Genomic DNA, 47,838 nt, shown 5'->3' with positions numbered 1-47,838 from the left:
GTTGAGTAAGCCGCTGCGGAGCGGTAGTTCAGTTGGTTAGAATACCGGCCTGTCACGCCGGGGGTCGCGGGTTCGAGCCCCGTCCGCTCCGCCAAGCACTTTAGTGTTTGCCAGCATGCAGCATGAAAGATCGCAAGACCGATCCTCGCAATACCCACTATCGCAATACGCGTCGTCGCAGTACACATTGAAGCTCCGGATTCCGGGGCTTTTTGCATTTCAGCGGCCGCATTGTCCGCGCGTTATTTTGTGCGTTCTCCCCTCCTTTTACCCCGCCGCTAAGACTCGTCCGTTTTGCTCTCTGGACAGCTTTGCCGCGCCCCTGCATCCTGTGGGCTCACGCCACGCGAACCGAAGAGGCCTACGTGACCGCAAACGCCGCCGCGCCACACGCGCATCGCCAACACCTGCAAGCCATCATCGCGGGTTTGAATGAAGGCATCATCCTGCTCGAACCCGACGGCTCAATTGCATGGGCCAATAACAGCGCACTGGAACTGCATGGCGCCGACACGCTTGAAGCGCTGGGCGGCACACCCGCCGGCTATCGCAAACGCTACACCCTGACCTACCGCAACCATCACCGCGTGCCCGCGCGCCAATATCCGCTGGACCGCCTGGCGGCGGAAGAAACGTTCGACGATCTGCTGCTGGACTTGAGCCGCAAGGATGACGAAGACTTTCTGCGTAACGTGCGCGCGCGCGGCTTGAATCTGGAAGGCGACAAAGGCGCTGACTACCGCGTGCTGATCCTGCACGACCAGACCGAGCAGATCAACGCCGAAGAACGCTTCGAACGCACCTTTGGCGCGAACCCCGCGCCCGCCCTCATCTGCCGGCTTTCCGACCTGCGCTATGTCAAGGTGAACCAGGGCTTTCTGGAAATGACGGGCTACACGCGCGAGACCGTGCTGGGCAAGTCGGCCTACGAACTGGACGTGCTGGATGGCGGCGACGACAAAGAAAAGGCCGTGGCCAATCTGAACGAAGGCAAGACAATCACGCAGCGCGAAGGCGTCGTGAAGCAGGCCGACGGCGGCACCAAGTTCGTGATGGTCGCCGGCCAACCGATCGACATGCAGGACGAACCGTGCATGCTGTTCACTTTCATCGATCTGGAAGCACGCAAACGCACCGAGATGGCGCTGCGCGAAAGCGAAGAGCGCTTCTCCAAGGCGTTCAAGCTGGCGCCCGTGCCGATGGCCGTGTGCGAAGGCGATACGCTGCGCGTGCTGGATATCAACGACGCCTTCGCGGCGGTGACCGGCGCGTCGCCCGAGGACAGCGTCGGCGCGGCCTTGACCGACGTGGGCCTGCACCCCTACGAAGGCATGGCCGCCAGCCTGAAGCGCGGTGAAAGCGCGCGCAACCGCGAAGCCACGCTGGCCACGCAGGATGGCGGCGCGCTTGATTGCCTGGTGTCGGCCGAACCCGTGATGATCGGCGGGCAGCGCCGGCTGCTGATCGTGATGCAGGACATCACCGAACGCAAACGCTCCGAGATCGAACTGCTGGCCGCGATCGAAGCGGTGATGCAGGACACGTCGTGGTTCAGCCGGGGCATCATCGAAAAGCTGGCGCAGTTGCGCCAACCCGCACCGGCCTCGCGCGATGTGGCGGAACTGGCGCAACTGACCACGCGCGAACGTGAAGTGCTAGGCCTGCTATGCCAGGGGCACGACGACGATGGCATCGCCAAGGCCTTGAAGCTCTCGCGCAATACCGTGCGCAACCATGTGGCCACGATCTACAGCAAGATTGGCGTGCACCGGCGCAGCGCCGCGATCGTCTGGGCGCGCGATCGCGGTATCACGGGGCACGAATCCGCGCGGGTCCGTGACAAGCCGGCCAAGGAGTGATCGCACCGCAGGGATCGCAGCGGGATGTTGCCCTTGCGGATAGCCACCGTCGCGGGTGATATTTACAATTAGAATCAAAATATTCCGGGGGTCGGCATCGACGAAGATGCCATCGCGTTAGTCGGCGCCGCACCGTTAAATCATCTATTTGCGGCAAACCCTCATCCAAGTTGCGGGCATTTTCGTGCTGTCGGCCTGCATTGCACAAACCCTGCGCAGGTTCTTACGATCCGCCGATCCCGCCCTTGCCTTGCCAGGCAAGCGGCGCGGTTTCGATAGATCGAATGGAGCCCGCCCTTGCAGACCGCCTACATCCCCGTCCCGCAGACGACCCGCAACCGAGCCGCCCCGGCCTGGACCACCGACGACATCCTGGCGCTGTACGCGTTGCCGTTCATGGATCTGGTGCACCGCGCGCAGCAGGTCCATCGCGCGCACTTCGATCCCAACGCCGTGCAGCTGTCCAGCCTGCTGTCGATCAAGACGGGCGGCTGTCCGGAGGATTGCGCGTACTGCCCGCAGTCGTCGCACTACGACACCGGGCTCGATGCCGACAAGCTGATGCCGCTGGATGAAGTCGTGGCTGCCGCCAAGGCCGCGCAGGCCGGCGGGGCGCAACGCTTTTGCATGGGCGCGGCCTGGCGCAGCCCGAAGCCGCATCATCTGGAGGCCGTGGCGCAGATGGTCAGCGCGGTGAAGTCCTTGGGGCTGGAAACCTGCGTCACGCTGGGCATGTTGCGCGACGGCCAGGCCGAGCAGCTTAAGGACGCCGGCCTGGACTACTACAACCACAACCTGGACACGTCGCCGGAGTTCTACGGCAAGATCATTTCCACTCGCACCTACCAGGACCGCCTGGATACGCTGGCACGCGTGCGCGACGCCGGCATCAGCGTGTGCTGCGGCGGCATTGTGGGCATGGGCGAATCGCGGCGGGAACGCGCCGGCCTGATTGCGCAATTGGCCAACATGGAGCCCTACCCGGAATCGGTGCCAATCAACAACCTGGTCCAGGTGGAAGGCACGCCGCTGGCCGAGGTCCAGGCGCTGGACCCCTTCGAGTTCGTGCGCACCATTGCCGTGGCGCGCATCACGATGCCGCGCGCGGCCGTGCGCTTGTCGGCCGGTCGCGAAACCATGGACGACGCCATGCAGGCGCTGTGCTTCATGGCGGGCGCCAATTCGATGTTCTATGGCGACGCGCTGCTGACCACCGCCAACCCGCAGATGCAGGCCGACCAGCGCCTGCTGCAACGGCTGGGCATGCACGTAGAGCCGGGGCCGCACCATGCCGCATCGGAATTCCCGGACGCGGGGCAAGTCACCTCGGGAAACGCCACCTCGGGAAATGTCACCTTGGGAAATGCCACCCCCGAACATGCCACCCCCGAACATGCCACCCCCGAACATGCCACCTCGGGACAAGCCTCCTTGGAATGCTGCCCCTCCCGGCAGGCAGTCTCGGCACAAGGCGTCGCCGATCTTCCCGCCTCGGCACTTTCCGCTTCCCGTGACCCCGTCACCGGGCATTCCGCCACACAGCAAGCCGCTTCCGTCCAACCCTGCGCCGAAGGAGGCACGACATGCCGCTGACGCCGGGCGTTCTCTACCTGCTGGCCAGCGTGACGTGCAGCGTCACCGTGGCCGTGTTGCTTAAGTTGGCCCGGCGCTATGACGTCGACGTGCGGCAGGCCATTGCCATGAACTATGCCGTGGCCGCCCTGCTCTGCTGGGCCGTGCTGAAACCGGACCCCGCCGCCCTGCTTACGCCCAGCACGCCGTGGGCAGTGCTCGCCGCGCTGGGGGTGCTATTGCCTAGCGTGTTCCTGGCCATGGCCGCAGCGGTGCGTCACGCCGGCATCGTGCGCAGCGACGCGGCGCAGCGCCTGTCGTTGTTCATCCCGTTGCTGGCGGCGTTCCTGTTGTTCGGCGAACCGGTCAATGGCCGCAAGCTGGCGGCGATCCTGCTGGCGTTTACCGCGCTGGCCTGCTTGCTCTTGCGACCTGGAAGGGCCTCGGCGGGCGGGGCTGCGCGCACCGCCACGCCCGCCACGCCCGCCACGCCCGCCACGCCCGCCACGACTACCGCCACGATCGCCGCTGCTGCCACGACCGCTACATCGACCGCTACATCGACCGCTACATCGACCGCCACATCGACCGCCACATCGACCGCTACCACCGCCGCTGCCACCAGCACCACCGCCTCTGACCGCGGCATCTGGCTGTGGCCGCTGGCGGTGTGGGCGGGGTACGGGGTGATCGACATCCTGTTCAAGCAGGTGGCGCGTGCCGGCTCCGCGTTTGCCGGCGGGCTGCTGTTGGCCTTTGTGCTGGCGGGCGTGTTGATGTTGGCGTATCTGCTGGCGCGCCGGGTGCGTTGGCAGCCCCGTCACCTGCTGGCGGGCGTGGCGCTGGGCGTGGCCAATTTCGGCAACATCCTGACCTATATCCGCGCGCACCAGTCCTTGCCTGAACATCCGGCGCTGGTGTTCGCGTCGATGAACATGGGCGTGATCACGCTGGGCACGCTGGTGGGCGCGTTAGCGTTTCGCGAGCCGCTGACCCGGATCAACGCGCTGGGTATCGCGCTGGCGCTGGGCGCGATCGTGCTGATGGCGCCCTGGTAATCCCCGCGGCGCCACCGTCAGGTGCCCGTGCGGCGGCGGCGCTCAGAGTCGGATTCGGTTTCCGAGGGGGAGACATCCTCCTCGCCTGCACCGGATTCAACATCAGCAGCACGGCCGCCGGCTGGCACCCCGGTACCGGCTGCTGTGGCGTCGGCTGCCGCAGGATCGCCTGCCGCAGCATCGGCTGCCGCAGGATCGCCTGCCGCAGCGTCGGCTGCCGCAGCATCGCCTGCCGCAGCGTCGGCTGCCGCAGGATCGCCTGCCGCAGCATCGGCTGCCGCAGGATCGCCTGCCGCAGCGTCGGCTGCCGCAGGATCGCCTGCCGCAGCATCGGCTGCCGCAGGATCGCCTGCCGCAGCGTCGGCTGCCGCAGGATCGCCTGCCGCAGCGTCGGCTGCCGCAGCATCGGCTGCCGCAGCGTCGGCTGCCGCAGCATCGGCTGCCGCAGCGTCGGCTGCCGCAGCGTCCGCCGGCCATTCCTGCTTGAGGGCCGGCTCTTCCACTGCCGGCTCCTCGGTGGTCGTGACCGGCGCGGCGGCGGGGTCCGGCTGCACCATTTCCATCGCGATGTCGTTTTCTGGATCCACGCGCGGGTCCAGCACCGCCGCCGCGGGCGAGCTTTGCAGTGTGTCGGGCATCGGCACGAAGTGCGTCGGCGCTTCATCGACCTGGTGCGCGCCGGTAACGCGCGTGGGGCGCACCTGCCATACCAGGATCAAGGCGCAAGCCGAGATGAACACGTAATACATGCTGGGGCCGCCCAGCGACATCATCAGCCCCGCCACCATCGGACCGATACACGCACCCACGCCGTAGGTCATCAGCAAGACGGCCGACAGGCTGACCCGGCGTTCGGATTCCACGTGATCGTTGGCGAATGCCGCCCCCAGCGGGTACAGCGTGAATTGCAAAATGCCGAACACGCACGACAAAGCCACCAGCGCCCAATATGGCAAGGTCAGCCAGCCCCACATCACGGTGGGCAGCAGCACCAGCAGCAAGGCGTTGAAACGGATCAGGCCCGCCCGGTTGATGCGGTCGGACAACCAGCCCATCGGCCATTGCGACAGCAACCCCGCCGTGACGGCGGCGGCCACGAAGACGGCGGCCTGCGACGTCGTCAGGCCATGCTTGGCCCCATAGACGGCGGCCAGCCCATAGAAAGCGCCCGACAGGTTACCCGCCACGAACAGCACCGTCATGGACAGCGGCACGCGCCGCATGAAAAAGCGGATGTCCAGCGGCGCGGGCAGCGGCGTAGGCGGGTGCGAACGCGCGGTGACGGCAATGGGCACCAGGCACAACACCAGGCACATGGCCACCAGCGTCAGCGGCCGCAGGTCCAGCGTGGCGTAGGCGGTCAGCGCCAACTGCCCCAGCACGGTGCCCAGCCCGGACACCACCATGTAGACCGAGAACACCCGGCCGCGCTGGTGGTTTTCAGTTTGTTCGTTCAGCCAGCTTTCGATGACCATGAATTCGGTCACCATCACCACGCCGGATATCAGGCGAAACACCAGCCACAACGGCATGGAATCAACCAGCGTCTGGGCCAGGATCATGCTGGTGGCAATCGCCGCGCACGCGACGAACGCGCGGATATGACCCACGCGGATGATGAGCTTGTGCCCCAATCGGGCTCCGCACACCAGGCCCAGGTAGTAGCCGGCGATCAGGACGCCGATCCACACTTCGCTGACGGACTGCGCCGTCAGCCGAAGGCCCATGTAGGTGTTGAACAGACCCGTGCCGATCAGCATCAGCAAGGTCGCGAAGTACAGGGACGAGAATGAGGAGAGGGTGGCGAGCATGGCGTTGGCAACCGCTGCTGGCATTAGCACGGCGGGCTGCAAAGGCAACCCGCCGCGTTGAGCGGTAAAACTGGAAGCTACGTTAGGTCAGATTTGCGACAGCAGCGTGGCGGCGTCGCTGACTTCGAACTTGCCAGGACCTTCCACGTTCAACTGCTTGACCACGCCGTCGACGATCAGCGCCGAGTAGCGTTGCGAACGCACGCCCATGCCGCGCGCGATCAGGTCCAGTTCCAGGCCCAGTTCCTTGGTCCACAGCGCCGAGCCATCGGCCAGCATGCGGACACGGCCTTCAGTCTTTTGTTCGCGGCCCCAGGCGCCCATGACGAAAGCGTCGTTGACGGCCACGCACCAGATTTCGTCCACGCCCTTGGCCTTGAGGGCGTCGGCTTGTTCCACATAGCCAGGCAGATGTTTGGCCGAGCAGGTGGGGGTGAAGGCGCCCGGCAAGGCGAACAGCGCGATGGTCTTGCCGCGGGTCAGGTCGGAAACCTGGAACGCGTTGGGGCCCAGCGAGCAGCCGGCGGTTTCGGTTTCGATGAATTCGGTCAGGGTGCCATCCGGCACGCGGTCGCCGACTTTGATCGTCATGGTATCTCCAGGGAAAGTGGGGCAATGCATTGAGGCAGGATCGCCTCACACCCTCCATCATAGTGCGTGCGCGCCCTGCCCGCTGCGCCAGAGCGACGCGAAAAAAACACGCACAGTCTGATACGACTCCACACCGCGACCACATCGACTGGAAACGGCTGCTTGCCATAATGCGCCAGTGACCCACGCCCGCGCGGCGCCTACATCGCCCATCGCCCGCCGGGCATCAAGCGGAGATTCACCGATGCACAAGCTTTTGACAGCCTTGGCCTGGGTCCTGGCCACCGCCGCCGCCCCTTCCTGGGCCGCGCCGGACGCCAGCGAACAGGCGCAATACGAATCCTTCGTGGTGGCCGCCGGCGCGTCGAACGGCGCGGCGCGCGCGTGCGGGGCTTCAGAGCCCGACCTGGCGCAGCATCAGGCAACCGCGCACAAGAACCTGGCCCGCTACGCCAAGGAATATGGGTTTTCAGCCGCGTCCTACGACGCGTTGTTCCAGAAGGGCCTGGCCGAAGGCAAGACGATGATGGACGACATGAAGCGGTCCGGCGTTGACGGTTGCCGGGGCGTGCTGGGCAGTTTCCAGAACGAGCGCGCGATCGGCTACGACGATATGAAAAGCGCGCTGGCCGAGGTCAGCGACGGCCTGCCGGGCGAAGAAGCCCAGTAGACCGCCGCGATCGCCGACGGGCTACAGCCCGTTCTGCTTGAACCAGTCCAGCATCCGCGTCCAGGCCTGCTCGGCTTCCGGCTTGCGATACGACGGCCGGTAATCCGCATGGAACGCGTGCGGTGCTTCGGGGTAGACGTCGATGCGCGACGCCTTTGCCGGCGCCGGCCCCTTGGCCAGTTCGATGCGCATCTTGTCCACGTCCGTCAGTGGAATGCCGGCGTCCTTGCCGCCGTAGGCGCCCAGCACGGGCGCCTTCAATTCGTTCACCAGGCTCAACACCGACTTGGGCTTGAGCTCGCTGGGTTCGCCCGCAAGCTGTCCGTAGAACGCCGCGCCCGCGCGCAGCTTGGGGTTGTGCGCCGCGTACAGCCACACCTGGCGGCCGCCCCAGCAAAAGCCCACGATGCCCAGCCGGTCGGGGTTGCCGCCGTTGGCCGCCGCCCACTTGGCGGTGGCGTCCAGATCGCCCTGCACCTGGATGTCGGGCACCTTGCTGATGATCCCGGCTTGCAGCTTCGGAATTTCGGTGTACTTGGACGGGTCGCCCTGGCGCGCGAACAGTTCGGGCGCAATAGCCAGATAGCCCAGGTGAGCCAGGCGTCGGCACACGTCCTGGATATATTCGTGCACGCCGAAGATCTCGGACACAACGATGACGGTGGGCAGGTTCTTCTTGCCTTCGGGCGCCGCGCGATAAGCCGGCATCTTGCCGTCCGACGTCGGGATATCGACCTTGCCGGCCGTCAATCCCTTGGCGTCGGTGGCGATGGCGGTCTGCGCCACGGCCGGCCCCGCCGCCAGGGAAAAGCCCGCCGCGACCGTCGTGGCGATGAAGCCCCGCCGATCCAGCCGCAAGGGCGGCAGCAGGCTGTCGAAGTGCGCGTCCTGATCTTTCATCGAAAATCTCCTGGCAAAAAAAGCCTGGCCCGGAACGCCTTGCGTACCGTGGGTCAAGCCGGGTTCACTTCAGGGAGAAGTCCACGCGCGAGGGTTGCCCCTCGTCCTTGATGCCGTCCGCGTCCAGCTGCGGCGCAACGATGAAGACACGGTCCGCGAGTCCTTCCTGGGCTTGCAACTTCTCATATACCGCCTGGGCTCGGGCATCGGCCAATTGGCGCAATTGCTCATCGCCCACCTTCGCCACGCCGCGCAGCATCGCTTCCATTTGCGCGGCCGGCACCGACTTGGACATGCCAATGAAATTGCGCGGCTTGTCCTTGATGTCGGTGTCGTCGTAGACCTCTTCCAGATACTTCTGGCGCTCGGCGGGCGACACCTGCACGCGCGCGGGATCGGGCTTCTTGCCGCGCGGCGTCGTGTCGGCGGCCTTGGCGGCGCGGATCTGGGCATCGACCCAGGCCTGGCGCAGCCCTTCCATGTCGGTCTTGGGATCGGCGCGGCCGCTGATGTCCATCTTCAGCGCGGGGCGGTCCGTCAGCGCCTTGATCAGCGTGTCGATGCGCTGCACCGAGTCCTCGGTCAGCACCGCGCTGCCTGGCGCGAACTCCACATACGACAACTCTTCGCCGCCGCCAAACGCCGAGGCCAGCAAGCTGAACGGCGACGTCACCGCCTTGACGACCAGGTTCATCACCACGCGCACCACGATGCCGCCCACCGAAAATTCCGGATCGTCCAGCGACCCGGACACGGGCAGGTTGATGTCGATATTGCCGCGAGAATCCTTCAGCAACGCCACGGCCAGCAGCACCGGCAGTTTGGTGGCGTCGGGGCTGTTGGTCTTGTCGCCGAAGGTCAGCTGGTTCAGCACGACGTGGTTGGACGCCTGCAACGCGCGGTCCTTGATCTTGTATTCCAGGTCCACCGACAGTTTGCCGCGCTTGATCGGGTAGCCCACGTACTTGGCCGAATAGGTGTTGAAGCGCGGCAGGTCCACGCCCTTGGCCGACGCCTTCAGGTCCAGCGTCAGGTATTTGGCGAACGGCTGCACGATGCCGCTGATCGACAGCGGCGCGGTGGTGTAGACGCGCCCCGTGACCTTGACCTTGGCGGGCTGCGGGTTGGTGGACGACACCGCCGTGATCGCGCCTTCGATGGCCGACAGCTCGGCCACATAGTTGGGTTTGACGAAGCGATCGGTAAACGTCATGCGGCCGCGCGACAGCGTGACGCTGTTCACCGCGATGTCGGGCATGGCCGCGCCCTCGCCGCCTTTCGAGGCCGCTGGCGATGCGGCCTTGGATGCCGGCGTCGATGCCGGGGCGGCGGGCGTCGGGCGGGCCGGCGTCTGCGTGTCCTGCGTGATGGAGCCACCCGCCTGCCCCGGCGCCGCCACCAGGTCCATCACGTTCAGCCGGCCCTGCGCGTTCAACAGGATGCGGCCGTAGAAGTCTTCCAGCGCGATGTCGCCCAGCTTGGCGCCCACTTTGTCGCCCGCCACGGACACGTCCATGCCGGCAAAGGCCAGCCGCTTCCAATTCAGGAAGTCGTCGTTGTTGACGCGGTCTTGCAGGTCCACACCCGTGATCTCGACGCCGCCTTTCCAGTTGACCCGCATGGGCGCGTTGCCGGCGGCGGCGGCATAGGCCACGTCGCCCTTGGCCCCCAGCGTAATGGCGCGCACGGTGGCGTTCAGGCTGCCGGCGGCGTAGGCCGCGAACGGGGCCACGTTAAGTTCGGACAGGTCAACGGACGACGCGACGGTCAGCGGCTGCGGCGTGAACGTGCCCGCCAGGTTCAGCTTGCCGTTGCCCTGGATGCCCGCCGCTGCCAGGGTGAAGCGGCTCTGGCCCGGGCCCATGGCAAGTTTGTCGGCCGTGACGCGCAGCGATTGCAGCGCGATATCCAGCGGGGGCTTTTGCGCTTCGTCGCGTGCCTTGAATTGGGTCAGGTCGGCCTGCACAGCGGTGGCCGAGGCGTCGATGGCGCCGTCTTTTTCGCGCACGTGGATCTGCGCGTTGGCGGCCAGCCTGCCGTCTTGCAGCAGGATGGGCGCCACGCTGCGCACGGCCGGCGCCAATGGGGCCAGCGCGATGTTGCCCATGCGCACGCCCAGCTCAAGCGACAGCGGCGCCAATTCCAGCGGACCCTTGGCGCGTATCCAGCCGCCGTCGGTGCTGTTGTCCACGGTCAGCCACAAGTCGATGGGCTGGTTCTTGACCTCGGGCACCACCACGCCTTCCACGGTGGCGCCGATGCCGGTCATGACGTAATCCAGCTTGCTGACCGCATCGGTCAGGTAGAGCTCGCCTTCATGCAGATTGAAGGCGTCCAGCGTGACCTTCCATTCGGACGGGGTGGGCGCGACGGGCGGCGTCGTCGAGGCGGCAGCTGCGGCAGGCGCGGTGCCAGTCGCGGGCGCGGTCCCGGTCGCAGGCGCGGTGCCCGTCGCAGGCGCCGTCCCGGTATCGGGCCCAGCGCCCTCCTGCGCCTTCGGCTGCACTTTCAGCCCCATGTCGCGCTTGAGCTTGTCGGCTACCGGAGTGTCGGTAGCCGACACACCGCCCAGCGCCTTCAGCTTGACCACCACGTCCTGCCAGTTCAGGTGTTCATTGGCGTAGCGCCGCACATGCACCTGCGGCGCCCACAGGCCGACCTCGCCCACATGCACCTGGCGCGCAATGGGTTCCAGTTCCAGGCGCGTGACGGTCAGCGCGCTCCAGGCGGCCAGCGTATCGCCATTGGTATCGCGCAAATCAAAACGGCGCAGCCCCAGATCGCCCACCACGCGTATCTTGGGCGGCGCGTCCTTGGGCTGTTCAAACACCACTTGCAGGTTCGAGTCCAGCAGCGCGCTGTCCAGCTTGAAGGGCAGCGGCATGGGCCACACGTCGGCCCACTTTTCCAGTTGCAAGCCATTGAACGCCACCCGCAACGTGGACGACGGCACCTTGTCGAACGGCCGGGCCACCCCGTTCAGGTCAAACGGGCTGCCGTTGATGCGCAGGTGCAGGCGCGGCTGCACGTCGATATCCGTGGCATAGCCAAAGTTGGAAATGAACGGCACGCCCAGGCCCAGCTCGTCCACCACCTGCTTGCGCCCGGTGACCTTGTCGTCCAGCGTGATGGCGCCGCCCTCGATCACCATGTTGTTCAGCGAAAACCGGGGCAGACCGGTATCGGGCTTGGGCGGTTCTTCGGGCTGGGCGGCGGTTAATTGCGCGACGCGTTGCTGTATGTCAGAGAAATTGAATCGCGTGACGTCTTCGCGCACGATCGCGATGGTAGGCTGGCGCAGCGTCAGCCGATCCACGACGGGCGCAAACCAGAACAAGGAGCTCCAGGCGGCGCTGACATCCAGTTCGGTCAGCGCCAGAAGCGGTGTCTGTGAACCCGGTTGCGCCACGGCAAGGTCGCGTGCGCGGACGGTCAGTGTGAACGGGTTGAAAGTGATCTTGCCGACGGAAACGTCGCGGCCGATCATCTTGGCAACGTCACCGGTCAGTACGTTGTGCAGCACCTTCGGCACTTGCCAGGCGGCTATGCCGCAAAGAATCAGCACAACCGCCACAATGCCCAACAGGATTTTGCCGGCGCGCCGGGTGAACCGAAGCTGGGGGCGCCGCAAGGGCATCGCGAGTCTCCTGAGACGAGTTGATGGCGATTATCGCGCCCCGATTAGGGCTCGTCTATCATAGGCGGAACAGCGGCCTGCCCGGCCTGCCGGGACCGCACTTTTCAAACATTAACAATTCTCGATCCCGATTCCCAATGTCATCTGCCACCCCCACCCTTAGCCACCTGGACGAAGCCGGCCAGGTCCGCATGGTCGACGTGATCGCCAAGACGGACACCGAACGCGTGGCCATTGCCGTGGCCAGCGTGCGCATGAATGCCGTGGCCTATGGCCTGTTGACGCAGCCCGGCAAGGGCAAGGGCGAAGTGCTTAACACCGCCCGCGTGGCCGCCGTGCTGGCCGCCAAGCGCTGCGCGGAACTGATCCCGCTTTGCCACAGCCTGCCGCTGGCCTTCGTGGGCGTGGACTTCTCGCTGGACGACGCCGCGCACCGCATCGACATCCAGGCCACCTGCCGCACCAGCTACAAGACCGGCGTGGAAATGGAAGCCATGATGGCGTGCAGCGTGGCCGCGCTGACCATCTACGACATGTGCAAGGCCGCCGACAAGGGCATCGTGGTTGAACAAGTTCGCCTTAAGTACAAGGCCGGAGGAAAAAGCGGTGAATGGCGCAACGATTAATCTTCTGTACTTCGCCCGCGTGGCGGAATTGGTCGGCAAGCGCGGGGAAGACTGGCCGCTGGACGGCGAGTCCACCGGCGCGCAACTGCTGGCCGCGCTGGGGGAACGCTACCCGCAGCTGGCGCCCGCCGCGCGCCTGAAACTGGCCATCAATCAAACCCATTCCAAACCCACGGCAACGATACGGGCGGGCGACGAAGTGGCCGTGTTCGAACCCGTCACCGGAGGCTGAGAGCGCCATGATCAGCGTCCAGGAAGCCGATTTTGACGCCGCCGCGCTGACGGCGGCGCTACGCGAGAACGCCGGATCCGGTGTGGGCGGCATTGTCACGTTCGTGGGCTATGTGCGCGACTACGCGCCCGACTCGCCCACCGACACGCTCTACCTGGAACACTACCCGGGCATGTGCGAGCGCGAGCTTGAAGCCATTGCCGACACCGCGCGCCAGCGCTGGAAACTGGATGGCACCGTCATCGTGCACCGTGTGGGCGCGCTGTCGCGCAATGCGCAGATCGTGTTTGTGGCGGCCGCCAGCGCCCACCGGGGCGACGCGTTTCGCGGCTGTGAATACATCATCGACGCGCTCAAGACGCGCGCGCCGTTCTGGAAGCGCGAGACGCTGGCCGGCGGCAGCAGCTTCTGGGTAGAACAACGCCAGGCCGACCAGGACCGCACAGACGCCTGGGATGAAGACACCGCCCCACCGAAGGAAAGCAAATGAGCGAAGAAATTCCCGTCTCGCTGGCCTGCGCCGTGCTGACGGTCAGCGACACCCGCAGCGCGGGCGACGACACTTCGGGCAATCTGCTTGCCCACAATCTGGCGCATGCGGGTCACCAATGCGTGCGCCGCGATATCGTCCGCGACGACATCTACCAGATCCGCCGCGTCATCAGCGACTGGATTGCCGACCCGGAAGTACAGGTCATCCTGACCTCTGGCGGCACCGGCTTTTCACATCGCGATCACACGCCGGCCGCCATCCTGCCGCTGCTGGACCGCGAGATTCCCGGCTTTGGCGAACTGTTCCGGCAAATCTCGTACACCGAGATCGGCAGTTCGACGATCCAGTCGCGCGCCTTCGCGGGGTCCGCCAACCAGACGCTGATCTTCTGCCTGCCCGGATCCAACAACGCCTGCGAAACGGCCTGGGCGCAGATATTGCGTGAACAGTTCGACAGCGCCCATCGCCCGTGCAATTTCGCTACGCACTTCAAGCCTCAGAAAGAAGACCACTGACCCATGCTGGATTTTGATCACGCCCAGACCCTGCTGGCCAATGCCGCCGGGCCGCTGCAACGCCGCGAAGATATCAGCCTGACCGAAGCCGCCGGGCGCGTGCTGGCCACCGACCTGCAAGCCACGGTGGACATCCCCCCGGCCGACAACAGCGCCATGGACGGCTACGCGCTGCGCGTGGCCGATTGGCACGCCGGCGCCCGCCTGCCGATCCAGCAACGCTGCTATGCCGGCGACGTGCCCGAGCCGCTCAAGCCCGGCCACGCCATCCGCCTCTTCACCGGCAGCCTGATTCCCGACGGCGCCGATACCGTCGTCATGCAGGAAGACACGGTTGAAGCCGACAACCACGTGGAAATCTCGCGTGAACCCGCGCCCGGCCAGCACATCCGCCGCCGGGGCGAAGACACGATGGCCGGCGCGCCCTTGCTGACGGCTGGCGCCATGCTGCAAGCCGCGCACGTGGCCTTGCTGGCCTCGCAGGGGCTTGCCACCGTGCCGGTGGTCGGCCTGCTGCGCGTAGGCATCCTGACCACGGGCGACGAACTCGTGCCGCCCGGCTCGCCCCGCGCCCCCGAACAGATCTACAACTCCAACGGCCCGATGCTGGCCGCGTTGGCGCGCGGCCTGGGCGCCGTGCCCGTGCACGTGCTGCACGCGCGCGACACCGAAGAAGATCTGCTGGCCGCCTTCAAGACGCTGCTGGCCGACTGCGACCTGGTGTTGAGCGTGGGCGGGGTGTCGGTGGGCGAACGCGACCTGGTCAAGCCCGCGCTGGCCACCCTGGGCGGCGAATTGTCGCTATGGAAAGTGCGCATGAAGCCGGGCAAGCCGGTGGCCTTGGCACAGGTCAACGGCAAGCCTGTCGTGAGCCTGCCGGGCAACCCCGTGTCGGCCTACGCCGTGTTTGCCATGCTGGTGTCGCCGCTGGTGCGACGCATGCAGGGCCGCGAAGAAATCTTCCCGCCCGTCAGCCTGCTGCCGCTGCGCACCGAGAATCCGCGCAAGGATGGGCGCGAGGAATTCCTGCGGGTGCAGCGGCGTGTCGCCAACGAAGGCACCGCGGAATTGGTGCCTTACGGCCACCAAGGCTCGGGCGTGATCAGTTCCATGCCTTGGGCCACCGGCCTGGCGCGGCTGCCCGCCGACGTGCTGATCAACGATGGCGACCGCGTGCCGTATTACGACTTGCGGCACTGGCTGGCCTAGCGCTGGGCGTTGGCCCGATCACCGGCACGGGCTGGCGTAGCGCTCGGCCTCGGCCAACTCTTCGGGCGTGTTCACATTCATGAAGGCATGCGGCACGTCGTCAAAGCGCGCCGCCACGGCGCCCACGCGCGCCTGCCACAGGCCGACTTTTCGATCGCCGGCGTGCAGATAGGCGCGCAAGCCCGGCAGTAGCGATGGACGCAGCGCCATGCAGGCCGAATGGCGCTGTTCGCCTGCCATGGCATAGGCCATGGGCGCCTGCGCGGCTTGCGCGGCGTCGACCAGGCGCGCGGCCAGATCGCCGGGAAGAAACGGTGTGTCGCACGGCGCCACCACCACCCACTCCAAATCCCCCACTGCGGCCACCTCGGCCACAGCGGCCAACCCCGCCGCGATGCCCAGCAGCGGACCCTGGTATTTTTCCAAGCCCGGTTCGTTATCAGCCACCACCGCGCCGTAGCGCGCATAGCGGTCGGCATGGCGGTTGGCGCTGATGATCAGCCGCGCCACCTGCGGCGCCAGCCGGCGCGCTACGTGCGCCACCAGGGGCTCGCCGTTCAACAGCACCAGCCCCTTGTCCTGATGGGCCATGCGCGACCCCTGCCCGCCCGCCAGGATCAAGCCGGCGATGCGGCAAACCGGCAACCGGGCGTCACCCACCGATGTAGCTCATTTCAACCTTGCGGCCCGGGTCCGGCGTCGGGTCCGCCATGTTGCGGCCGCGCAGTTCGGAATAATTGTCGGCGCGCCCGCCCCAGATGCCGGCCAGCATTGCGGCCAGTTCGGCGTCGGTGGCGCCATCGCGCAGCGGCGCGCGCAGGTCAAAGCCTTCGTGCGCGAACAGGCACAGAAACAGCTTGCCCTCCGGCGACAGGCGCGCGCGCGTACAGCCGCCGCAGAAGGCGTGCGTCACGCTGGAAATCACGCCGATCTCGCCACCGCCGTCCAGGTAGCGCCAGCGCTCGGCCACACGCCCCATGTCGGCGGACTGCACCGGTTCCAGCGGATAGGCCGCGCCGATGCGGTCCAGCACTTCCTGGCTGGGCACCACTTCAGACAGGTTCCAGCCGTTGGTGTTGCCCACGTCCATGTATTCGATAAAGCGCAGGATGTGCCCGCTGTGCCGGAAGCGTTCGGCCATGGGCAGGATCTGGCCGTCGTTCAGGCCACGCCGCACCACCATGTTGACCTTGACCGGCGCCAAGCCCGCGTCCGCGGCGGCTTCGATGCCGCGCAGCACGTCGTCGGGCGTGAAGCCGCTGTCGCTCATGTCCTGGAACATCGACGCGTCCAGCGCGTCCAGGCTGACGGTGACGCGCGTCAGCCCGGCGGCTTTCAGCGCGGCGGCCTTGCGCGCCAGCACGCTGCCATTAGTCGTCAGCGTCAGGTCCAGCGGCTGCCCCGCCGGCGTGCGCAGCGCCGCCAATTGGCCGACCAGGTTTTCGATATGTTTGCGCAGCAGCGGTTCGCCGCCCGTCAACCGGATTTTTTCCACGCCAAGCTGCGTGAAGATACCTGCCAGCCGGCTGATTTCTTCAAACGACAACAGCGCGGAATGCGGCATGAAGGTATAGCTGGCGTCGAACACTTCGCGGGGCATGCAGTAGGTGCAGCGGAAGTTGCAGCGGTCCGTCACGGAAATGCGCAGGTCGCGCAGCGGACGCGCGCGCCGGTCCAGCGCGGGCTGGCCGTCGGCCGGAAGGTCGCCGGGCGCGGGCCAGGCCGAACGGTCTGACCGGCGGTCGGCAAGGAAAATCACTTTGCTCATGGGGCGATCATATATCGGCAAGCGGCGTCCCGGGCGGCGGCCCTAGGCGAAGGCCTCTTCCAGGGTTTGCAGGCGGCCGGTGTCCTTGGCGTCGTAACCCACCAGCTGACCCACGTAGCCGACATAATCAGCGCTGCGCATGATGGACAGCAGGTCTTGCATCGCGGGCGTTTCCAATGACGATTTTCGGATGGCAAAGAAATAGCGTTCGCGCACCAGCGGGATGAAGTCCAGCCCGAAGCGGCAGGCGGCGGTTTCCACGCCCACGCCCGTGTCCGCCATGCCGCTGGCGATATGCGCGGCAATGGCCATGTGGGTGAATTCGTTCGTTTCGTAGCCTTGGACTTCGCCGATTGAAACCCCCGCCCGTTGAAGCATCAGGCTGACCAGGTAACGCGTGCTGGATCCGATCTGGCGGTTGACGAAGCGCACATCCTGGCGCGCCAGGTCCGCCATGCCGCGTATCTGCTTGGGGTTGCCGGCCGTGACGAACAAACCGGTATTGCGCACCGCCAGATGGATCAGCAGGTATTCATCCGCGTGCAGCCACTGCGCGTAACGTTCCATGATGGGCGCTTCGAAGTCGCCCAGCGGCACCTGGAAACCGGCCAGATCGCACTCGTGGCGCTCTAGCGAAGCCAGCGCCTCGATGGCGGTGCGATAGCGCAGTTCCAGCCCCGGCTTTCTGCCGCCCATGTGCTGCATCAGCGATTCCACCGCAAAGCCGTGGCTGGCGTGCAGCCGCAGGTGCGGGCCACTTTCAGGCAGCAGCCGTTCCAGTTCTTCCTGCAATTCCGATGCCATGCTGTCCAGCGTGGGCATCAGCCGCGCCTCGATGCGGCGGTTGGCCCACAGCAGGCGCTGCGCGAACGGGGCCAACTGCGTGCCCTGGCGCCGGTTCGTCACCAGCAGCTGCGTGCCGAACAGCGTCTCAAAACGCCGCAGCACACCCCAGGCATGCCGGTAAGACAGCCCGCACGCGCGGCATGCACCCGTGATGTTCCCGGTAGCGTCTATGGCGGCCAACAGCGCCAGCATGTCCTGCAAGGGCAAAGGAGCCGTGTCGTCGCCCCCGCCCAAGGTCCATTGCGGCCGCAGCCCGATTCGAAACTTATATGTCATTTATTTCTTATTGAAGGCGTTCAAGTACGTGGTTAGAGTACACAAATAACGCGGCGGACCGCTTTTTATTATGTTTTTTAAAACATATTAATTGCCGGGGAAATACCCGGACATCCGACCGACACAACAGACCCCTGTACGGGGCCCAGCAACACTGGAGGAGACCACCGTGCATCAGCGCGAGGCAAAATCCGACTTGGCGTCCAGCGGCGGCGCCCGGGGCGGCCAACTGGCCCTGGACGCCGCCCAGGCGTCCACCACCCCCGCCATTGCCACCACCGCCCGCATCGTTGCGCGGTTGAAAGATCTGCCCGGCCCCTTGTTGCCGGTGCTGCATCAGGTGCAGCACGAACTGGGCTGTATCCCGGCCGAGGCGGTGCAGACCATCGCCGAGGCCCTGAACCTGTCCCGCGCCGAAGTCCACGGCGTCATCACTTTCTACCCGCACTTTCGCAGCCGTCCGGCCGCGCGCCACACGCTGGAAGTGTGCCGCGCCGAATCCTGTCAGGCGATGGGCGGCGAACAGCTGGCCGCCCATGCCCGCGCCCAGCTTGGCTGCGATTTCCACGCCCACACCGCCGACGGCAATTTCACGCTGGAACCCGTCTACTGCCTGGGGCTGTGCGCGCAGTCGCCCGCCGTCATGATCGACGGCCAGCCGCATGCCCGCGTCACGCCCCAGAAGCTGGACCGCTTGTTGGCCCACACGCTGGCCCACACGTTGCCCCACCCGCAGGAGACCACACCATGAGCGCCCCCGTCGCCATCTACGTGCCGCGCGACGCGGCCGCGCTGGCCATGGACGCGGACGCCGTGGCGCGCGAGGTTGAACGCATCGCGGACGCACGCGGACTGGCCGTGCAGGTGGTACGCAATGGATCGCGCGGCTTGTTGTGGCTGGAACCGCTGGTGGAAGTTGTCACGCCCAAGGGCCGCGTCGCCTACGGCCCCGTGGCGGTCGAAGACGTGGCCGGCTTGTTCGATGCCGGCTGGCTGACGCACCACGACAACGCCGCGGGCGCCGCCCCGGTACACCCGCTGTGCCTGGGCCTGACCGAAGACATCCCCTACCTGAAACAGCAAGAACGCCTGACCTTCGCCCGCGTCGGCGTGATCGATCCGCTGTCCTTGCAGGACTACGCCGCGCACGGCGGCCTGGCGGGCCTGAAGCGGGCGCTGGCGATGGACCCGGCGGCCATCATCGACGAGATGGTCACGTCCGGCCTGCGCGGACGCGGCGGCGCGGCGTTTCCGACCGGCATCAAATGGAAAACGGTGGCGGGCACGCCCGGCGACCAGAAGTACATCGTGTGCAATGCCGACGAAGGGGACTCGGGCACCTTTGCCGACCGCCTGCTGATGGAAGGCGACCCTTACGTACTGATCGAAGGCATGACGATTGCCGGGCTGGCCGTGGGCGCGACCTACGGCTACATCTATGTGCGGTCGGAATACCCGCATGCCATCGAGACCCTGGAAGCCGCTATCGTCCGCGCGCGCAGCGTCGGCTGGCTGGGCGCCGACGTGCACGGCAGCGGACGCCGCTTCGACCTGGAAGTGCGCAAGGGCGCGGGCGCCTACATCTGCGGCGAAGAAACGTCGCTGCTGGAAAGCCTGGAAGGCAAGCGCGGCGTGGTGCGCGCCAAGCCGCCGCTGCCCGCGATCTCGGGCCTGTTCGGCAAGCCCACCGTTATCAACAACGTGATATCGCTGGCCACCGTGCCCATCATCCTGGCCAAGGGCGCCGCCTACTACCGCGATTACGGCGTGGGCCGCTCGCATGGCACCTTGCCGTTCCAACTGGCCGGCAACGTCAAGCAAGGCGGGCTGGTGGAAAAGGCGTTCGGTCTTAGCCTGCGTGACCTGCTCTACACCTTCGGCGGCGGCAGCGCCAGCGGCCGGCCATTGCGCGCCGTGCAAGTGGGCGGCCCGCTAGGCGCCTATCTGCCCGAATCGCAATGGGACGTGCCGCTGGACTACGAAGCCTACATACAGATCTCGGCCATGATCGGCCACGGCGGGCTGGTCGCGTTTGACGACACCGTGGACATGGCGCGCATGGCCCGCTACGCCATGGAGTTCTGCGCGATTGAATCCTGCGGCAAGTGCACGCCGTGCCGCATCGGTTCCACACGCGGCGTCGAAACCATCGACAAGATCGCGGCCGGCGGCGTCAGCCCCGCGCAGCGTGAACAACAGGTGCATCTGCTGCGTGATTTGTGCGACACGATGATGGGCGGTTCACTGTGCGCGCTGGGGGGCATGGCGCCCTACCCCGTGCTGTCCGCGCTGAACCATTTTCCGCAGGACTTCGGCATCGAGTCCTCGCAGTCTGCCGCGCACGCGGCCTGAACCTGAGAGACGACCATGCTAGAGACCGTCATCAAGCGCGAGCGCGACCTGGGCACCCCGGCGCGCGAATCCGCCAACAGCGTCACCCTGACCATCGACGGCCAGGAAATCCGCGTGCCCGAGGGCACGTCGTTGATGCGCGCGGCCGCCCAGGCCGGCATCAACATCCCCAAGCTGTGCGCCACCGACAGCCTCGAACCGTTTGGGTCGTGCCGCCTGTGCCTGGTGCAGATCGAAGGCCGGCGCGGCTATCCCGCGTCTTGCACCACGCCGGCGGAAAACGGCATGGTGGTGGTCACCGAAACCCCCAAGCTGCACGAACTGCGGCGCGGCGTGATGGAGCTGTACATCTCGGACCACCCGCTGGACTGCCTGACCTGCCCCGCCAACGGCGATTGCGAATTGCAGGACATGGCCGGCGTGGTGGGCCTGCGCAACGTGCGCTACGGCTATGACGGCGCCAACCACCTGGACGCCAAGGTCGACGATTCCAATCCCTACTTCAGCTACGACGCATCCAAGTGCATCGTCTGCAACCGCTGCGTGCGCGCCTGCGAAGAAACGCAGGGCACGTTTGCGTTGACGATCTCGGGCAAGGGTTTCGAATCGCGCGTGTCGCCCGGGCAGGACCAGCCGTTCCTGGATAGCGAATGCGTGTCCTGTGGCGCCTGCGTGCAGGCCTGTCCGACCTCAACGTTGCAGGAAAAGACCGTCATCATGATGGGCCAGGCCGAACACTCGGTCATCACCACCTGCGCGTACTGCGGCGTGGGCTGCGGCTTCAAGGCCGAGATGAAGGGCCAGGAAGTGGTGCGCATGGTGCCCTGGAAAGACGGGCAGGCCAACCGCGGCCACTCGTGTGTGAAGGGCCGCTTTGCATGGGGCTACGCCACGCACAAGGAACGCGTGCTCAAGCCCATGATCCGCAAGCACATCACCGATTCCTGGAAGGAAGTGTCCTGGGACGAGGCCATCAACTACGCGGCGTCGGAATTTCGCCGCATCCAAGGCCAGTACGGCCGCGACGCGGTGGGCGGCATCACGTCGTCGCGCTGCACCAACGAAGAAACCTGGCTGGTGCAAAAGCTGGTGCGCGCGGCCTTCGGCACCAACAACGTGGATACCTGCGCGCGCGTCTGCCATTCGCCCACCGGCTACGGCCTGAAGCAGACGCTGGGTGAATCGGCTGGCACGCAGACCTTTGATTCGGTCATGCATACCGACGTGGTCATCGTGATGGGCGCCAACCCCAGCAGCGGGCACCCGGTGTTTGCCTCGCGCCTGAAGCGCCGCCTGCGCCAGGGTGCGCGCTTGATCGTGATTGATCCGCGCCGTATTGAATTGGTCAGCTCGCCGCACATCAAGGCCGACTATCACTTGCAGGTGCGGCCGGGCACCAACACGGCGCTGCTGTCGTCACTGGCCCACGTGATCGCCACCGAAGGCCTGATCGACGACGCCTTCGTGGCCGAACGCTGCGAGACCAAGGCGTTCAATGAATGGCGCGACTTTGTATCGCTGCCCGAGAACTCGCCCGAAGCCATGGCCGAAATCACCGGCGTGCCGGCGCAGGCCGTGCGCGGCGCGGCGCGGCTGTTCGCCACGGGCGGCAACGGGTCCATCTATTACGGCCTGGGCGTGACCGAACACAGCCAGGGCTCCACCACCGTGATGGCCATCGCCAACCTGGCCATGGCCACCGGCAACATCGGACGCGAGGGCGTGGGGGTGAACCCCCTGCGCGGCCAGAACAACGTGCAGGGCTCGTGCGACATGGGCTCGTTCCCGCACGAGCTGCCCGGCTATCGCCACATTTCCGACAACACCGTGCGCGCGCAATTCGAACGCGACTGGGGCGTGACGCTGCAACCGGAACCCGGGCTGCGCATTCCCAATATGTTTGAAGCGGCATTGGGCGGCTCGTTCAAGGGCCTGTACTGCCAGGGCGAAGACATCGTGCAGTCCGACCCCAACACGCAGCACGTGGCGGCCTCGCTGGCGGCCATGGAGTGCATCGTGGTGCAGGACCTGTTCCTGAACGAGACCGCCAAGTACGCGCACGTGTTCTTGCCGGGCTCGTCGTTCCTGGAAAAAGACGGCACCTTCACCAACGCCGAACGCCGCATCTCGCGCGTGCGCAAGGTAATGGAACCCAAGAACGGCAAGTCGGATTGGGAAGTGACGGTGGCCTTGTCCAACGCGCTGGGCTACCCCATGAACTACACGCACCCGCGCGAAATCATGGAGGAAATCGCGCGCTTGACGCCTACGTTCGCGGGCGTCAGCTACGACAAGCTGGACAAGCTGGGCAGCCTGCAATGGCCGTGCAATGACGACGCGCCGGACGGCACGCCCATCATGCACATCGACACGTTCGTGCGCGGCAAGGGCAAGTTCATGATCACCAAGTACGTGCCCACCGATGAACGCAGCACGCGCCGTTTCCCGCTGCTGTTGACCACGGGCCGCATCCTGTCGCAATACAACGTGGGCGCGCAGACGCGGCGCACGCCCAACGTGATGTGGCACGGCGAGGACGTGCTGGAACTGCATCCGCAAGACGCCGAGGATCGCGGCGTGGCCGAAGGCGACTGGGTCGGCATTCAGAGCCGCGCGGGCGAAACGGTGCTGCGCGCCACGCTGACCGATCGGGTGCAGCCGGGCGTGGTATACACCACGTTCCACTTTCCCGAGTCAGGCGCCAACGTCGTCACGACGGACAGCTCCGACTGGGCGACCAACTGCCCGGAATACAAGGTCACGGCCGTGCAGGTGACGCGCGTGTCCCAGCCATCGGAATGGCAGCGCCAATGGTCGCGCTTTGCCGACATCCAGCAAAAGCTGCTGCGCGAGCGATCGCGCGAGAACGAAGCGGCGCTGACCGGGAAATAACCGCCTGCCAGCCACTGCCCCGGATGCCATGAATTCCCAGACGCCCCCGCCCCCGCCGCCCCGCCCCGACTGCACGCCGACCCAGGTCACGCGCGTACGGGGCGGAGCCATCGCCCCCGCCGCCGAATCGGATTTTGTTGCCGAGGAAACGCCGGTGGCGCTGGAGTTCAACGGCATCAGCCACGCCACCATGCTGGCCACGCCGGCAGACCTGGAAGACTTTGCCGTGGGCTTTTCGCTGTCGGAAGGCATCATCGACAGCGTCAGCGATGTGCGCGGCATAGACGTGCTGCCGCAATGCGACGGCATCGTGGTGCAGGTGGAAATTTCCAGCGCCTGCGAAGTGCGCTTGAAAACGCGGCGACGCGCCATGGCCGGGCGCACGGGCTGCGGCCTGTGCGGCGTGGAAACACTGCCCGAAGTGCTGCGGCCGGTGGCGCCCGTGACGAACGGGTCCGCCGTGCGCATCAGGGCGGTGCTGGCCGCCATGCAGGACATGCGCACGCGCCAGGCGCTGCACGACATCACGGGTGCGACGCATGCGGCCGGCTGGGCGGGCGGCGACGGCGCGGTTGCGCTGCTGCGCGAAGACGTGGGGCGCCATAACGCGTTGGACAAGCTGATCGGCGCGTTGGCGCGCCAGGCCATGCACGGCGGCAATGGCATCGTGCTGGTATCCAGCCGCGCCAGTTTTGAAATGGTGCAGAAGACGGCGGCGGCCGGGGTGGCCGTGCTGGCGGCGGTGTCCGCCCCCACGGCGCTGGCCATCCGCCTGGCGCAAGACGCCAACGTCAGCCTGGTGGGATTTTTACGCGGCGACGACGCCACGCTGTATACGCACCCCGAACGATTCATCGCCTGAAGCCCGGGTTGAATCGCACCTTGAATCGCACCTTGAATCGCATCCTGAATCGCACTTGAACCGGACCCTGACTCGCAATGGAAATCGGCAACCTGATCCGCATGGCCAACCGCATCGGCCAGTTCTTTGACGCCATGCCGGACCGCCACGAAGCGCTGGAAGGCGTGGCCAACCATATCCACAAGTTCTGGGAGCCGCGCATGCGAAACGAGCTGCTGGGCTTCCTGGCGGCTACCCCGGACGGCGACGCCGGCGACGAACAATTGCATCCGCTGGTGCTGGACGCGGTCACGCAGAACCGCCAGCGCCTGACGCCCGCGCCTCGCGTGAACTAGCCGGGCGCCACCCGCTTTACCCGCAGTCAAAACAAAACATAGCGGCTATAAAGCCGCACCCATCGAGGAGACTACATGGAAAGCACCGCCACCTTGGACCTGCCCGGCGCTAAGCCGGGCTTTTTTGAAAAAGAACGCACCATCGCCGGGCCGGGTTTCTCGCGCTGGCTGGTGCCGCCGGCCGCCTTGGCCATCCACCTGTGCATCGGCATGGCCTATGGCTTTTCGGTGTTCTGGCTGCCGCTGTCCAAAGTGGTGGGCGGCGCCAAGCCGCTGGCCTGCCCGGCCGACATGAGCCTGGTGGCCGAGCTATTCACCACCAGCTGCGACTGGAAGATTTCAACCATGGGGTGGATGTACACCCTGTTCTTCGTGCTGCTGGGATGTTCGGCGGCGCTGTGGGGCGGCTGGCTGGAACGCGCCGGCCCGCGCAAGGCCGGCGTGGTGTCGGCGGTGTGCTGGTGCGGCGGCCTGGTCATTTCCGCCATCGGCGTGTACCTGCATCAGATGTGGATGCTGTGGTTGGGCTCGGGGGTTATCGGCGGCATCGGCCTGGGGCTGGGGTATATCTCGCCCGTCAGCACGTTGATCAAGTGGTTTCCCGACCGGCGCGGCATGGCCACCGGCATGGCCATCATGGGCTTTGGCGGCGGCGCGATGATCGGCGCCCCGCTTGCCGACCTGCTGATGCGCCACTTTGCCACCCCCACCTCGCCGGGCGTGTGGCAAACCTTTTTGACCATGGCCGTGGTGTATTTCGTGTTCATGATGTCGGGCGCGCTGGGCTACCGGGTACCGCCCACGGGCTGGAAGCCGCAAGGGTGGACCGCCCCGGCCAAGCACGCCAACAACGCCATGATCACCAAGGGCCACGTGCACGTGAAGCGCGTCTGGGGCGTGCCGCAGTTCTGGCTGGTGTGGCTGGTGCTGTGCCTGAACGTCACGGCCGGCATCGGCATTCTGGGCATGGCGTCGCCGCTATTGCAGGAGGTGTTCGGTGGCGGGCTGATCAACAAGCCGGAGCTGGGCTTTGGCCAGCTGGACAAGGATCAACTGGCCGCCATCGCCGCCATTGCTGCCGGCTTCACCGGCCTGCTCAGCCTGTTCAACATCGGCGGCCGCTTCTTCTGGGCCAGCCTGTCCGACAAGCTGGGCCGCAAGATGACGTATCTGGTGTTTTTCGTGCTGGGCTTCGTTCTGTATGCCGCCATTCCGTGGACGGCCCACATCGGCGCGCTGGCGCTGTTCGTGGCCGCGTTCTGCGTGATCCTGTCGATGTACGGCGGCGGCTTTGCCACGGTGCCCGCGTACCTGGCGGACCTGTTCGGCACGCAGATGGTGGGCGCCATTCACGGCCGGCTGCTGACGGCGTGGTCGGCGGCCGGTATCTTTGGCCCGGTGCTGGTGAACTACATCCGCGAATATCAGCTGTCGATCGGCGTGCCGCGCGCGCAGGTGTACGACATCACGATGTACATCCTGGCGGGCATGCTGGTGCTGGGTTTTCTGTGCAACCTGGCGATACGCCCCGTCAATCCGAAGTACTTCATGACGGATGAAGAGCTGGCGCATGAAAAAGCGCTGGCGCACGAACGCGCGGCCGCCGCCGAAACGCACGGCGTGGGTGCGTCCACGTTCCGTACACCCGCCGTGCTGGTGCTGTTTGCCTGGGCCTGCGTGGGCATCCCGCTGGCCTGGGGAATCTGGATCACGCTGCAAAAGGCGGTGGTCCTCTTTCACTGATGCGTGTGGCGCGCGGCGGCCGGCGTGCCGCGCGCCCGCCCCCGGGGCGCGAAGCTGCTACATTGGCAGCCCGCGCCCTATCTTTTTATTGGTCCCCATGATTCTTACCCCTTCCCCCGTCCTTGCAGGAGCGACACGTTGAGCGCTCCCGAATTGCACTGGGTTGAAAATGATGTCCCCCATTCCGCCCGCTGGCGCTCTGAAACCGGCGCAACGCCGCCCAAGCGCGTGGTGGTGGTGGACGACAAACTGACCGCCGACATGGCCTATCGCCAGGCGTGCGAAGGCGTGGGCCTGCTGTGGCGCGGAGATTTCCAGAACGCCCGCCAGCTGCTGCTGGCCATGACGCGACGCGTGGACAAGCGTCCGCGCAAGCCCGTCGACAGCATGCTGGAAGCGTTCAACCAGCATCGCCAGATCCAATCGCAGCGCGCCCGCATCCTGGGCATGCTGCTGATTCCGTTTGACGCCGGCCACGGCATTTCGCTGCGCCGCGCGCCCGATGCGCGCCAGGCCTGCGAAGAAGCCCACGGCCCGGCCGACGAACCCTATGTGGCGTCAATGCGCGAACTGCTGGGCCTGATCGGCGCGTTCGAATGGCGCAAGAAAGGCGTCGAGATTCCCGCGTTGAACAACCGCATCCATCCGCACTACGGCGTGTTCTCGCCCCTGCGCGGCGAGTATGTCGATCTGGTGGCCAATACGCCGATGCCGCGCGGCAGCGTGGCGTTCGATATCGGCACGGGCACCGGCGTGCTGGCGGCCGTGATTGCTCGCCGAGGCGGCAAGCGCGTCATCGCCACCGACCAGGATCCGCGCGCTTTGGCGTGCGCCCGTGAAAACCTGGAACGCCTGGGCCTGGACAAGCAGGTCGACGTGGTTGACGCCGACCTGTTCCCAGAAGGCCGGGTATCGCTGGTGGTCTGCAACCCGCCGTGGTTGCCCGCGCGCCCCAGCTCGCCGGTCGAGCAAGCCGTGTACGACCCCGACAGCCGCATGCTGCGCGGCTTTTTGAACGGTTTGCCGGCGCACCTGACGCCCAACGGCGAAGGCTGGCTGATCCTGTCGGACCTGGCCGAACACCTGGGCCTGCGCACCCGCGAACAGTTGCTTGAAATGATCGACACGGCGGGCCTGCGCGTCATCGAGCGCCTGGACACCCGCCCCACGCACGCCCGCGCCAAAGACCCCAGCGACCCGCTCTACGCCGCGCGCTCAAAGGAAGTCACCTCCCTGTGGAGATTGGGCGCCGCCGCCTGATCGCGAAGGCCCCGCCGCCTGCGGCGCGGGGCACCCCCCTCTCGCCGCCGGGCCGCCCCAAGGCGGGAGGCGCCCCCTCGGGGGGCAGCAAGCACGCGTAGCGTGCGCAGCGTGGGGGCATTTCCTCTCGCCGCCGAGCCGCCCCCCGAGGCGGGAGGCGCCCCCTCGGGGGGCAGCAAGCACGCGTAGCGTGCGCAGCGTGGGGGCATTTCCTCTCGCCGCCGGGCCGCCCCCAAGGCGGGAGGCGCCCCTCGGGGGGCAGCAAGCGCGCCTAGCGTGCGCAGCGTGGGGGCATTTCCTCTCGCCGCCGGGCCGCCCCCAAGGCGGGAGGCGCCCCCCCGGGGGGCAGCAAGCGCGCCTAGCGTGCGCAGCGTGGGGGCATTTCCTCTCGCCGCCGGGCCGCCCCCAAGGCGGGAGGCGCCCCCCTCGGGGGGCAGCAAGCACGCGTAGCGTGCGCAGCGTGGGGGCAGCCCCTCCCCGCTCTCGCTATGCTTTTCCCGCCGCTACGTTCACGCTGATTGCGATGATGAACACGTTGAAGAAGAACGCGATCACGCTGTGCATCAACGCCATGCGGCGCACGCGGCGGTTGACGATCTGCACGTCGGACACCTGGAACGTCATGCCCAGCACCAACGCAAAATACGCAAAGTCCCAGTAGTCGGGTTCCTGCGTGCCCGGGAAATCCAGGCCCTTGTGCGCACCGGTCCGATGACCGTAATAGCCGTGCGCATAGTGCAGCGCAAAAATCATGTTCATGTAGAGCCACGACAGCACGATAGTCGCGCCCGCCGCCAGCACATCCAATGCGCCGCCCGAGCTGCTTTCGCCGTGCAGCTCGACCCACAGCGCCATCAAGATCATGCAGGACAACGCCACGCTGCTCCAGAGCACGCCAAAACGGCCCACGTCCTGCTGCCTGGCCTGCACGCGCATCGAGGCGGGGCTGGCCTTGCCGAACACCCGCGCCGTCAGCACTAAAAAGACCAGCGCGGCGGCGTCAAAGCCCAGCAACAATGCCAGGCTGACTGACCGCCCCCACGCGTACGCGCCACCGCCCACCACCAGGAACAGCATGCCGCACAACATCAGGCGCCGATGCGCGTGAAAAAAAGGCAGTCGCTCAACTAAGGCGCTGTGGCCGTCGTCCGGCTTGGCGTGGTCGGGCTTGGCGTGGTCGGGCTTGGCGTGGTCGGAGTTGGCGTGGTCGGAGTTGGCTTCGTCCGGCTCTGCGTCGTCCGGCTCACCGTTGTCCCGATCGGTATCGCCCCGGTCCGCTTCGCCGGGCGCCGCCGCCCGGACCTTTTTTTCACGGGCCTTTGGGTCTTCAACCTGAGGTTTGGCCGCACTCGGTTGCGTCATGGGGGCTCCTGCGCTGCGCAAACGCCTACGCTAACCGATCGCCAACAAACCCACCAGCGCGCCGCCGAACAGCAGCCACAGCGGATGAATGCGCGTGGTGCTGCCCAGCACCGCCACCACGGTGGTGATGGCGGCCAGCAGCCACGAGTGCACGGACGCCTCGGTGATCAGCGCCGCACTGGCCGCCACCAGCCCCACCGTCATCGGAAAAATACCCGCCTGGATCACGCCCCGCCACGGGCGGTCCTTGAAGCGTTCCCACAAGCCCAGCGCCACGATGGTGATCAGCGACGACGGGCCGAACTTGGCAATGGTGGTGACCAACATGCCCCACCAACCGGCCACGTGCCAGCCCACCAGCGTGACCACCATCAGGTTGGGCCCCGGCGCGGCCTGGCCCAGCGCGAACAGCGCCGAAAAGTCCGCCGCCGTCATCCAGCCGTGCACGTCCACGACCTGGCGCTGCATCTCGGGCAGGATCGTGTTGCCGCCGCCGAACGCCAGCACCGACAGCTGCGAAAAGATCAAAGCCAGGGCAATCAATGTGTGGATCATCGACGTTGCCTCCAGACCAGCAGAATGCTCAGCGGCGTCAGCACCGCCATGGTCGGCAACAGCGGAATGCGCAGCACCGCCACGGCCACGAAGCACAGCGTTGCCACCACGCCCGCCAGCCAGTCGCGGCGCTTGATGACCGGTACGCCGATCTTGACCGCCATCGAAATCAGCAGCCCCGCCGCCGCGGCAGCCAGGCCGGCGAACAGGTGCTGGATATGCGGATCGTTCTGAAAGCGGTCGTACACCATGCCCAGCAGAATGACGATGGCCGACGGGGCAAGAATCAGTCCCATCAAGGCCGCGAACGCGCCACGCGGGCCGCGAAACTTCATGCCCAGCGCCACAGACAGGTTGATGATGTTGCCGCCGGGCAGAAACTGGCACAGCCCCAGCAGATCGGTGAATTCGGGGCCGCTCAACCAGCCGTGCTTTTCAACGACCATGCGGCGCGCCAGGGGCAACGCGCCGCCGAAAGCGGTCAGGCCAAGCATCAGGAAACCGGTGAACAACTGCCCACAGGTGGGCGGTGGCCGCGTGGCGGCGTCGGAGGTCAGGGGTGCTGCATTCATAGGGTCGTGGGCCGGTGCAAGGCCGGCGGGCAAGGGCTGGCGCGTCGTTCGCATACAGATCAATTACCGCGCAATTACCGCGCAATTACCGCGCAATTACCGCGCAAGTACCGCGCAAGTACCGCGCGGCTACCGCGCGACTACCGCGAAAACACCACGCGCACATCGCGCGGCGACGGCGGAAAACCAAGGCTCGCAGCCTACTCTTCGGCCTGGATAATGTCTAATATATGACCACGCAACCATTCATATTCACTGCATATGGCATCTGTAGACCTGCGCCTTTTGCGCTACTTCCTGGCCGTCGCCGAGGAAGCCCACCTGACAAAGGCCGCGGCGCGGCTGGGCATCCGCCAACCTCCGCTGAGCCAACAGATACGCGTGCTGGAACAGGAACTTGGCGTGACCCTGTTCCATCGCCTGCCGCGCGGCATGGAGCTTACGGAAAGCGGCCGCGCCTTGAAGGAAGACGCGCGTAGCATTCTTGCGCTGGTCGATCAGGCGGTGGACGGCGTGCGCCGGGTTTCGCAGGGCGAAGCCGGCCGGCTGACGGTGGGCTTCACCGGGTCGGCCGCGTTCCACCCCTTCGTGCCCTCGGTCATCCGTCGCTTTCGCGAAAGCGCGCCCAACGTGCGGCTGGTGCTGGAAGAAAGCAGCTCGGGTGAACTGCGCGACGCAGTCAGCGAGGGCCGGGTCGATGTGGCCTTCATCCGTGGCGCGTATGGCAGTACGCCGGGCGTGGCCGAGGAAACGGTGCTGGAAGAAACCATGCTGGCCGCTTTTCCGGCCGACCACCCCGCCGTCAAGGGACGCGCGCGGCAGCAGATCGCGCTGTCCGAATTGGCTGAGGAAGCCCTGATCCTGTATCGGCGGCACAGCGGCCCGGGCCTGTACGACGCCATCATCACGGCATGCAGCGCGTCGGGGTTCAGCCCGCGCGTGGTGCAGGAAGCGCCGCGCATGCTGTCCACCCTGAGCCTGGTGGCGGCGGGGCTGGGCGTGTCCCTTGTGCCCGCCTCATTACGGCGCGTGAACATCGAAGGCGTGGTGTACGTCAACGTGACCGGCCCCGTGGCGCTACGCGCCGCGCTGAAGCTGATATGGCGCGATGCGCCGCTGTCTGGCGCGACCCGCAAGCTGATCGACGAAGTGCGCCGGCATCGCGCGGATGGTGCGGCAGTGGGCGAAGGGGGTGTCGAAGCCGCGGATTTGGATTTGGATTTGGGTTTGGATTCCGGTTCAGGTTCAGGTTCAGGTTCAGGTTCGGATTCGGGTTTGGGTTCAGGTTCGGCTTCAGGTCTGGGGTCGGGTACCGCTCCAGGATCGGACTCGGACTAGGGTTCGTTCCACCCCGAGCGCAAAGCCCCTGCTGGCGGCGCTACACTGCGCGGCACCTGCTTTTTTTTACGCTGCGACCATGTCTTGTGATTCCCTCATCGGCGTATACGACTCCGGCGTTGGCGGCCTGAGCGTGTTGCGCGCCATTCGCGACGCGCTGCCTTATGAATCCCTGCTGTACGTTGCCGATTCGGCGCACGTCCCGTATGGCGACAAAACGCAGGACTTCGTGTTGCAACGCGCCTACGCCATGGCGGACTATTTTGTCTCGCGGCAAGCCAAGGCCATGGTCGTCGCCTGCAACACGGCCACCGCCGCCGCCATCGCGCCGCTGCGCGCACGACACCCCGACCTGATCATCATCGGCGTAGAGCCCGCCATCAAGCCGGCCGCGCATCTGACGCATAGCGGCGTGGTCGGCGTGTTCGCCACGACAGGCACGTTGGCCAGCCCCAAGTTCGCCACGCTGGTCCAGCGCGAGGCGCCCGAGGTGCGCATCGTGTTGCGCCCCTGCCCCGAATGGGTTGCGCTGGTAGAACAAGGCAGGCTGTCGGGCCCCGACGTGGACGCGGCCGTGCGCGCGCCCGTCGAGGAATTGCGCGCGGCCGGGGCCGACGTGCTGGTGCTGGGCTGCACCCACTTTCCCTTTTTGCGCGACGCGATTCAGGCGGCGGCCGGACCGGGCGTGCCGTTGCTGGAAACGGGCGCGCCCGTGGCTCGCTGGCTGAAGCACCAGTTGCTGCAACGCGACCTGTTGCGCAATGGCGACCGCAGCCATGGCGACCGCAGCCATGGCGAACCCCCCAGCGCCACCTGCACACTGGAGACGACCGGCTACGCACCGGCCGTGGCAGCCCTGGCCGAGCGGCTCTGGGCGCCGGGCGTGGAAGTCGCTGAAACACCGGCGCGCTGGCGATAGCGGCAGCCTTGGGCGACTTTGCAGGCGACGAGCCTGGCGGGCAACAGGGCCAAGCATTCAGCAACGCAGCGTGCATGGCACCGCGTAGCAGGTGGTGCGACGTCGTCATCGGCGCCACTTGCACCGCGGCACCGCCGTTGTATTCACCCGGCTTGATCCAGCGCAGCGTCCTCGGCCCGCAACCGGCGAATAATTCGAATACAGTAGAAAAATCCGCCTGCCCAGGCTCGCAACCAAGGAGACGCGCATGAAACGCATCCTGATACCCGTCGACGGCTCGCCGCCCGCGCTGCACGCCGTCCAAGCCTTGCTGGCGGCACGCGCTTACGATCCCGTCGCGCATGTTGAATTGCTGACGGTTCAGATTCCGCTCAAGTCGGGCAAGATCGGACGCGGTCTAGAGCAAGCCGACATTGATGCGTACCACCAGGACGAAGCCCGCGCAGCCTTGCAAGGCGCCAGCGACCTGCTCGCCAAAGCCGGTGTGCCATTCGACGCGCGCGTCGAAACCGGTGAACCTGCCGAGACCATCATTCGCGTGGCGGGTGAGGCAAACGCGGATGAAATCTTCATGGGTTCACGTGGCCTGGGATCGGTGTCCTCGCTATTCCTGGGCTCCATCGCCACGCGCGTTCTGCACCTGACGGACTTGCCCGTCACCTTGGTCAAGTAACGCACACAGGAGCAATCATGTTGAACATCCTTGTCCCGGTCGACGGCTCCGACAATGCCAACCGCGCAGTGCTGTACGCCCGTCAATTGGCCGAAGGCGCGCCGTCCGCGCGCATCCATCTGCTCAACGTCCAGACGCCCACGCATGGCCGCGCCGGCGTGTCGCGCCTGATCACGCAAGACATGATCGACGAGTTCTACGCCCGCGAAGGCCAGCAAGCCACGCGCGATGCGCGGCAGTTGCTGGACGCAACGGGTACGGATCATGCCAGCCAGGTGCTGTTCGGCCACCCCGCCACCGAAATCGCCGGCTACGCCCGCGACCAGCATTGCGCCCGCATCGTGATGGGCACGCGGGGCCACGGTACGCTCGTCAACATCCTGGTGGGCTCGGTCGCCAATCAGGTGCTGCAACTGGCGGATGTGCCCGTCACCCTGGTGAAGTAAACCTTCGGCGGCGATAGCGGCTGCGATACGCTGCGGTTCAAGCGGCGGGCAGCCACAACGACACGCGCAAGCCACCCAATGGCGAGCGCCCCGCCCGCACCTCGCCGCCGTAGGTGCCGGCAAGATCGCGCACGATATCCAACCCCAGGCCCGAGCCGGGGCGTTGCTCGTCCATGCGCACACCGCGCAGGAAAATCCGTTCGCGCGCTTCGTCGTCAATGCCGGGGCCGTCGTCATCGATGTGCATCAGCAAGCGCCCCACATCCGCGAGTTCGGCGGCCACCCGGACCTGGCTGCGCGCCCATTTGCAGGCGTTGTCCAGCAGATTGCCCAGCATCTCCTGCAAGTCCTGCGCTTCGCCTCGAAACCGCAACGTGTCCGGCAAGCCGTTCATATCGATGTGCAGATCGCGCTGCGCATACAAGCGCTGCATGACGCGCACGATGCCTTCCGTGGCCTCGCGCACCGGCGCGCGGCCGTCGGCGGCGCCAGAGGACGCGGCGGCGCGAGCCCGCGCCAGGTGGTGGTCGATCTGGCGGTTGGCCATGGCCACCTGCTCGTTCACCAGCGATGCCGGTACGTTGGGCTGGCTGGCGGCACCGTTGGCCAGGATGGTCAGCGGCGTTTTGACCGCGTGCGCCAGATTGCCCGCCTGCGTGCGCGCGCGTTGGACGATATCGGCGTTCATCGCCAACACGTTGTTGAAGTCGTCCACCAGCGGTTGGATTTCGCTGGGGAAGCGGCCCTCGATGCGGCTGTTGCCGCCATGCTGCGCGGCCAATTGCCTACGCAACCTCGCCAAGGGCCGCAGCCCGACGACAACCTGGACCACGGCCGCCAAGGTCAAACCCGCCGCCAGCGCGCCCAAGGCGATGGCAAGCATGTGATTGAAGCGGCCGATGGGTTCGGCCAGCACGCGCCGGTCGGCGGCCACGACCAGCCGCCACGGCGCGACGTCTTCCTCGGCGGGCCTGACGGTGCGCGCCAACGCCGTCAAGCCGCGCCCCGCCGGCCCCGGCGTTTCGTAGGTCTGGTCGCCGGCCTGGGCCGCGTGGCGCGCGGACGGCGCCGGTGCAGCCAGCGTCTGATCCCATAGCGACCGTGATCGCGCGACGCCGATCGCCGCCGGACGCTCGCCGTCAGCCAGTTGGTCGACCTGCCAGTACAAGCCCGACAACGGTTGCTCCAGGCGGGGGTCGCTCAGCGGCGGGGCCACCACCGGCCGGCCGTCGGCCCCCAGGTTGACGGCGGCGGTCAGCTGATTCAGGTGCAGGGCCAATTCGGCCTGGAACTGCTGCGTGACGTGCTGGCGAAACAGGCTGGCCAGCCCCCAACCCGCCAGCGCGACCGACACCAGGATCCAGGCCAGCGTGCCCGCCAGCAAGCGCAACCGCAGCGAACCCGGCATGCCCGCGCGCAACTGCTTCATTGCGCCGCCGCCAAGCGATAACCCAGGCCGCGCACCGTTTCAATGGTGTCAGGCGGCAGCTTCTTGCGCAGACGGCCGATGAAGACCTCGATGGTGTTGGAGTCACGGTCGAAGTCCTGCGCGTAGATGTGTTCAATCAATTCAGTGCGCGACACGACCTCGCCCGCGCGCTGCATCAGCACCGACAGCACTTTGAATTCGTGGCTGGTCAGTGACAGCGCCTGCCCGTTGACCGTGGCCCTGGCCTGGCGCGTGTCCAGCATCAGTGGGCCGCAGCGCCACTGCGCGCTGGCATGCGCGGTACTGCGGCGCAACAGCGCGCGCACACGCGCCAGCAGTTCTTCCATGTGAAAGGGCTTGGTCAGGTAATCGTCCGCGCCCGCGTCGATGCCCGCCACCTTTTCGTGCCAGTTGTCGCGCGCGGTCAGGATCAGCACCGGCATGTTGCGCTGTGCGGCGCGCCATTGCTTCAGTACGGTAAGCCCGTCCATGACCGGCAGGCCCAGGTCCAGCACCACGGCATCGAATGCTTCGACGTCGCCCAGGTAGCGCGCGGATTCGCCGTCCGTGGCGTTATCCACCGTGTAGCCCGCCGCCTGTAGCGCGGCGGTCAGTTGCGCTGCCAGCGTCGGCTCGTCTTCCACTACCAGTATGCGCATCAGTCCTTGCCCTTGAATTTGATATCGCGGCCCTTGACGGCCAGCAGCGTGCCGTCGCGCGCATCGATCTTCAGTTTCAGGATGCCGCCGCCGCTTTGCAGGACGCGAATTTCGTAGATGAATTCGTCGTCGTCTTCTTCGAATTCCACCTTGACCACCTGGCCGGGGAAATCACGTTCGACGATATCCAGCACGGCGCCCAGGGGCAGCACCTTGCCCGCCTCCAGCGCAAGACGCGCGCGTTCGTGGTCGCTTTCATCGGCCACGCCACTGACGGGGCCGGCGATCAGCGCCAACGCCAATACGCCGCCCGGCAACAGGATGCCGCCGCGTCCGCGCTTGAAAAATGGGAATTGCCGCAATGCCGGACCTTTGGGTAGAAGGGGAAACCGACCGTCGGTTATACCGTGGCGGGGATGAACCCCAGATGAACGACGGCTTCAGAAAAGGTTCATGGGCCAAACCGAATAATGAGCACAGGGTCAACACAACGACCTCGTTTTGTCCGGTTCTGTTCCATCACTTTCTGTTCCATCACTTTCTGTTCCATTACCTTTCGTTCGCCCTAGGAGTGACTCATCATGACGCGTATTCAAAAAACCCTGGCAGCCTTGGCCGTAGGCGCATCCGCCCTGGTGGCGGGCGGCGCGGCGCAAGCGCAACCTGCACAGCCCGCCGCGCAAACCCCGGCACAGGCCGGGCCCCAAGCGCCGGCTACCGCCACCCCCGCCGCCCCGATGCTGACGATACGCCAGGTGTACGACAAGATGGAAGCCTCGGGTTACCGCAACATCTCCGAAATCGAGCGCTCCAGCAAGCACGGCTACGAGGTCAAGGCGTACGACCCGCAGGGCCAACGCGTGAAGCTGTACGTCGATCCGCAATCGGGCGCCGTCACGCGCAGCCGCTTCGATGATTGATTGAAGAGGCTCCGCCGAACCCTGGGTATGATGATGCGAATCCACTGGCTTGGAGTCGCATCATGCCCACCCCGCGCACCGCGCGCCCTTTGGCAAAGGCCTGCCTGACGATCGGCGCGGCGGCCGCGCTGGCCTTCCTGGCCTCCTGCGGTGAAATGGCCACCCTGCCCGTTGAATCAGGCATGGGTCCCCGCCCCACGCTGCCCGCGCCCAACACCACCCTGATCCCCACCGTCAACACCGCAAAGGCCGTCGGCTGGTCCGACGGCGCGCAGCCCGTGGCCGCCGCCGGTCTGGCCGTCAACGCGTACGCCGGCGGCCTGGACCATCCGCGCTGGCTTTACGTGCTGCCCAACGGCGACGTGCTGGTCGCGGAAACCAACGCGCCACCCAAGCCCGAAGGCGCGGGCGGCGGCCTCAAGGAATGGGCGGCGGGCGTCGTCATGAAGCGCGCCGGCGCCAAGACACCCAGCGCCAATCGCATCACCCTGCTGCGCGATGCCGACCACGACGGCGTGGCGGAAACGCAAAGCGTGCTGTTGCAAAACCTGAACTCGCCTTTCGGCATGGCGCTGGTCGGCAACCAGCTCTACGTGGCCAATGCCGACGCGGTGCTGCGCTTTCCGTACCAGCCGGGCCAGACGCGGATCCAGGCCCCAGGCGTGCACGTCACCGACCTGCCCGCCGGCATCAACCACCACTGGACCAAAAACCTGATTGCCAACGCGGACGGCAGCAAGCTGTACGTGTCTGTCGGGTCCAACAGCAATGTGGCGGAAAACGGCATGGACATCGAAGAAGGCCGCGCCGCCATCTGGGAAATCGATGTGGCCAGCGGCAACAAGCGGCTCTACGCCACGGGCCTGCGCAACCCGGTCGGCATGGCCTGGGCGCCCGATGGCAAGACGCTGTGGACGGCCGTGAACGAGCGCGACGAGCTGGGCAGCGACCTGGTTCCCGATTACATGACGTCGGTCAAAGACGGCGGTTTCTATGGTTGGCCCTACAGCTATTACGGGCAGCACGTGGACACCCGCGTCACGCCGCCGCGTCCGGACCTGGTGGCGCGCGCCATCGTGCCCGACTATGCGTTGGGCCCGCACACCGCCTCGCTGGGGCTGGCCTGGTCCGGCGCCACGCGGCTGCCCGCGCCCTACGCCGGCGGCATGTTCGTGGGCCAGCATGGTTCCTGGAACCGCGACCCGCGCAGTGGCTACAAAGTCATCTTCGTGCCCTTTGAAAACAACGCGCCCAACGGTCCGGCACGCGATGTGCTGACCGGGTTCCTGAACAAGGACGGCCAGGCGCAAGGGCGCCCGGTAGGCGTCGCCATCGATGGTCAAGGCGACTTGCTGGTGGCCGACGACGTGGGCAATGTGATCTGGCGCGTCAGCCCCAAGCCATAACGGGCACGCTTTCACGCAACTCAATCGCCTTGGCTTGCGCTGCATCAAGCCCGCTCATGCGGGCGTTGGCATTCTGGCCGGTAGCGGGGTCAGAATGTCGTGAAACCGGTCCATCGCGCGCAAGCGCGGGCCGGAAATCCGCTTGTTGCGAAACGTTGGAGGCAAGAAATGATGTTCAAGAAACTTTGCGTGGCCGCGATCCTGGCTGCCGCATCCGCCCCGGTCCTGGCTGCTGAATGCTCGGTGGATATCGCCGGCAATGACCAGATGCAGTTCGACAAGAAGGAAATCACGGTCAGCAAGAGCTGCAAGCAGTTCACCGTGAACCTCAAGCACCCGGGCAACCTGGCCAAGAACGTCATGGGCCACAACTGGGTGCTGACCACCTCCGCCGACATGCAGGGCGCCGTCAACGACGGCATGGCCGCCGGCCTGGACAACGACTACGTCAAGAAGGGCGACGCGCGCGTCATCGCCCACACCAAGGTCATCGGCGGCGGGCAGTCCGATTCCGTCACCTTCGATGTCAGCAAGCTGGCCGCCGGCACCGACTACACCTACTTCTGCTCTTTCCCCGGCCACTTCGCGCTGATGAAGGGCACCTTGAAGCTGGTCGACTGATCCGTCTTGCGCCCTTGACGACACGGGCTGCCGCTCCGATTTTTTCGGGGCGGCAGCCCGTTTCCATTGGGTGCGTTCCCCCTACAATGGCCGCTTTCTCGTACACACCGACAGGGAGCAGGCATGAGCACGGAAAAAGTAGCGATCGTGACGGCGGGCGGCAGTGGCATGGGCGCTGCGGCAGCGCGCAAATTGGCGGCCGACGGCTACCGCGTCGCGATCTTGTCGTCGTCCGGCAAGGGCGAATCCCTGGCGGGTGAACTGGGCGGGCTGGGCGTGACCGGCTCGAACCGCTCGCCCGAAGATTTGGCCCGGCTGGTGGAAACCACGCTGCAAAAATGGGGCCGAGTCGATGCGGTGGTCAACAGCGCGGGCCACGGCCCCAAAGGCGCGCTTCTGTCCATCAGCGACGAAGACTGGCACCTGGGCATGGAGTACTACCTGCTCAACGTCGTGCGCATCGTGCGCCTGGTGGCGCCGGTGATGAAGCAGCAGAAGTCGGGCGCCATCGTCAATATCTCTACGTACGCCACGTTCGAACCGGAAGCGCTGTTCCCCACCTCCGGCGTGTTCCGTGCCGGCCTGGCCGCCTTCACCAAAGTGTTTTCCGACGAATACGCCGAACACAATGTGCGCATGAACAACGTGCTGCCCGGCTTTATCGACAGCCTGCCCGAAAAGGAAGACCGCCGCGCGCGCATCCCCATGGGCCGCTACGGCACCGCCGAGGAAGTGGCGGACCTGATCGCCTTCCTGGCGTCTGACGCGTCGTCCTACATCACCGGCCAGAACATCCGCATCGACGGCGGCATCACGCGCTCGGTCTGACCCCCGGGCTCATGCTTAAGGATTAATCCTCTCGTCCGAATGACGGTATTGAAGCGCGCCGCGCGGTTCAGTACCGTAGTTTTTCGCATTCGACGAGAGGCTTGCGATGACAGTTACCCCCGGCCAGGCCTCGCGCTTTCTGGCGCAGGCCACGTTCGGGCCCACCCCCGCCCTGATCGACGCCGTGGTGCGCGACGGCTACGCCGCGTGGCTGGACGCGCAGTTGGCGATGCCGCCGTCCCAGACGCATTTCGACTGGCTGCTACAGCAGAAAAAAAACACCGAGGCGTTCAAGGGCAACGGCATCAACGCGCCGCTGGAATCCACGCTATGGCGCAAGTTCATCAGCGCGGAAGACCAGGTGCGCACGCGCATGGCGTTCGCGTTGTCGGAAATATTCGTGGTGGGCGTGCAGTCCATTACGGCCTCGTGGCCGCTGTTCGGCGCGGCCGGCTTCATGGACCTGCTGGCCCAGCACGCGCTGGGCAGCTACCAGGCGCTGCTGACCGCCGTGACCAAGAACCTGTCGATGGGCTGCATACTGACCTATCGCGGCAACCGCAAGGAAGACCCCAAGACCGGCCGCCATCCCGACGAGAACTACGCGCGCGAGGTCATGCAGTTGTTCAGCATCGGCCTGCTGGAATTGGAACCCGACGGCACCGTCAGGAAAGTGAATGGCGCGCCGGTCGAAACCTATACCAACGCCGACGTGCAGGGGTTGGCGCGCGTGTTCACCGGCTGGGACATCAACGGCCCCGAGACCGACGTGGAATTTCATCGTCGCCCCATGGCGCTGAACAACGCGCTGCATTCGATGGCCGAAAAGCGCTTCCTGGGCACGGTGATTCCAGCCGGCACCGACGGGCATCTGTCCCTGACGCGCGCCATGGACGCGATTTGCGCGCATCCGAACGTGGGCCCTTTCATCGGCATGCAACTGATACAGCGGCTGGTCACCAGCAACCCCAGCCCGGCTTATGTGCGGCGCGTATCGGCCGTGTTTGCCGACGATGGCAGCGGCGCGCGCGGCAACCTCAAGGCGGTGCTGCGCGCCATCTTGCTGGACCCGGAAGCGCGCAACCCCGATCTTGCGGACCCCGGCTGGGGCAAGGTGCGCGAGCCCATCCTGCGCTTTTCGGGCTGGGCGCGCGCGTTCGGCGCCACGTCGACCAACGGCGCGTGGGCCATGCCGGACACCACCGACAACACGATACGGCTGGCGCAAAGCCCGATGCGGTCGGCCACCGTCTTCAACTTTTTTCGGCCGCGTTATACGCCGCCCGTCACCGAGTTGGCCCGCCGGCATCTGGTTGCGCCCGAACTACAGATCACGGATGAGACCAGCATTGCCGGCTACCTGAATTTTCTGGCCGTCTACGCCGATCGCGGCTGGGAAGATTTGCAGACGGCCTACACGCCGGAAATTGCCTTGGCGCGCGACCCCGACGCGCTGGTGGCGCGCGTGGTGTTGCTGCTGGCGGGCGACGCCTTCAGCGCCACGACGGCCAGCGCCATCGCCCAGGCGGTGGCCACCCTGCCCGCCCACCGGCCGCGCGACCGCGTGCGCGCCGCGATCATGCTGGTGGCCGCCAGCCCCGAATACCTGGTGCAAAAATGAATAAAAGCCACGATGCCGACCGCCGCGCGTTCCTGCTTCGCGCATGCGCGCTGGGCGCGACGGGCGCCGCCGCGCCGCTGGCATTGAACCTGGCGGCCCTGGGTGCGGCGGCGGCGCAATCCTTGCCGGGGCCATCGGCATCCGGGCCGGCATCAGCGTCGCCGTCTTCCTACAAAGCACTGGTCTGCGTCTTCCTGTACGGCGGCAACGACCCCTACAACACGATCGTTCCCTTTGACTCGCCTGCCTATCGCGCCTACGCCGCCGCGCGCGGCGACATCGCCTTGCCGCGCGACGCGCTGCACGCCACGGTCTTGCGTGGCAAGGCCGCCGCTGCGGGCGGCGCGCAATTCGCGCTGGCGCCGGCGCTGGCACCCTTGGCTCCGATTTACGAAAACGGGCAGCTTGCTGTGTTGTTGAACGTCGGCCCCCTTGTAGCCCCCACGACCAAGTCCGAATACATCAGCGCCCGCGTGCCCTTGCCGCCCAAACTGTTTTCCCATAACGACCAGCAAGCCTACTGGCAGGCACTTGCGCCCGAGGGGGCATCGTCGGGCTGGGGCGGCCGGCTGACCGACCTGTTCGCAAGCGCCAACGCCCAGCGCACGTTCACCGGCATCACGGCGGGCGGCAGCACGGTGCTGCTGGCCGGGCGCAAGGTGGCGGGTTATCGGGTGGGCATCAACGGGTCCACCTCCATCGATCTGCTGCACCGCGATATGTACGGGTCCAGCGCTTGCACCGCGCTGCTCCGCCAGCTGATCACACAGCCACGCGAACATTTGATGGAACGCGAGCTGTCGCGCATCGCCGCCCAGTCCATCGATGCCGACACGCAACTGCGCGCGGCATTGGCCGACGTCGCGGTGCCGGGTGATTTTGCATCGCCGCTGGCGCAGCAGTTGAAGATCGTGGCCCGCATCATCGGCGCCAGGCAGGCGCTGGGCGCTCGGCGCCAGGTGTTCTTTGTGTCGCAGAACGGCTATGACAATCACACGGGCTTGAACGACACCCACCCCGCGCTGTTGCGCGAGCTGGGTGACGCCATGGCCACGTTCCAGCGGGCCCTGGCCTCGATGGGTGTGGCCCAGAACGTCACCACCTTCACGGCATCGGAATTCGGACGCACGCTGGGGTCCAACGGCAATGGTTCCGACCACGGCTGGGGCGCGCATCACCTGGTCATGGGCGACGCCGTCAATGGCGGGCGCTTTTATGGGACGCATCCCGAGATCGCCCTGGACGGCCCCGGCTTTGTGGACAACGGCCGTTTGCTGCCCACGTTGGCGGTGGACCAATTGGGCGCGTCGCTGGGCGCATGGTTTGGCGCCGGCCGCGACGACCTGGGCCTGGTGTTCCCGAACTTGAAGAACTTCGACGCGGACCGGCTGATGCTGATGCAGGCGTAACGGTGCTCAGCCCGAGGCCAGCTTGCGCTTGCCCAGCAGCTGTCTCCAACGCGCCGCTTCGCTTTCCACGAACGCCCCCAATTCCGCCGGCGTGCCGCGGCGGACCTCGGCGCCTTGCTCCGCGATTTTCTGCGCCACCGCCGGGTCCGCCAAGGCCTGGTTCAGCGCCTTGTTCAACGTCACCACCACCGACGGCGCCGCCTTGGCGGGCGCAAAGATGGCGTACCACTGCGGCACGTCCACGCCCTTGACGCCCGCTTCGGCCAGCGTGGGCAAGTCCGGCAACGCCGCCGAGCGCGTCGAGCCGGCCACCGCCAAGGCCTGGATCATGCCCGACTTCAGGTGCGGATACACACTGAACAGGCTGGGGAACATAACCTGCGTGACGCCTCCCAAGGTGTCGGTCAGCGCCGGCGCCGAGCCTTTGTACGGCACGTCCAGCATGGTGATGCCGGTGGCTTGATTGAACAATTCACCGGCGACCGACGGCGCGGTGCCCGGCCCAGCCGATGCGTAGTTCAGACCATCCGGATGCTCATGGCCGTACTTCACCAGCGCCGCCACGTCTTTGACGGGGATGCGCGTGGACACGACCATGATGGTGGGCGAATCGGCCACCATGCCGATCGGCGTGAAGTCCGTGACGGGGTCGTAGTTCAGTTTCTGCATGGCGGGATTGATGCCATGCGTGCCGATGTAGCCCAGCATCAGCGTGTAGCCGTCAGCCGGCTGACGCGCCACGTAGTCGGACGCAATGGCCCCTTGCGCGCCGGGCTTGTTCACCACGATGACGGTCTGGCCCAGCAGCTCGCCGATCTTCTGCCCCACCACGCGCGCCAGCACGTCGTTGCCGCCCCCCGCCGCGGTGGGGACGACCAGCGTGATGGCACGCTCGGGAAACTCGGCGTGCGCAAACGCACTGAACGCAAACAGCATGGCGGCCGCGCAGGCGGTCTTGACGTGAGGGTGCTTCATGGTTGTCTCCTGATTCAGGGGTCGTCGCGCGGCACTTCTGTGGACAGGCCACGGGTCGCTTCGACGGTAGGGAAAGATCAAGGGTCCGGGGCGGTTTTGCCCTTTTTGTCGGACCGGATTACCCGTTGACTGGTATCAACGGGCTAAGCCATTGCGTGGGATTCCTCCATGCAGACAGGTGCATCGGTGTACTGGCCGGGCACATACAGCTGCCCTTTCATGATCTTGCGTGCGGTGCGCATCAGGCCCGCCGCGCGCACCACGCCGCTGACCGGGTCCAGGTCCACATCGATGCTCATGGCGCCCGATGGGTGTTCGATGCGCACGCTGCGGTATCCCGCCTGTACGGGCGGCCCGCCACAATCGTGGGCCACCGTGCCGGGCATGAGGAAGGCGCTGGCGACGCCCACCGCGCCCGTGGCGGCATGCGCCCGATGGCAGGCGCGCGGCGTGAAATAGCGCGACTGCAACGCCAGCCCGTCTTTGGAGGGGGACGGCGCCACCAGCACCGGTTTCGGAATGACGCTGTTCGAGACGTCTTCCAGGCCCATCAGCAGGCCGGCTTGCAGCCGGATGCGTTCGATACGCTTGAGCAGGTCGGCGTTACCGTCCAGCTGCGCGGCGCCTTCGTTGCCGCACAGGCCAAAGTCGGCGGCTTGCATCAGCACCATCGGCATGGCGGCATCGATCAGCGTGACCGCCACGCCGTCCAGGGTGTCCTGCCGCCGCCCGGTGGGAAACAAGCGGCCAGTGACCGCGCCCCAGGCGTCCAGGAAGTTCAGCCGCACGGGCGCCGCCGCCCCGGCCACGCCGTCGATGCGGGCATCGCCTTCGTAGGTCAGGTGGCCGCCCGGGGTTTGCACCACGGCTTCGATGACGGCGCCGGTATTCACGTTGTGCACCCGCACCGACGTAACGCCGTCCCGCGCCTGGACCAGACCTTCCTCGATGGCGAACGGCGCCGCGCCCGACAGCATGTTGCCGCAATTGGGGCGGGTATCCACGCTGGCCTTTTCCACCGATACCTGCGCGAACAGGTAGTCGATATCGCAGTCGGGCCGCGTCGAACGCGACACGATGGCCACCTTGCTGGTCAGCGAGTTTCCGCCGCCCAGGCCGTCGATCTGTAGCGCATGGGGCGAGCCCATGGCCATCAACAGCAGACGGTCGCGCTGCACCGGGTCGGCCGGCAACCAGTCGCTTAGGAAGAAGGGGCCGCGCGACGTGCCGCCGCGCATCAGGACGCAAGGGATGATGGTTTCCATGCAAGCCATTCTGCGCGGGCATGGCTACTATGTGAATTGCAACTTACGGATGGATTAATGCATGGCACGCATCAATTTTGATTTGCAGGAACTACAGGCTTTCGTGGCCGTGGCCGAGCGCGCCAGCTTCCGCGCGGCGGCCGAGGACCTGCACCTGTCACAGCCGGCGCTGAGCCGACGCATCGACAAGCTGGAAGGCATCCTGGGCGCGCGCCTGCTGGAACGCACCACGCGGCGCGTATCCCTGACCCAAGTTGGCCGCGTCTTCCTGGAACGCGCGCGCAGCGCCATCGATGAACTGGAAAGCGCCGTGCTCAGCATCGGCGACCTGGCCGCGCAGCGCGGCGGCCTGGTCACCGTGGCCTGCGTGCCATCGGTGGCGTACTACTTCCTGCCCTCTGTCATTCGCGACTACACCGAACGCTTCCCGCGCATCCGCGTGCGCATCATCGATGAAACCGCCAACACCGTGCTCAACAGCGTGGTGACGGGCCGGGCCGATTTCGGCATCAGTTTTTTTGGCACGCAGGAACCCGATGTGGATTTCAAGGCGGTGCTGCGCGAGGACTTCGTGCTGGCGGTGCGGCGCGACCATCCGCTGGCCAGCCGCCGCGGCGTGTCCTGGGAAGACCTGTCGCAGGAACGCTTCATGACCGTCGCCAAGGAAAGCGGCAACCGCCTGCTGATCGACGATGCGCTGGCCAGAAGCGGCAAGCGCACCGTCAGCGCGTTTGAAGTCAGCCACGTGATGACCTTGCTGGGCCTGGTGGAAGCCGGGCTGGGCGTGGCGGCGGTACCGCAGCTGGCGATGCCGCTGGCCGGCCACGCCACGCTGACCAGCGTCAAGCTGGAGCATCCGCGCGTCACACGCACGCTGGGCCTGATCGCGCGGCGCGGTCGCCCCCTGGCGCCGGCCGCGCAACAGCTATATAACCTGATTCATCAGACCGGCAAGCTGGCCAAACGCAAAACCCCGACCCCGCCCTGAAATCACTCTGAAGCCCCATGAAGTCGTCCCAAGCGCCCCACGCCCCAGTTCATTCCCTGGCCTTGCAGCCGGCCACCGAAGAAGACGTGCCTTTTCTGCTGGCGTTGCGCAAGGCCACCATGCAGGAACACTTGGAACGCGCCGGCGCGCCAACGTCCGACGCAGACCACCTGGCCCGCATCCAGTACCACTTCGACGATGCGCACATCGTCTGGGTGGACGGCCGCCCCGCCGGCCTGTTCAAGCACTACCGCGACCCTGCCGGCTGGCACATCGTGCAGATCCAGATCGCGCCGGACTTCCAGGGCCGTGGCCTGGGTCGCCGCCTGCTGGAAAGCATCCTGGATCAGGCCGATGCGCAAGGGGCGCCCGTGACGCTGAACGTGCTCAAAAGCAATCCCGCCCAGCGGCTGTACACCGCCCTGGGCTTCACCCCCGTCAAGGAGACCGACCTGGAATTTGAAATGCGTTACGACCCCGGCGCGGTCCGGCCGGCCGGCTGACCCTTGCAGACCCGCCCGATGCAATTTCTTTTTGCCCGCCTGGAATAAAGCCCCGGCGGCAGGCGTCTGTAGAGGGCAGTCACCCCTTCCCCCACATCGTACGAGGCTCAACATGCGCAAACATATCGCCGCCGCCCTGGTTCTTGGATCCGCCGCCCTGTTCACGGCCGGCGCCCACGCCCAAGCCGTCAAGACGCAAGACGGCATTCTGGTCAACAGCGCGGGCATGACGCTCTACACCTTCGACAAAGACAGCGGGGGCAAAAGCGCCTGCAACGACCAGTGCGCCAAAGTCTGGCCGCCCGTCGCCGCGCCCGCCGATGCCAAGCCCATGGGCGATCTGACCGTCATCACCCGCGACGACGGCTCCAAGCAATGGGCGCACAAAGGCAAGCCCGTCTACCTGTACGCCAAAGACACCAAGCCGGGCGACAAGACCGGCGACAACTTCAAGGAAGTCTGGCACGTCATCAAGCCCTGATCCGCGCCTGCCGCCCCTTTACGCTTGACCATGCGCGCCGACGACGAGGCCCTTATCCTGGCCTGCATCCCCAGCTTGCGGCGATACGCTCGCGGGCTGACGGGCGACCCGCACCGGGCCGACGACCTGGTCCAGGACACCTTGGAGCGCGCATGGAGCCGCTTTTCCCGCTGGCAAAAACGCGGCGAGCTTCGGGCCTGGATGTTCGGCATCATGCACAACCACTTCATCGACGGCGTGCGCGCCAGCAACCGGCGGGCGGACCAGACCGCCCCGGGCGAGCTGCCCGATGCCCCCGTGCGCGCCACGCAGACCGACCATCTGGAGGTGCGCGACCTGGACCGCTGCCTGCAAGCCTTGCCCCCCGAGCAGCGCGAAGTGCTGTTGCTGATTTGCGTGGAAGACCTGTCCTACCAGGACACGGCCCAGGTGCTGGACGTGCCCTTGGGCACCGTCATGTCGCGCCTGTCACGCGCCCGTGAAAAACTGGGCGCGTTGATGCAGGGTCGTGACACGGTCAACCGGCTGCATCGCGTGAAATGACATGAACGACAAATCCCTTCATCCGGTTCCGAACACCGGCAGCCCCATCACCGAAGCCGATCTGCATGCCTATGCGGACGGCCAGTTGCCGGCCGCGCGGCATGCCGAAGTCGACGCGTTCCTGGCCACGCATCCGCAGGACCAGACGCGCGTGTCCGACTGGCAGGCGCAGCGCCGCGCGTTGCATGCGCTGCTGGACCCGGTGCTGGATGAACCCCTGCCCTTGCGGCTGCCCTTGAAGGCGCCCGCGCGGCAATTCCCGTGGCGCGCGCTGGCGGCCGGCGGTTTGATCGCCACGGTCAGCGCAGCGGCGGCATGGACCGTGCGCGGCGCCATGGACGCGCAGCGGATGCAAACGGTATTGGCCACCGCCAGCCCGGAACGCGCGGCGGGCGGCTATGCCCAACGCGCCGCCATCGCACACGCGGTGTACGCGCCCGACATGGGCCGCCCGGTTGAAGTGGGCGCCGACAACGAAAAAGGTCTGGTCACCTGGTTGACCAAGCGCATGGGCGCGCCGGTGCGCGCGCCCTCCTTATCGCAGGCGGGTTATGAACTGGTGGGCGGCCGCTTGCTGCCCGGCGGCTCGGGTCCGGTCGCGCAATTCATGTACGGCGCGGCCGATGGGCAGCGCCTGACGCTGTACGTCACGCGCGAAGCCGCGGGCGGGCAGACCGCCTTCCAGTTCACGCAGGAAGGGCCGGTGCGCGTGTTCTATTGGGTGGAGGGCCAGTTTGGCTATGCCCTGTCCGGTGCGGTCAGCCGGGACGAACTGCAACGCGTATCGCAAGAGGTCTACAAGCAGTTGCAGGGTTAGC

The 47,838-nt window shown here is 66.3% G+C and carries 44 protein-coding genes, 1 tRNA gene and 3 pseudogenes (1 of these 48 cut by a window edge); 32 read left to right on the top strand and 16 right to left on the bottom strand.

Annotated elements, in window-relative coordinates:
* Positions 1–17: 17 nt before the first annotated feature.
* From V6F88_RS19075 to V6F88_RS19060, 4 genes and pseudogenes are all read left to right on the top strand, one after another.
* Positions 18–94: transfer RNA gene (locus V6F88_RS19075), tRNA-Asp, on the top strand.
* A 271-nt stretch (positions 95–365) separates the two neighbouring features.
* Positions 366–1,859: a helix-turn-helix transcriptional regulator gene (locus V6F88_RS19070; protein WP_332611428.1), complete on the top strand. Its 1,494-nt coding sequence runs from the start codon at positions 366–368 to the stop codon at positions 1,857–1,859.
* A gap of 297 nt (positions 1,860–2,156) precedes the next feature.
* Positions 2,157–3,143 (top strand): annotated as a pseudogene (gene bioB, locus V6F88_RS19065) (biotin synthase BioB); the annotation flags it as partial.
* Positions 3,144–3,448: 305 nt separating this feature from the next.
* Entirely contained in the window at positions 3,449–4,489 is a 1,041-nt protein-coding gene (locus V6F88_RS19060; RefSeq protein ID WP_332611451.1) for an EamA family transporter, read from the top strand.
* Between the two features lie 395 nt (positions 4,490–4,884).
* Here the strand turns inward: V6F88_RS19060 and V6F88_RS19055 are convergent.
* Positions 4,885–6,300: pseudogene (locus V6F88_RS19055) on the bottom strand (MFS transporter); the annotation flags it as partial.
* Positions 6,301–6,387: 87 nt separating this feature from the next.
* Positions 6,388–6,891: a peroxiredoxin gene (locus tag V6F88_RS19050; protein WP_332611426.1), complete on the bottom strand. Its 504-nt coding sequence runs from the start codon at positions 6,889–6,891 to the stop codon at positions 6,388–6,390.
* 244 nt (positions 6,892–7,135) lie between these two features.
* On the opposite strand from V6F88_RS19050, the gene V6F88_RS19045 reads away from it, so the two are divergent.
* Positions 7,136–7,561, top strand: a complete 426-nt coding sequence (locus tag V6F88_RS19045; protein ID WP_332611425.1) for a hypothetical protein — start codon at positions 7,136–7,138, stop codon at positions 7,559–7,561.
* Positions 7,562–7,582: 21 nt separating this feature from the next.
* On the opposite strand, the gene V6F88_RS19040 is transcribed toward V6F88_RS19045, so the two are convergent.
* Positions 7,583–8,461 (bottom strand): dienelactone hydrolase family protein, encoded by an 879-nt coding sequence (locus V6F88_RS19040; protein ID WP_332611424.1) that lies wholly within the window; start codon positions 8,459–8,461, stop codon positions 7,583–7,585.
* Positions 8,462–8,525: 64 nt separating this feature from the next.
* The gene (locus V6F88_RS19035) at positions 8,526–12,098 is read right to left on the bottom strand and encodes a DUF748 domain-containing protein (protein WP_332611422.1); all 3,573 of its coding nucleotides are present in this window, start codon (positions 12,096–12,098) and stop codon (positions 8,526–8,528) included.
* A 137-nt stretch (positions 12,099–12,235) separates the two neighbouring features.
* Between V6F88_RS19035 and moaC the strand changes: the two genes are divergently transcribed.
* From moaC to V6F88_RS19010, 5 genes are read left to right on the top strand one after another with little or no spacing between them, the layout of a single operon-like run.
* A complete protein-coding gene (moaC, locus tag V6F88_RS19030) occupies positions 12,236–12,724 on the top strand; it encodes a cyclic pyranopterin monophosphate synthase MoaC (RefSeq protein WP_046805227.1) in 489 nt (162 codons plus the stop codon).
* A complete protein-coding gene (locus tag V6F88_RS19025) occupies positions 12,705–12,956 on the top strand; it encodes a MoaD/ThiS family protein (protein ID WP_332611421.1) in 252 nt (83 codons plus the stop codon). The genes moaC and V6F88_RS19025 overlap by 20 nt, the downstream gene beginning before the upstream one ends.
* Before the next feature lie 7 nt (positions 12,957–12,963).
* Positions 12,964–13,446: a molybdenum cofactor biosynthesis protein MoaE gene (locus V6F88_RS19020; RefSeq protein ID WP_332611419.1), complete on the top strand. Its 483-nt coding sequence runs from the start codon at positions 12,964–12,966 to the stop codon at positions 13,444–13,446.
* Positions 13,443–13,964, top strand: coding sequence for a molybdenum cofactor biosynthesis protein B (gene moaB / locus V6F88_RS19015; RefSeq protein ID WP_332611417.1), 522 nt, complete (start codon positions 13,443–13,445; stop codon positions 13,962–13,964). The genes V6F88_RS19020 and moaB overlap by 4 nt, the downstream gene beginning before the upstream one ends.
* 3 nt (positions 13,965–13,967) lie before the next feature.
* Positions 13,968–15,173: a molybdopterin molybdotransferase MoeA gene (locus V6F88_RS19010; protein ID WP_332611416.1), complete on the top strand. Its 1,206-nt coding sequence runs from the start codon at positions 13,968–13,970 to the stop codon at positions 15,171–15,173.
* 18 nt (positions 15,174–15,191) lie between these two features.
* On the opposite strand, the gene mobA is transcribed toward V6F88_RS19010, so the two are convergent.
* The 3 genes from mobA to V6F88_RS18995 are packed head-to-tail and all read right to left on the bottom strand — an operon-like array spanning position 15,192 to position 18,063.
* Positions 15,192–15,833 carry a molybdenum cofactor guanylyltransferase MobA gene (gene mobA, locus V6F88_RS19005; RefSeq protein ID WP_332611414.1) on the bottom strand — a complete coding sequence of 214 codons (642 nt, stop codon included), beginning with the start codon at positions 15,831–15,833 and terminating at the stop codon, positions 15,192–15,194.
* Complete coding sequence (gene moaA / locus V6F88_RS19000) at positions 15,826–16,941, bottom strand: GTP 3',8-cyclase MoaA (protein WP_332611413.1); 1,116 nt, start codon at positions 16,939–16,941, stop codon at positions 15,826–15,828. Before moaA ends, mobA begins: the two co-directional genes overlap by 8 nt.
* Positions 16,942–16,983: 42 nt before the next feature.
* Complete coding sequence (locus V6F88_RS18995) at positions 16,984–18,063, bottom strand: substrate-binding domain-containing protein (protein ID WP_332611411.1); 1,080 nt, start codon at positions 18,061–18,063, stop codon at positions 16,984–16,986.
* A gap of 169 nt (positions 18,064–18,232) precedes the next feature.
* Here V6F88_RS18995 and V6F88_RS18990 point away from each other — a divergent pair, with 169 nt between their 5' ends.
* From V6F88_RS18990 to V6F88_RS18960, 7 genes are all read left to right on the top strand, one after another.
* Entirely contained in the window at positions 18,233–18,814 is a 582-nt protein-coding gene (locus V6F88_RS18990) for a formate dehydrogenase subunit gamma (RefSeq protein WP_332611410.1), read from the top strand.
* Complete coding sequence (locus V6F88_RS18985; protein WP_332611409.1) at positions 18,811–20,415, top strand: formate dehydrogenase beta subunit; 1,605 nt, start codon at positions 18,811–18,813, stop codon at positions 20,413–20,415. The genes V6F88_RS18990 and V6F88_RS18985 overlap by 4 nt, the downstream gene beginning before the upstream one ends.
* A 15-nt stretch (positions 20,416–20,430) precedes the next feature.
* Positions 20,431–23,307, top strand: coding sequence for a formate dehydrogenase subunit alpha (gene fdhF, locus V6F88_RS18980; RefSeq protein WP_332611408.1), 2,877 nt, complete (start codon positions 20,431–20,433; stop codon positions 23,305–23,307).
* Positions 23,308–23,335: 28 nt separating this feature from the next.
* Positions 23,336–24,169 carry a formate dehydrogenase accessory sulfurtransferase FdhD gene (fdhD, locus tag V6F88_RS18975; protein WP_332611407.1) on the top strand — a complete coding sequence of 278 codons (834 nt, stop codon included), beginning with the start codon at positions 23,336–23,338 and terminating at the stop codon, positions 24,167–24,169.
* 77 nt (positions 24,170–24,246) lie between these two features.
* The gene (locus tag V6F88_RS18970; RefSeq protein WP_046805217.1) at positions 24,247–24,504 is read left to right on the top strand and encodes a formate dehydrogenase subunit delta; all 258 of its coding nucleotides are present in this window, start codon (positions 24,247–24,249) and stop codon (positions 24,502–24,504) included.
* Positions 24,505–24,579: 75 nt separating this feature from the next.
* Positions 24,580–26,247, top strand: coding sequence for an OFA family MFS transporter (locus V6F88_RS18965; RefSeq protein WP_332611405.1), 1,668 nt, complete (start codon positions 24,580–24,582; stop codon positions 26,245–26,247).
* A 138-nt stretch (positions 26,248–26,385) separates the two neighbouring features.
* On the top strand, positions 26,386–27,507 hold the full coding sequence (locus tag V6F88_RS18960; protein WP_332611403.1) for a class I SAM-dependent methyltransferase: 1,122 nt from the start codon (positions 26,386–26,388) through the stop codon (positions 27,505–27,507).
* Between the two features lie 486 nt (positions 27,508–27,993).
* Here the strand turns inward: V6F88_RS18960 and V6F88_RS18955 are convergent, their stop codons facing one another.
* The 3 genes from V6F88_RS18955 to V6F88_RS18945 are packed head-to-tail and all read right to left on the bottom strand — an operon-like array spanning position 27,994 to position 29,996.
* Complete coding sequence (locus V6F88_RS18955) at positions 27,994–28,869, bottom strand: DUF1345 domain-containing protein (RefSeq protein WP_332611402.1); 876 nt, start codon at positions 28,867–28,869, stop codon at positions 27,994–27,996.
* A gap of 30 nt (positions 28,870–28,899) precedes the next feature.
* On the bottom strand, positions 28,900–29,424 hold the full coding sequence (locus tag V6F88_RS18950; protein WP_046805214.1) for a chromate transporter: 525 nt from the start codon (positions 29,422–29,424) through the stop codon (positions 28,900–28,902).
* On the bottom strand, positions 29,421–29,996 hold the full coding sequence (locus V6F88_RS18945) for a chromate transporter (protein WP_332611399.1): 576 nt from the start codon (positions 29,994–29,996) through the stop codon (positions 29,421–29,423). Before V6F88_RS18945 ends, V6F88_RS18950 begins: the two co-directional genes overlap by 4 nt.
* Positions 29,997–30,257: 261 nt before the next feature.
* Between V6F88_RS18945 and V6F88_RS18940 the strand changes: the two are divergent.
* The 4 genes and pseudogenes from V6F88_RS18940 to V6F88_RS18925 form a co-directional block, all read left to right on the top strand.
* Positions 30,258–31,163: pseudogene (locus V6F88_RS18940) on the top strand (LysR family transcriptional regulator); the annotation flags it as partial.
* A 250-nt stretch (positions 31,164–31,413) separates the two neighbouring features.
* Entirely contained in the window at positions 31,414–32,253 is an 840-nt protein-coding gene (murI, locus tag V6F88_RS18935) for a glutamate racemase (protein ID WP_332611397.1), read from the top strand.
* Between the two features lie 247 nt (positions 32,254–32,500).
* Entirely contained in the window at positions 32,501–32,926 is a 426-nt protein-coding gene (locus V6F88_RS18930) for a universal stress protein (protein WP_332611396.1), read from the top strand.
* A gap of 17 nt (positions 32,927–32,943) precedes the next feature.
* Positions 32,944–33,372: a universal stress protein gene (locus V6F88_RS18925; protein WP_332611394.1), complete on the top strand. Its 429-nt coding sequence runs from the start codon at positions 32,944–32,946 to the stop codon at positions 33,370–33,372.
* Between the two features lie 37 nt (positions 33,373–33,409).
* On the opposite strand, the gene V6F88_RS18920 is transcribed toward V6F88_RS18925, so the two are convergent.
* The 3 genes from V6F88_RS18920 to V6F88_RS18910 are packed head-to-tail and all read right to left on the bottom strand — an operon-like array spanning position 33,410 to position 35,822.
* Positions 33,410–34,801 carry a sensor histidine kinase gene (locus tag V6F88_RS18920; protein WP_332611393.1) on the bottom strand — a complete coding sequence of 464 codons (1,392 nt, stop codon included), beginning with the start codon at positions 34,799–34,801 and terminating at the stop codon, positions 33,410–33,412.
* Positions 34,798–35,460, bottom strand: a complete 663-nt coding sequence (locus V6F88_RS18915; RefSeq protein ID WP_332611391.1) for a response regulator transcription factor — start codon at positions 35,458–35,460, stop codon at positions 34,798–34,800. Before V6F88_RS18915 ends, V6F88_RS18920 begins: the two co-directional genes overlap by 4 nt.
* The gene (locus V6F88_RS18910; protein WP_442880345.1) at positions 35,460–35,822 is read right to left on the bottom strand and encodes a PepSY domain-containing protein; all 363 of its coding nucleotides are present in this window, start codon (positions 35,820–35,822) and stop codon (positions 35,460–35,462) included. Before V6F88_RS18910 ends, V6F88_RS18915 begins: the two co-directional genes overlap by 1 nt.
* 219 nt (positions 35,823–36,041) lie before the next feature.
* On the opposite strand from V6F88_RS18910, the gene V6F88_RS18905 reads away from it, so the two are divergent.
* The 6 genes from V6F88_RS18905 to V6F88_RS18880 all read left to right on the top strand — a co-directional run bounded on the left by V6F88_RS18905 (position 36,042) and on the right by V6F88_RS18880 (position 42,265).
* Positions 36,042–36,380, top strand: coding sequence for a PepSY domain-containing protein (locus V6F88_RS18905; protein WP_332611390.1), 339 nt, complete (start codon positions 36,042–36,044; stop codon positions 36,378–36,380).
* A gap of 62 nt (positions 36,381–36,442) precedes the next feature.
* Positions 36,443–37,786, top strand: a complete 1,344-nt coding sequence (locus tag V6F88_RS18900; protein WP_332611389.1) for a PQQ-dependent sugar dehydrogenase — start codon at positions 36,443–36,445, stop codon at positions 37,784–37,786.
* A gap of 171 nt (positions 37,787–37,957) precedes the next feature.
* Positions 37,958–38,407: an azurin gene (azu, locus tag V6F88_RS18895; RefSeq protein ID WP_332611449.1), complete on the top strand. Its 450-nt coding sequence runs from the start codon at positions 37,958–37,960 to the stop codon at positions 38,405–38,407.
* A 123-nt stretch (positions 38,408–38,530) separates the two neighbouring features.
* Positions 38,531–39,235 (top strand): SDR family oxidoreductase, encoded by a 705-nt coding sequence (locus V6F88_RS18890; RefSeq protein WP_332611388.1) that lies wholly within the window; start codon positions 38,531–38,533, stop codon positions 39,233–39,235.
* A 106-nt stretch (positions 39,236–39,341) separates the two neighbouring features.
* Entirely contained in the window at positions 39,342–40,856 is a 1,515-nt protein-coding gene (locus V6F88_RS18885; protein WP_332611387.1) for a DUF1800 domain-containing protein, read from the top strand.
* Positions 40,853–42,265: a DUF1501 domain-containing protein gene (locus tag V6F88_RS18880; protein WP_332611386.1), complete on the top strand. Its 1,413-nt coding sequence runs from the start codon at positions 40,853–40,855 to the stop codon at positions 42,263–42,265. The genes V6F88_RS18885 and V6F88_RS18880 overlap by 4 nt, the downstream gene beginning before the upstream one ends.
* A gap of 6 nt (positions 42,266–42,271) precedes the next feature.
* On the opposite strand, the gene V6F88_RS18875 is transcribed toward V6F88_RS18880, so the two are convergent.
* Both V6F88_RS18875 and V6F88_RS18870 read right to left on the bottom strand, forming a co-directional pair.
* Positions 42,272–43,240: a Bug family tripartite tricarboxylate transporter substrate binding protein gene (locus V6F88_RS18875; RefSeq protein WP_332611385.1), complete on the bottom strand. Its 969-nt coding sequence runs from the start codon at positions 43,238–43,240 to the stop codon at positions 42,272–42,274.
* A 143-nt stretch (positions 43,241–43,383) separates the two neighbouring features.
* Positions 43,384–44,505: a 4-oxalomesaconate tautomerase gene (locus tag V6F88_RS18870; protein WP_332611383.1), complete on the bottom strand. Its 1,122-nt coding sequence runs from the start codon at positions 44,503–44,505 to the stop codon at positions 43,384–43,386.
* A gap of 61 nt (positions 44,506–44,566) precedes the next feature.
* Between V6F88_RS18870 and V6F88_RS18865 the strand changes: the two genes are divergently transcribed.
* From V6F88_RS18865 to V6F88_RS18845, 5 genes are all read left to right on the top strand, one after another.
* Complete coding sequence (locus V6F88_RS18865) at positions 44,567–45,493, top strand: LysR family transcriptional regulator (RefSeq protein ID WP_332611382.1); 927 nt, start codon at positions 44,567–44,569, stop codon at positions 45,491–45,493.
* A gap of 17 nt (positions 45,494–45,510) precedes the next feature.
* Positions 45,511–45,996, top strand: a complete 486-nt coding sequence (locus tag V6F88_RS18860; RefSeq protein ID WP_332611381.1) for a GNAT family N-acetyltransferase — start codon at positions 45,511–45,513, stop codon at positions 45,994–45,996.
* A 112-nt stretch (positions 45,997–46,108) separates the two neighbouring features.
* Complete coding sequence (locus V6F88_RS18855) at positions 46,109–46,477, top strand: COG4315 family predicted lipoprotein (protein WP_332611380.1); 369 nt, start codon at positions 46,109–46,111, stop codon at positions 46,475–46,477.
* A 30-nt stretch (positions 46,478–46,507) separates the two neighbouring features.
* A complete protein-coding gene (locus V6F88_RS18850) occupies positions 46,508–47,020 on the top strand; it encodes an RNA polymerase sigma factor (RefSeq protein ID WP_332611379.1) in 513 nt (170 codons plus the stop codon).
* A 1-nt stretch (position 47,021) separates the two neighbouring features.
* Complete coding sequence (locus V6F88_RS18845) at positions 47,022–47,837, top strand: anti-sigma factor family protein (protein ID WP_332611377.1); 816 nt, start codon at positions 47,022–47,024, stop codon at positions 47,835–47,837.
* Here V6F88_RS18845 and V6F88_RS18840 read toward each other — a convergent pair.
* Positions 47,834–47,838, bottom strand: partial view of a GntR family transcriptional regulator gene (locus tag V6F88_RS18840; protein WP_332611376.1) — the 3' end only. Its footprint extends 724 nt past the window's final position; the window shows 5 of its 729 coding nt (coding positions 725–729); its start codon lies beyond the right edge, outside the window; its stop codon occupies positions 47,834–47,836. The genes V6F88_RS18845 and V6F88_RS18840 overlap by 4 nt on opposite strands.

Origin of the sequence: Achromobacter sp. ESBL13, from assembly GCF_036668755.1 — a bacterium.
Lineage (GTDB): Bacteria > Pseudomonadota > Gammaproteobacteria > Burkholderiales > Burkholderiaceae_B > Achromobacter.
The sequence above is the reverse complement of the archived record's forward strand: the minus strand, read 5'-3'. Positions and strand labels throughout refer to the sequence as shown.

Bases quoted from the DNA above. Each gene is read 5' to 3' on its own strand.
- V6F88_RS19050 (WP_332611426.1), bottom strand. From the start codon at position 6,891: ATGACGATCAAAGTCGGCGACCGCGTGCCGGATGGCACCCTGACCGAA.
- V6F88_RS19045 (WP_332611425.1), top strand. From the start codon at position 7,136: ATGCACAAGCTTTTGACAGCCTTGGCCTGGGTCCTGGCCACCGCCGCC.
- V6F88_RS19040 (WP_332611424.1), bottom strand. From the start codon at position 8,461: ATGAAAGATCAGGACGCGCACTTCGACAGCCTGCTGCCGCCCTTGCGG.
- V6F88_RS19035 (WP_332611422.1), bottom strand. From the start codon at position 12,098: ATGCCCTTGCGGCGCCCCCAGCTTCGGTTCACCCGGCGCGCCGGCAAA.
- moaC (WP_046805227.1), top strand. From the start codon at position 12,236: ATGTCATCTGCCACCCCCACCCTTAGCCACCTGGACGAAGCCGGCCAG.
- V6F88_RS19020 (WP_332611419.1), top strand. From the start codon at position 12,964: ATGATCAGCGTCCAGGAAGCCGATTTTGACGCCGCCGCGCTGACGGCG.
- moaB (WP_332611417.1), top strand. From the start codon at position 13,443: ATGAGCGAAGAAATTCCCGTCTCGCTGGCCTGCGCCGTGCTGACGGTC.
- V6F88_RS19010 (WP_332611416.1), top strand. From the start codon at position 13,968: ATGCTGGATTTTGATCACGCCCAGACCCTGCTGGCCAATGCCGCCGGG.
- moaA (WP_332611413.1), bottom strand. From the start codon at position 16,941: ATGAGCAAAGTGATTTTCCTTGCCGACCGCCGGTCAGACCGTTCGGCC.
- V6F88_RS18995 (WP_332611411.1), bottom strand. From the start codon at position 18,063: ATGACATATAAGTTTCGAATCGGGCTGCGGCCGCAATGGACCTTGGGC.
- V6F88_RS18985 (WP_332611409.1), top strand. From the start codon at position 18,811: ATGAGCGCCCCCGTCGCCATCTACGTGCCGCGCGACGCGGCCGCGCTG.
- fdhF (WP_332611408.1), top strand. From the start codon at position 20,431: ATGCTAGAGACCGTCATCAAGCGCGAGCGCGACCTGGGCACCCCGGCG.
- fdhD (WP_332611407.1), top strand. From the start codon at position 23,336: ATGAATTCCCAGACGCCCCCGCCCCCGCCGCCCCGCCCCGACTGCACG.
- V6F88_RS18970 (WP_046805217.1), top strand. From the start codon at position 24,247: ATGGAAATCGGCAACCTGATCCGCATGGCCAACCGCATCGGCCAGTTC.
- V6F88_RS18965 (WP_332611405.1), top strand. From the start codon at position 24,580: ATGGAAAGCACCGCCACCTTGGACCTGCCCGGCGCTAAGCCGGGCTTT.
- V6F88_RS18955 (WP_332611402.1), bottom strand. From the start codon at position 28,869: ATGACGCAACCGAGTGCGGCCAAACCTCAGGTTGAAGACCCAAAGGCC.
- V6F88_RS18950 (WP_046805214.1), bottom strand. From the start codon at position 29,424: ATGATCCACACATTGATTGCCCTGGCTTTGATCTTTTCGCAGCTGTCG.
- V6F88_RS18945 (WP_332611399.1), bottom strand. From the start codon at position 29,996: ATGAATGCAGCACCCCTGACCTCCGACGCCGCCACGCGGCCACCGCCC.
- murI (WP_332611397.1), top strand. From the start codon at position 31,414: ATGTCTTGTGATTCCCTCATCGGCGTATACGACTCCGGCGTTGGCGGC.
- V6F88_RS18930 (WP_332611396.1), top strand. From the start codon at position 32,501: ATGAAACGCATCCTGATACCCGTCGACGGCTCGCCGCCCGCGCTGCAC.
- V6F88_RS18925 (WP_332611394.1), top strand. From the start codon at position 32,944: ATGTTGAACATCCTTGTCCCGGTCGACGGCTCCGACAATGCCAACCGC.
- V6F88_RS18920 (WP_332611393.1), bottom strand. From the start codon at position 34,801: ATGAAGCAGTTGCGCGCGGGCATGCCGGGTTCGCTGCGGTTGCGCTTG.
- V6F88_RS18915 (WP_332611391.1), bottom strand. From the start codon at position 35,460: ATGCGCATACTGGTAGTGGAAGACGAGCCGACGCTGGCAGCGCAACTG.
- V6F88_RS18905 (WP_332611390.1), top strand. From the start codon at position 36,042: ATGACGCGTATTCAAAAAACCCTGGCAGCCTTGGCCGTAGGCGCATCC.
- V6F88_RS18900 (WP_332611389.1), top strand. From the start codon at position 36,443: ATGCCCACCCCGCGCACCGCGCGCCCTTTGGCAAAGGCCTGCCTGACG.
- azu (WP_332611449.1), top strand. From the start codon at position 37,958: ATGTTCAAGAAACTTTGCGTGGCCGCGATCCTGGCTGCCGCATCCGCC.
- V6F88_RS18890 (WP_332611388.1), top strand. From the start codon at position 38,531: ATGAGCACGGAAAAAGTAGCGATCGTGACGGCGGGCGGCAGTGGCATG.
- V6F88_RS18885 (WP_332611387.1), top strand. From the start codon at position 39,342: ATGACAGTTACCCCCGGCCAGGCCTCGCGCTTTCTGGCGCAGGCCACG.
- V6F88_RS18880 (WP_332611386.1), top strand. From the start codon at position 40,853: ATGAATAAAAGCCACGATGCCGACCGCCGCGCGTTCCTGCTTCGCGCA.
- V6F88_RS18875 (WP_332611385.1), bottom strand. From the start codon at position 43,240: ATGAAGCACCCTCACGTCAAGACCGCCTGCGCGGCCGCCATGCTGTTT.
- V6F88_RS18870 (WP_332611383.1), bottom strand. From the start codon at position 44,505: ATGGAAACCATCATCCCTTGCGTCCTGATGCGCGGCGGCACGTCGCGC.
- V6F88_RS18865 (WP_332611382.1), top strand. From the start codon at position 44,567: ATGGCACGCATCAATTTTGATTTGCAGGAACTACAGGCTTTCGTGGCC.
- V6F88_RS18860 (WP_332611381.1), top strand. From the start codon at position 45,511: ATGAAGTCGTCCCAAGCGCCCCACGCCCCAGTTCATTCCCTGGCCTTG.
- V6F88_RS18855 (WP_332611380.1), top strand. From the start codon at position 46,109: ATGCGCAAACATATCGCCGCCGCCCTGGTTCTTGGATCCGCCGCCCTG.
- V6F88_RS18850 (WP_332611379.1), top strand. From the start codon at position 46,508: ATGCGCGCCGACGACGAGGCCCTTATCCTGGCCTGCATCCCCAGCTTG.
- V6F88_RS18845 (WP_332611377.1), top strand. From the start codon at position 47,022: ATGAACGACAAATCCCTTCATCCGGTTCCGAACACCGGCAGCCCCATC.